51 protein-coding genes, 1 tRNA gene and 1 pseudogene (2 of these 53 cut by a window edge) are annotated in these 57671 nt (G+C 72.0%); 35 read left to right on the top strand and 18 right to left on the bottom strand.

Annotation, left to right across the window (positions count from 1 at the left end):
• Both ACWER9_RS09355 and rmuC read right to left on the bottom strand, forming a co-directional pair.
• Window positions 1-1967 carry the 5' portion of a S8 family serine peptidase gene (locus ACWER9_RS09355; RefSeq protein ID WP_452301341.1) on the bottom strand. 1327 nt of this gene lie to the left of the window's left edge, so the window shows 1967 of its 3294 coding nt (coding positions 1-1967); it begins with the start codon at window positions 1965-1967; its stop codon lies off the left edge, out of view.
• Window positions 1968-2104: 137 nt separating this feature from the next.
• On the bottom strand, window positions 2105-3280 hold the full coding sequence (gene rmuC, locus ACWER9_RS09350; protein ID WP_452301340.1) for a DNA recombination protein RmuC: 1176 nt from the start codon (window positions 3278-3280) through the stop codon (window positions 2105-2107).
• Window positions 3281-3334: 54 nt separating this feature from the next.
• Here rmuC and ACWER9_RS09345 point away from each other — a divergent pair, with 54 nt between their 5' ends.
• Window positions 3335-4135: a hypothetical protein gene (locus tag ACWER9_RS09345; protein ID WP_452301339.1), complete on the top strand. Its 801-nt coding sequence runs from the start codon at window positions 3335-3337 to the stop codon at window positions 4133-4135.
• A 142-nt stretch (window positions 4136-4277) separates the two neighbouring features.
• Here ACWER9_RS09345 and ppc read toward each other — a convergent pair whose 3' ends face one another.
• Window positions 4278-7064, bottom strand: coding sequence for a phosphoenolpyruvate carboxylase (ppc, locus tag ACWER9_RS09340; RefSeq protein ID WP_452301338.1), 2787 nt, complete (start codon window positions 7062-7064; stop codon window positions 4278-4280).
• A gap of 128 nt (window positions 7065-7192) precedes the next feature.
• A complete protein-coding gene (locus ACWER9_RS09335; RefSeq protein ID WP_452301337.1) occupies window positions 7193-8221 on the bottom strand; it encodes a hypothetical protein in 1029 nt (342 codons plus the stop codon).
• 462 nt (window positions 8222-8683) lie between these two features.
• On the opposite strand from ACWER9_RS09335, the gene mfd reads away from it, so the two are divergent.
• The 4 genes from mfd (at window position 8684) to ACWER9_RS09315 (ending at window position 15892) form a co-directional block, all read left to right on the top strand.
• Window positions 8684-12313 (top strand): transcription-repair coupling factor, encoded by a 3630-nt coding sequence (gene mfd, locus ACWER9_RS09330; RefSeq protein WP_452301336.1) that lies wholly within the window; start codon window positions 8684-8686, stop codon window positions 12311-12313.
• A gap of 63 nt (window positions 12314-12376) precedes the next feature.
• Window positions 12377-13183 carry a hypothetical protein gene (locus tag ACWER9_RS09325; protein ID WP_452301335.1) on the top strand — a complete coding sequence of 269 codons (807 nt, stop codon included), beginning with the start codon at window positions 12377-12379 and terminating at the stop codon, window positions 13181-13183.
• Window positions 13184-13185: 2 nt separating this feature from the next.
• Window positions 13186-14172: a nucleoside triphosphate pyrophosphohydrolase gene (locus ACWER9_RS09320; protein WP_452301334.1), complete on the top strand. Its 987-nt coding sequence runs from the start codon at window positions 13186-13188 to the stop codon at window positions 14170-14172.
• Between the two features lie 100 nt (window positions 14173-14272).
• Window positions 14273-15892: a DUF885 domain-containing protein gene (locus tag ACWER9_RS09315; protein ID WP_452301333.1), complete on the top strand. Its 1620-nt coding sequence runs from the start codon at window positions 14273-14275 to the stop codon at window positions 15890-15892.
• A 17-nt stretch (window positions 15893-15909) separates the two neighbouring features.
• On the opposite strand, the gene ACWER9_RS09310 is transcribed toward ACWER9_RS09315, so the two are convergent.
• Window positions 15910-16779: an NAD(+) diphosphatase gene (locus tag ACWER9_RS09310; protein ID WP_452301332.1), complete on the bottom strand. Its 870-nt coding sequence runs from the start codon at window positions 16777-16779 to the stop codon at window positions 15910-15912.
• The gene (locus ACWER9_RS09305; protein WP_452301331.1) at window positions 16776-17468 is read right to left on the bottom strand and encodes a hypothetical protein; all 693 of its coding nucleotides are present in this window, start codon (window positions 17466-17468) and stop codon (window positions 16776-16778) included. The genes ACWER9_RS09310 and ACWER9_RS09305 overlap by 4 nt, the downstream gene beginning before the upstream one ends.
• Before the next feature lie 213 nt (window positions 17469-17681).
• On the opposite strand from ACWER9_RS09305, the gene eno reads away from it, so the two are divergent.
• From eno to ACWER9_RS09225, 16 genes are all read left to right on the top strand, one after another.
• Complete coding sequence (gene eno, locus ACWER9_RS09300) at window positions 17682-18965, top strand: phosphopyruvate hydratase (protein ID WP_452301330.1); 1284 nt, start codon at window positions 17682-17684, stop codon at window positions 18963-18965.
• A gap of 32 nt (window positions 18966-18997) precedes the next feature.
• Window positions 18998-19636, top strand: a complete 639-nt coding sequence (locus tag ACWER9_RS09295; protein WP_452301360.1) for an FtsB family cell division protein — start codon at window positions 18998-19000, stop codon at window positions 19634-19636.
• A 34-nt stretch (window positions 19637-19670) separates the two neighbouring features.
• Window positions 19671-20228 carry a DUF501 domain-containing protein gene (locus tag ACWER9_RS09290; RefSeq protein WP_452301329.1) on the top strand — a complete coding sequence of 186 codons (558 nt, stop codon included), beginning with the start codon at window positions 19671-19673 and terminating at the stop codon, window positions 20226-20228.
• The gene (locus ACWER9_RS09285) at window positions 20225-20746 is read left to right on the top strand and encodes an amino-acid N-acetyltransferase (protein ID WP_452301328.1); all 522 of its coding nucleotides are present in this window, start codon (window positions 20225-20227) and stop codon (window positions 20744-20746) included. The genes ACWER9_RS09290 and ACWER9_RS09285 overlap by 4 nt, the downstream gene beginning before the upstream one ends.
• A 101-nt stretch (window positions 20747-20847) precedes the next feature.
• Window positions 20848-21792: a Ppx/GppA phosphatase family protein gene (locus ACWER9_RS09280; RefSeq protein ID WP_452301359.1), complete on the top strand. Its 945-nt coding sequence runs from the start codon at window positions 20848-20850 to the stop codon at window positions 21790-21792.
• Window positions 21793-22338: 546 nt separating this feature from the next.
• Window positions 22339-22671: a PadR family transcriptional regulator gene (locus tag ACWER9_RS09275; RefSeq protein ID WP_452301327.1), complete on the top strand. Its 333-nt coding sequence runs from the start codon at window positions 22339-22341 to the stop codon at window positions 22669-22671.
• A complete protein-coding gene (locus tag ACWER9_RS09270) occupies window positions 22668-23645 on the top strand; it encodes an HAAS signaling domain-containing protein (RefSeq protein WP_452301326.1) in 978 nt (325 codons plus the stop codon). Before ACWER9_RS09275 ends, ACWER9_RS09270 begins: the two co-directional genes overlap by 4 nt.
• 131 nt (window positions 23646-23776) lie before the next feature.
• A complete protein-coding gene (locus ACWER9_RS09265; RefSeq protein ID WP_452301325.1) occupies window positions 23777-24382 on the top strand; it encodes an LppU/SCO3897 family protein in 606 nt (201 codons plus the stop codon).
• A gap of 200 nt (window positions 24383-24582) precedes the next feature.
• Complete coding sequence (locus ACWER9_RS09260) at window positions 24583-25269, top strand: dienelactone hydrolase family protein (RefSeq protein WP_452301324.1); 687 nt, start codon at window positions 24583-24585, stop codon at window positions 25267-25269.
• A gap of 19 nt (window positions 25270-25288) precedes the next feature.
• Window positions 25289-26002, top strand: coding sequence for a uracil-DNA glycosylase (locus ACWER9_RS09255; protein WP_452301323.1), 714 nt, complete (start codon window positions 25289-25291; stop codon window positions 26000-26002).
• Window positions 26003-26024: 22 nt separating this feature from the next.
• Complete coding sequence (locus ACWER9_RS09250; protein WP_452301322.1) at window positions 26025-26810, top strand: DUF4129 domain-containing protein; 786 nt, start codon at window positions 26025-26027, stop codon at window positions 26808-26810.
• The gene (locus tag ACWER9_RS09245; protein ID WP_452301321.1) at window positions 26807-27391 is read left to right on the top strand and encodes a hypothetical protein; all 585 of its coding nucleotides are present in this window, start codon (window positions 26807-26809) and stop codon (window positions 27389-27391) included. The genes ACWER9_RS09250 and ACWER9_RS09245 overlap by 4 nt, the downstream gene beginning before the upstream one ends.
• Entirely contained in the window at window positions 27391-28398 is a 1008-nt protein-coding gene (locus tag ACWER9_RS09240) for an AAA family ATPase (protein WP_452301320.1), read from the top strand. The genes ACWER9_RS09245 and ACWER9_RS09240 overlap by 1 nt, the downstream gene beginning before the upstream one ends.
• A complete protein-coding gene (locus ACWER9_RS09235) occupies window positions 28398-29840 on the top strand; it encodes a DUF58 domain-containing protein (protein WP_452301319.1) in 1443 nt (480 codons plus the stop codon). The genes ACWER9_RS09240 and ACWER9_RS09235 overlap by 1 nt, the downstream gene beginning before the upstream one ends.
• Before the next feature lie 16 nt (window positions 29841-29856).
• A complete protein-coding gene (locus ACWER9_RS09230; protein WP_452301357.1) occupies window positions 29857-30417 on the top strand; it encodes a hypothetical protein in 561 nt (186 codons plus the stop codon).
• Between the two features lie 102 nt (window positions 30418-30519).
• On the top strand, window positions 30520-31851 hold the full coding sequence (locus ACWER9_RS09225) for an NAD(P)/FAD-dependent oxidoreductase (RefSeq protein WP_452301318.1): 1332 nt from the start codon (window positions 30520-30522) through the stop codon (window positions 31849-31851).
• Between the two features lie 113 nt (window positions 31852-31964).
• Here the strand turns inward: ACWER9_RS09225 and ACWER9_RS09220 are convergent, their stop codons facing one another.
• Entirely contained in the window at window positions 31965-33824 is a 1860-nt protein-coding gene (locus ACWER9_RS09220; RefSeq protein WP_452301317.1) for a hypothetical protein, read from the bottom strand.
• Between the two features lie 101 nt (window positions 33825-33925).
• Here ACWER9_RS09220 and ACWER9_RS09215 point away from each other — a divergent pair.
• From ACWER9_RS09215 to ACWER9_RS09200, 4 genes are all read left to right on the top strand, one after another.
• Window positions 33926-34006: transfer RNA gene (locus tag ACWER9_RS09215), tRNA-Leu, on the top strand.
• A 106-nt stretch (window positions 34007-34112) separates the two neighbouring features.
• Window positions 34113-34928: a Bax inhibitor-1/YccA family protein gene (locus ACWER9_RS09210; protein ID WP_452301316.1), complete on the top strand. Its 816-nt coding sequence runs from the start codon at window positions 34113-34115 to the stop codon at window positions 34926-34928.
• Between the two features lie 136 nt (window positions 34929-35064).
• Entirely contained in the window at window positions 35065-35823 is a 759-nt protein-coding gene (locus ACWER9_RS09205; protein ID WP_452301315.1) for a Bax inhibitor-1/YccA family protein, read from the top strand.
• Between the two features lie 46 nt (window positions 35824-35869).
• Window positions 35870-36190: a hypothetical protein gene (locus tag ACWER9_RS09200; protein WP_452301314.1), complete on the top strand. Its 321-nt coding sequence runs from the start codon at window positions 35870-35872 to the stop codon at window positions 36188-36190.
• 12 nt (window positions 36191-36202) lie between these two features.
• On the opposite strand, the gene ACWER9_RS09195 is transcribed toward ACWER9_RS09200, so the two are convergent.
• From ACWER9_RS09195 to ACWER9_RS09185, 3 genes and pseudogenes are all read right to left on the bottom strand, one after another.
• On the bottom strand, window positions 36203-37465 hold the full coding sequence (locus ACWER9_RS09195) for an acetyl-CoA C-acetyltransferase (RefSeq protein WP_452301313.1): 1263 nt from the start codon (window positions 37463-37465) through the stop codon (window positions 36203-36205).
• Between the two features lie 77 nt (window positions 37466-37542).
• The gene (locus ACWER9_RS09190; RefSeq protein ID WP_452301356.1) at window positions 37543-38355 is read right to left on the bottom strand and encodes an SGNH/GDSL hydrolase family protein; all 813 of its coding nucleotides are present in this window, start codon (window positions 38353-38355) and stop codon (window positions 37543-37545) included.
• Window positions 38341-39404: pseudogene (locus ACWER9_RS09185) on the bottom strand (SGNH/GDSL hydrolase family protein); the annotation flags it as partial. The pseudogene ACWER9_RS09185 and the gene ACWER9_RS09190, both read right to left, overlap by 15 nt.
• Window positions 39405-39554: 150 nt before the next feature.
• Here ACWER9_RS09185 and ACWER9_RS09180 point away from each other — a divergent pair.
• Window positions 39555-39911 (top strand): YkvA family protein, encoded by a 357-nt coding sequence (locus ACWER9_RS09180; RefSeq protein ID WP_452301312.1) that lies wholly within the window; start codon window positions 39555-39557, stop codon window positions 39909-39911.
• Window positions 39912-39983: 72 nt separating this feature from the next.
• Window positions 39984-41354, top strand: coding sequence for a cystathionine beta-synthase (locus tag ACWER9_RS09175; RefSeq protein ID WP_452301311.1), 1371 nt, complete (start codon window positions 39984-39986; stop codon window positions 41352-41354).
• Between the two features lie 526 nt (window positions 41355-41880).
• Here the strand turns inward: ACWER9_RS09175 and ACWER9_RS09170 are convergent.
• The 6 genes from ACWER9_RS09170 to ACWER9_RS09145 form a co-directional block, all read right to left on the bottom strand.
• Entirely contained in the window at window positions 41881-42390 is a 510-nt protein-coding gene (locus tag ACWER9_RS09170) for an N-acetyltransferase family protein (RefSeq protein ID WP_452301310.1), read from the bottom strand.
• Window positions 42387-43316, bottom strand: a complete 930-nt coding sequence (locus ACWER9_RS09165; RefSeq protein WP_452301309.1) for a ribonuclease Z — start codon at window positions 43314-43316, stop codon at window positions 42387-42389. The genes ACWER9_RS09170 and ACWER9_RS09165 overlap by 4 nt, the downstream gene beginning before the upstream one ends.
• 527 nt (window positions 43317-43843) lie before the next feature.
• Window positions 43844-44497 carry a nucleotidyl transferase AbiEii/AbiGii toxin family protein gene (locus tag ACWER9_RS09160; RefSeq protein ID WP_452301308.1) on the bottom strand — a complete coding sequence of 218 codons (654 nt, stop codon included), beginning with the start codon at window positions 44495-44497 and terminating at the stop codon, window positions 43844-43846.
• 3 nt (window positions 44498-44500) lie between these two features.
• Window positions 44501-44842: a hypothetical protein gene (locus ACWER9_RS09155; RefSeq protein ID WP_452301307.1), complete on the bottom strand. Its 342-nt coding sequence runs from the start codon at window positions 44840-44842 to the stop codon at window positions 44501-44503.
• Between the two features lie 40 nt (window positions 44843-44882).
• Window positions 44883-45545: a peptide-methionine (S)-S-oxide reductase MsrA gene (gene msrA, locus ACWER9_RS09150; protein ID WP_452301306.1), complete on the bottom strand. Its 663-nt coding sequence runs from the start codon at window positions 45543-45545 to the stop codon at window positions 44883-44885.
• A gap of 76 nt (window positions 45546-45621) precedes the next feature.
• Window positions 45622-46044: an HIT family protein gene (locus ACWER9_RS09145; RefSeq protein WP_452301305.1), complete on the bottom strand. Its 423-nt coding sequence runs from the start codon at window positions 46042-46044 to the stop codon at window positions 45622-45624.
• A gap of 185 nt (window positions 46045-46229) precedes the next feature.
• Between ACWER9_RS09145 and ACWER9_RS09140 the strand changes: the two genes are divergently transcribed.
• The 3 genes from ACWER9_RS09140 (at window position 46230) to ilvA (ending at window position 50107) form a co-directional block, all read left to right on the top strand.
• Window positions 46230-47372 (top strand): cystathionine gamma-synthase, encoded by a 1143-nt coding sequence (locus ACWER9_RS09140; RefSeq protein WP_452301304.1) that lies wholly within the window; start codon window positions 46230-46232, stop codon window positions 47370-47372.
• A 12-nt stretch (window positions 47373-47384) separates the two neighbouring features.
• Window positions 47385-48794: an amidase gene (locus tag ACWER9_RS09135; protein ID WP_452301303.1), complete on the top strand. Its 1410-nt coding sequence runs from the start codon at window positions 47385-47387 to the stop codon at window positions 48792-48794.
• 92 nt (window positions 48795-48886) lie between these two features.
• Window positions 48887-50107 (top strand): threonine ammonia-lyase, encoded by a 1221-nt coding sequence (gene ilvA / locus ACWER9_RS09130; RefSeq protein ID WP_452301302.1) that lies wholly within the window; start codon window positions 48887-48889, stop codon window positions 50105-50107.
• Between the two features lie 98 nt (window positions 50108-50205).
• Here the strand turns inward: ilvA and greA are convergent, their stop codons facing one another.
• Both greA and ACWER9_RS09120 read right to left on the bottom strand, forming a co-directional pair.
• Window positions 50206-50703 carry a transcription elongation factor GreA gene (gene greA / locus ACWER9_RS09125; RefSeq protein ID WP_452301301.1) on the bottom strand — a complete coding sequence of 166 codons (498 nt, stop codon included), beginning with the start codon at window positions 50701-50703 and terminating at the stop codon, window positions 50206-50208.
• A gap of 156 nt (window positions 50704-50859) precedes the next feature.
• Window positions 50860-51300: a DUF4307 domain-containing protein gene (locus tag ACWER9_RS09120; protein ID WP_452301300.1), complete on the bottom strand. Its 441-nt coding sequence runs from the start codon at window positions 51298-51300 to the stop codon at window positions 50860-50862.
• A gap of 203 nt (window positions 51301-51503) precedes the next feature.
• On the opposite strand from ACWER9_RS09120, the gene mca reads away from it, so the two are divergent.
• From mca to ACWER9_RS09095, 5 genes are all read left to right on the top strand, one after another.
• Window positions 51504-52385 (top strand): mycothiol conjugate amidase Mca, encoded by an 882-nt coding sequence (mca, locus tag ACWER9_RS09115; protein WP_452301299.1) that lies wholly within the window; start codon window positions 51504-51506, stop codon window positions 52383-52385.
• A 48-nt stretch (window positions 52386-52433) separates the two neighbouring features.
• Window positions 52434-52727, top strand: a complete 294-nt coding sequence (locus ACWER9_RS09110) for a hypothetical protein (RefSeq protein WP_452301298.1) — start codon at window positions 52434-52436, stop codon at window positions 52725-52727.
• 179 nt (window positions 52728-52906) lie between these two features.
• Window positions 52907-55438, top strand: a complete 2532-nt coding sequence (locus ACWER9_RS09105; RefSeq protein ID WP_452301297.1) for a putative bifunctional diguanylate cyclase/phosphodiesterase — start codon at window positions 52907-52909, stop codon at window positions 55436-55438.
• 52 nt (window positions 55439-55490) lie between these two features.
• Window positions 55491-57527, top strand: a complete 2037-nt coding sequence (locus ACWER9_RS09100) for a thioredoxin domain-containing protein (protein WP_452301296.1) — start codon at window positions 55491-55493, stop codon at window positions 57525-57527.
• A 121-nt stretch (window positions 57528-57648) separates the two neighbouring features.
• On the top strand, window positions 57649-57671 hold the 5' end (the start) of the coding sequence (locus tag ACWER9_RS09095) for a 5-(carboxyamino)imidazole ribonucleotide synthase (protein WP_452301295.1). It continues 1153 nt past the right edge of the window; the window shows 23 of its 1176 coding nt (coding positions 1-23); the start codon lies at window positions 57649-57651; its stop codon lies off the right edge, out of view.

Raw genomic sequence — 57671 nt, 5'->3', positions numbered from 1 at the left:
ATGGTCAGCTGGTCCGCCAGCGGGCTGCAGACCGGCGCGTCGGAGACGTACGACCGGGTCTCGACGCCCTGGCGCAGCAGTTGCCAGGCGCCGGACACGTTGACCATGCCGTAGCCCTGCGCGTACGTCGGCACGTCCGCGATCGGCTTGGCCGAGCTGAACAGCGCCCGCCGCAGCGCCGCCGGGCTGACGCCCCGGTCGGTGGCCTTGGCGGCCGACAGCAGCAGCGCGCCGGCGCCGGCGGTCTGCGGGGACGCCATCGACGTGCCGTTCAGCATCGCGTAGCCCGGGGGCAGCGCGTACCCGGCCTCGGGGACCGGCGCGCCGAGCTGCCAGGTCGGTGCCGTGGAGATGGCCGAGCCGGGGGCGGCGATGTTCGGCTTGAAGCCGCCGTCCTCGCGCGGACCACGGGAGGAGAAGTTGAACAGGGCGTTCTTCTTCTTGACCACCGAGCCGTAGTTGGCCAGCCAGGTGTCCTTGCTGATGTTGGCGGCAACGCTGATCACGTTGCTGGCGACGGACGGGTCGCCGACGGTGTTGAGACCCGGCCCGGAGTTGCCGGCCGAGATGACCAACTGCACGCCGTACGTCTCGATCAGCTCGTTGTAGAGGTTCGTCCTCGCGTTGTTGCCGTCGTTCAGGCCGGGGAGGCCACCGATCGACATGTTGACGATGTCGACGCCACGGTTGGCCACCAGGTCGATCATGCCGGTGGTCAGGGCCGCTGCGGTGCAGCCGCCGCCCCAGGAACAGGCGCGGGCGGAGACCAGCTTGGCACCGGGTGCGGCACCGTCGAAGGCCCCGTTGCCGAGCATGTCGTTGGCGGCGGTGATGCCGGCGACGTGGGTGCCGTGCGTGCTCTCGACGATGCCGATGTTGACGTAGTCGTAGGTGCCCGGCAGCCCGATCGGCGTGGTGTTCACGTTCTTGCGGAACTCGACGACGAAGGGCTGCCGCTCGGCGACAGGCGTCGCCGGGTTGTCCGTACCGAAGTACCCGATGTCGTACTTCTCCCTGTACGGCCGCATGACCGGGTCGTCGGTGAAGTTGAGGTTCTGATTGGCGTCCACCCGGATGTTGTTGGTGGCCGGGTCGAAGAGCACACCCCAGGTGTCGGTCGCGTCGCCGTCGCGGTTGACGTCACCCCGCGCGTCGCTGTTGGTGGTGACCGACTCGCTGAACAGGTTGAACCGGTACGAGCCGGCCGGTGCCGTCCAGGTGCCACCGGCGATGGTGAACGACGGCCCGGCGACCTCGGCCTGCATCCGCCGCCAGGTGCCGTCCTCGAGCGGATCGGTCGCGGTGACCCAGTCGACGATCTTGCGCTCGCCGGTGGTGGTCTGCTGCAACGCCGGGTGGGCCAGGTCCACACCGGAGTCCATGATGCCGATCGTGACGCCCCGGCCGTCCCACGTCGGGTGGGCCGCGGTGAACGCCACCGCGCCGGTCTCGTTCGTCGGCATGTAGGGGTTGTCGGCCGGGGTGGCCGGTCCGGGCGCCTCGGCGGTGGCCTGCCGCGCGCCAGCCGTGCCGGCGGGGGCGCGCTCCGGGGTCGGGTCCGGCAGTTGGATGACCTCGTCCAGGTCGACGGCCGCGACACCGGGCAGCCGCGCCGCCTTCAGGGCCCGGTCGGTCGGAACCTTCGCCAACACGAAGCCGACCCGGTCCTGCCGCTGGCTGACCGTGCCGCCGAGCTTGGTGAGACTGTCGGCGACGTCCCCGGCCGCGCCCTTCTCGGTGGCGACGATCAGGGTGACGGTCGGGGCCTTCTTCGCGCGGGCCTCGCTGAGCAGTTTGGCGTCGTGGGCGCCCAGCGTCTCGGCGGCGGTGGCCGGGGAAGCGTCAGGTGTGGCGGGAACGGCGGCCGCGGTGGCGGCACCACCAATCGTCGTCATGGCGCTCGCCACCAGGACCGACGCGAAGAGCGCGGCCGAGGTGCGCCGGCTCAGGTTTCGGAGTCTGCTCACGTTCTCTTTACCTCCAGAGAACAGGGCCCCTCAGAGAGGGGCGCTCGGGTGAGCAGAATCTTTCGGGGTATCGACGAGCACTGTCACTACTGGTCAGTCCCTTGTGACCACTTCGTGACATGCAGCTATACGCACTGTCACATGATTGGTGAGCGGGTCGAAACCTCGTCGTCGGCCGGTTCGGCCAGCTCGGGCGCCTGCGGCTGCCGGGGCGTCAACTCGACCTGTGCCGGGGTGGCCAACTCGTCGTCCGAGACACCCAGCTCGGCGAGCTTGCGGGCGCTGACAAGCACCCGGGCCTCCAACGAGCCGACCGCCCGGTTGTAGGCGGTCACCGCGCCGGCCAGCGAGGACCCCAGCTTGCCCACGTGGTCGCCCAACGTGGACAGTCGGCCGTACAGCTCCCTGGCGAGGGTGTGCACGGCGAGCGCGTTGCGCGCCAGTGCCTCCTGCCGCCACGAGTAGGCGACCGTACGGAGCAGTGCGACGAGCGTGGCCGGGGTGGCGAGCACCACGTTGCGGGTGAAGGCGTGCTCCAGCAGCGTCGGGTCCCGCTGGAGCGCGACGTCGAGGAACGGGTCGGCGGGGACGAACAGCACCACGAACTCGGGTGCGCTGTCGAACGCCGACCAGTAGGACTTGGCGGCCAGGGCGTCGACGTGCCCCCGCAGGTGCCGTGCGTGCGCGTCGAGGTGGGTGTCCCGGCCGCGCTCGTCGCGGGCCTCCATGGCGGTCAGGTACGCGTCGAACGGGGCCTTGGCGTCCACCACCACCGAGCGACCTCCGTGCAGTCGGACCACCAGATCCGGTCGGACGACCTGCTGGTCGGTGGCGGCGGTGACCTGCTCGGAGAAGTCGCAGTGCTCCAGCATGCCGGCAGCCTCGACGATGCGGCGTAGCTGGTGCTCGCCCCATCGGCCCCGCACCTGCGGCGCGCGCAGCGCCGCCACCAGCTGCTTGGTCTCGGTGCGCAGCTCACCGGAGACCGTGGTCATCGAGCGGACCTGCTCACGCAGCTCGGCGTACGCGTCGACGCGGTCGTGCTCCAGCTCGGCCACCCGCTGCTCGTAGCGGCGCAGGGTGTCGTGCAGCGGCGCGACCGCCCGGGCCACCGCCTCCTGGGACTGCGCGGTCGCCTCGTAGCTCAACGCCCGCATGGACTGCTCCAGCCGACCCTCGCCCTCGCGGGTGGCAGCCAGGGTGGCGTCCAGGCGGGCGATGTCCGCCGCCGACCGGGACCGGGCCGCGAGCCAGCCCACCGCCCCGCCGACACCGAGGCACACGATCACCAGGAGCAGCGTCGAGACGTCCATCACCGGAGCTTGCCAGACGGATACGACGTGACACCCGGGGGTACGTTCGAAGGCATGGAAGCTGTGCTGTGCCTCGCGGTCATCTTGGTCGCCGTGGTGGGTGCCGGAGTGCTCGCCGCCTCCCGGAACAACGCTCGTCGACGCACCGCCCTCGGCGACGCCCGGGCGGACGCGCAGCGCTGGTACGAGCGCCTCGGCGGCCAGTTGATCAACCTGCACGGCGACGAGCCAGCGGTACGCCAGGCGCTTGCCGACGCCGGTGAGCGGTACAACGCGGCGGGCTCCCAGCTGGAGCAGGCGTCCACGCCGCACCAGTTCGGGCTGGCCCGGGAGACCGCGCTGGAAGGGCTGGCGTACATCCGGGCGGCGCGTACGGCGCTGGGCATCGACCCGGGCCCCGAACTGCCCACCCTGGCCGCGGCCCGCGGCGTGGGGCAGCTCACCAAGGAACGTGCTGTCGACGTGCAGGGGCAGACCTTCCGGGCCGGGCCGCAGCCCGGCCGGGAAACGCCCTACTACTACCCCGGTGGGCGTTATCAGGGTCGTCCGGTGCCCGCCGGCTGGTATTCGACGCCGTGGTGGAAGACGGCGCTGGGTGCCGGCGCCGGTGTGCTCGGCGGCATCCTGATCGCCGACGCGCTCTTCTCGCCCGCCTTCGCCGACCCCGGGTACGGCTACGACGCCGGCTACCAGGAGGGCTTCGGCGACGGGTTCGACCAGGGCGACAGCGGCGGTGACCAGGGCGGCGACTTCGGCGGCGGTGACCAGGGCGGCGACTTCGGCGGCGACTTTGGTGGTGGCGGCTTCGGCGGTGGGGACTTCGGTGGTGGGGACTTCGGCGGCGGCGACTTCTGACCCCACCCAACCGGGTCGATCATGGAGTTATGGTGGCCGATTCGCCCCTTTTTGCGGCTTTCGTGAGGCACCACAACTCCATGATCGACGAGGCCGGGGCCGGGCCGGGGCCGAGGCCGGGGCCCGGCCCCGGCCTCGTTGATCAGCCGGTGTTGCGCATTCCGGCGGCGATGCCGTTCACCGTGGTGAGGAGTGCACGCTCCAGGGCGGTGCCGTCGCTCGGCGCGCGTCGGCCGCCCGGGGCGGTGGCGATCGCCCGCCCGGCCGCGCCCGACTCCCGGTACTGCCGCAGCAGCGCCACCTGGAGGTGGTGCAGCGGCTCCAGGTAGGTGTCGCGGACGGCAAGGGTGCGCTGGAGCACCGGCGAGTTCTCCAGCAGCGCCGGTGCGGCGGTGATTGCCAACACCTCCCGCTTGGTCAGCTCGTACTCCTGCTCGATCTGCTCGAAGATCGGGTGCAGCTTCTTCGGCACCAGCGTCTCGACGTACCGGCGGGCGATGCTCAGGTCGGTCTTGGTCAGCATCATCTCCACGTTCGACAGGAACGTGCGGAAGAAGTGCCAGTTGCGGTGCATCTCGGCCAGCACATCCGCCAGCCCGGCCTCCCGCGCGGCGGCCAGGCCGGAGCCGACGCCGAACCAGCCCGGCACGATCTGCCGGGTCTGCGTCCAGCCGAACACCCACGGGATGGCCCGCAGACCGGACAGCCCGGCCCCGGTGTTCGGGCGCTTCGCCGGCCGGGAGCCGATGTTCAGCGCGCCGAGCAGTTCGGTCGGGGTGGACGCCCAGAAGTACGCAGGCAGGTCCGGGTCCTCGACGAGCGACCGGTAGGACCGGAACGCCGACTCGGAGACCACGTCCATCGTCGCGTCCCAGCGCTCCAACATCTCGGCCGGCTGCCGGGGCGCGGTGTGCAGCAGGGTCGCCTGGAGCACCGCGGCGAGGGTGAGCTCCAGGTTCTCCCGGGCCAGCGAGGGCAGGGTGTACTTGTCGGAGATCACCTCGCCCTGCTCGGTCACCTTGATCGCGCCGTCCATGGTGCCGTACGGCTGCGCCAGGATCGCCTCGTGCGTCGGCCCACCGCCACGCCCGACCGTGCCGCCCCGGCCGTGGAACAGCCGCAGGTGTACGCCGTGCCGGGCGGCCACGTCGCGTAGCGCGCGCTGCGCGCGGTGGATCGACCACTGGCTGGTGGTGATCCCGGCCTCCTTGTTCGAGTCGGAGTAGCCGAGCATGACCTCCTGCACGTCGCCCCGGGCGCTCACCAGCGCCCGGTACGCGGGCAACGACAACAGCTCGTCGAGTAGTTCGCCGCCGGCGTTCAGCTCGGCCGGAGTCTCCAGGAGCGGCACGAACCCGATCCGGGCCCGCCCGCTGTGCACGTCCACAAGGCCGGCCTCGCGCGCCAGCACCACGGCGGCCAGCACGTCGTCGACACCCAGGGTCATCGAGATGATGTACGACTCGATCACCTCGGCGCCGAAGCGGTCCTGTGCCTCCCGGATGGTGCCGAACACGTCGAACGTCTTGCGGGCCGGCTCGGATAAGGCGGTGTCCACCGTGGACAATGGCCGGCGGCCGGTCAGCTCGTCGGCGAGCAGCTTGGTGCGCTCCAGCCGGGTCAGCGCCGGGTAGTCGGAGACCTCGCCGACCGCCTCGTAGAGCTGCGCGAGCACGGCGTGGTGCGCCTCGGCGTGCTCCCGGACATCCATGGTGGCCAGGTGCAGGCCGAACGCCGAGACCGTACGGATGGTGGAGGCCAGTCGGCCGACAGCGGTGAGCTGCCCGGAGTTGCGGGCCAGCGAGGCGCGCAGCAGGTCCAGGTCGGCGATCAGCTCGGCGGAGCCCCGGTAGTCCCGGCCGGGTACGTGCGCGGTGCCCTGGCGCAGCCTCAGCCGGGTGTTGGCGAGCTTGGCCTTCACGCAGCGCGCCTTGAGCCGGTACGGCTCCTCCGCGTTGACCCGGCGGAAGCGCTGCGCCACCTCGGGCAGCGCGTCCAGGTCGGCGGCGAGGCTGGCGGAGAGGTCCAGGGAGACCCCGCGCAGTCGGCGGGAGACGGAGACCTCGTCGATCAGGTGGTCCATCGCCTTCTCGGTGGCCGCGATGCCGTGCTCGTGCTGGATGGTCAGCACCTCGCGGGTGACCGCCGGGGTGACGAACGGGTTGCCGTCGCGGTCACCGCCGATCCAGGTGCCGAAGCTCAACGGCCGGGCCGTCGGCGAGGTCTCCACGCCGAGCGTACGCAGCGTGTCGGCCAGGTCGTCGAGCACCTGCGGGGCGGCCTCGGCGTACAGGTCGCGCAGGTAGTAGATGGCGTTGCGGGCCTCGTCGGTCGGGTCCGGGCGGTCGAGCCGCAGCTCGTCGGTCTGCCACATCAGGTCCAGCAACTCGGCCAGCCGGCGGTTGGCCGGGCCCTCGTCGCTGGCGCCGTAGAGGATCGCGTTTGCGGTCTCGGTGTCCAGCTCGTCGGCGATCGCCCGCAACTTGGACAGGATCGAGCGGCGGGCCGCCTCGGTCGGGTGCGCGGTGAAGACCGGTCGTACCGCCAGCCGCCGAGCCGCGTTCGCGATCTCCTCGGCCGGCACTTCACGCTCGGCGATCATCTTGGCGGCCTGGTCCAGCCAGCCGCCCTGCACCGCGCGGCGGCGACGCAGGTCCCGTGCACGGTGCACCTGCTCAGTGATGTTGGCCAGGTGGAAGTAGGTGGAGAAGGCGCGGGCCAGCTTGGTGCCGGTGGTCACATCGAGCCCGCCGAGGCGCTGGGCAGCCGCCGGGGCGTCGGAGCGGACCTGGGCGCGGATCTCCTCGACGAGGTCGAGCAGCGGGCGACCCTCCTGGCGCGCCAGGGTCTGCCCGAGCAGGGTGCCGAGCCGGCGGATGTCGGCGCGCAGCGCGGCGTCCGGGCCGTCGTGGTCGTGCTGATCGGTCACGATGCGCTCCCTTACGTGGTGACGAAGGACAGCGCTGTCCGACTTACTGGATGGTATCCGCGCGCACCGGATGTGCGGAGGGCCCCCGGCCGATCGAGCGGCTCCGAGGTGCCGTTTTCGACGTGATCTCAACCACCGTCCTGGGCGGGGACGCGGGTGGCGGGGGTCCGGCGACCACGGACGATGCTGGCGGTGATCAACCCGACGATGCCGGCCGCCGCCCAGAGCGCGAGGGCGGTCGCGGGCCAACCGGCGGATCGCCAGTCGAAGTACACCGCCGCCTTGGTCAGGTCGTTGGCGAGCCCGGGGATGTTCCACCGGTGCATGCCGCGCAGCACCCCGGGCAGGAACTCGGGCGCGTAGATGCCCCCGGAGCCCGGGTTGCCGAGCACCACCAGCAGCAGGATGACGAGCGCGGTGCCCGCGACGCCGAGCCAGCCCTGGATGGCGCTTGCGAACATCGCGGCGGCGAAGACGGCCAACGCGCCGATGGCGGCGATCGTCGGTACGTCGTGGTGCCAGATGTCCAGGACGGGTCCGACCACGACCGCACCCGCGATGCCGAGCAGCACGCTGTAGACCGCCAGAGCGGCGATGCGCAGCCCGGCCCTCCGGACCGTACGGGGGGTGGTGCCGGCGGAGATCCCGAGCACGGTCGAGGCGAGGTACCCACCGAGCACGTACCCGACGTTCAGGTAGAACGGCACCACACCGCGCGGGTCGGTCGAGGGGACCGGCACCTTGTCGACGATCCGCAACGGGGTGCCGGTGCGGGTGGCGGCGGTGCCGAGCACCTCCTTGATCGCACTGGTGGCGGAGGGGCCCGAGGCGCTCGCCACGGTGAGGAGCAGACCGTCGTCGGGTCCGCTGCCGAGCACGGCGTAGACCGCGCGGCTGAGCAGCCCGTGCTCGGCGGCGCTCGTGTCGTCGTACTCGATGGGTTCGAGGATGGTGGTCTGGTCGCGGACCGCGTCGAGCGTCGCCCGCGCGCGTTGGTCGCTGGCGACGACGCCGATCGGCAGGTCGCGGGGTGTGGGCTGATGGAGTGCTCCGACGTAGGCCGCGATGAACGCGGTGGCCAGCGCGAGCGTGCCGAGGAGCAGCCCGATGCTGCGCGGCGCCCAGTCGCGAGCCGTGCGGTGCGATTCCTTGTCCACGTTGTCAGCCTATGGTGCGTTTTTGTGGACCGCAGGCACCTCGGGCTGCGGGGCATGGGCTTCCGCTGGGCCACGATCGTGCTCGATGTTGCCCGCGCCCGAGGTGGCAATGTGACGACTCGTCCCGCCCGTCGCGTGTCCGAGCGTCCCGGCGTGGTCGACGGCGCTCCCACCGACAAGATCTGCACAACATCAGGGAAAGTGCTGCCTTACGCGCCCCGGAGGGGACAACTTCAGTGCAATTGCGCGGGTCTCGGGACGAGGGGTGGCCTGCGGCGGCGGGGGCGCGGACCTGGGTCGGGGCGCGCGCGAGGTGCGGGGGCGACGCGCCGTAGCGGCGTCGGACCTCGGCGGAAGAGGGTGGCTGTCGGTCGACGGGGCTAGGCTTGTTGTCGTGCACCCCCCGTCCGGCTGGACGAGGGGCCGCCGTCGTGTGCGTCGACTCCCCCTGGAAGGACTCCCTTGCTGACCGGTCTGTTCACCGCCGCCCTGGCCGACCCCGGGCTGGCCCGGGCGCGTGACCTGGCGCGCTCCGGTGCCGCCCAGGTCGACGGCCTCGACATCACCGCTCCGGCGGCACTGCGCCCGTTCGCCGTCGCGGCGGTCGCCGCTGACAACGACGGGGCCGGCCGGCCGGTGCTTGCGGTGACCGCCACCACCCGGGAGGCCGACGATCTGGTCGCCGCGTTGGGCGGTTTGCTCCCGGCCGAGCAGGTGGTGGTCTTCCCCTCCTGGGAGACGCTGCCGCACGAGCGGCTGTCGCCCCGCTCGGACACGGTGGGCCGGCGGCTCGCCGTGCTGCGCCGCCTCGCGCACCCCGAGTCCGCCGACGCCCACGGCCGCACCGGGCCGCTGCGGGTGGTCGTGGCCCCGGTGCGTTCGCTGCTCCAGCCCCAGCTCAAGGGGCTCGGTGACCTGGAGCCGGTGCAGCTCGCCGCCGGCGAGGAGGCGGACCTGGAGGAGGTCGCCCGTCGTCTGATCGACATGGCGTACGCCCGGGTCGATCTGGTCACCAAGCGCGGCGAGTTCGCGGTGCGCGGCGGCATCCTGGATGTCTTCCCGCCGACCGACGAGCATCCGTCCCGGGTCGAGTTCTGGGGCGACGAGGTGGAGGAGATCCGTACCTTCGCCGTCGCCGACCAGCGGACCATCGAGCAGGTTCCGCTGCTCTGGGCACCGCCCTGCCGGGAGCTGCTGCTCACCCCGTCGGTTCGGGAGCGGGCCGCCGCGCTCGCCGAGCAACACCCCGAGCTGGCCGAGATCCTCGACAAGCTGGCCGAGGGCATCCCGGTGGAGGGGATGGAGTCGCTGGCTCCGGTGCTTGTCGGCCCCGACTCGCTCGAGTTGCTGCTGGACGCCATGCCTGCCGGCACGCACGTGCTGCTCTGCGACCCGGAGCGGATCCGCACGCGGGCGCACGATCTGGTGCGTACCTCGGAGGAGTTCTTGCAGGCCAGCTGGGCCGCCGCGGCGGTCGGCGGCCAGGCCCCGGTGGACGTCGGCGCCGCCGCCTTCCGCACCCTCGGCGAGGTGCGCGCGGCTGCGGGCAAGCTCGGCCAGCCGTGGTGGACGCTGTCCCCGTTCGGATTGGTGGAGGGGGAGACCGCCGAGACGCGGCAGCCCTGGGAAGACGCGCCGGAGGAGGCCGCCGTCACCCCGGACGACGCCATCGCGGTGACCCTGTCCGCCCAGCCGGCACCGCTCTACCACGGCGAGACCTCGCGGGTCGTCGAGGACCTCAAGCGCTGGTCCGGCGACGGCTGGTCGATCGCGCTGGTCTTCGAGGGGCACGGCCCCGCCCAGCGGGCGGTGGAGGTGCTGCGCGACGCCGGCCTGGGCGCGCGGTTGACCGAGGAGGTGCCGACCGCGCCCGTCCCCGGCGAGCTGGTGGTCACCTGTGGCGCGCTGAGCAGCGGGTTCGTCGACGAGGCGTCCCGTTTCGTGCTGCTCACCGGCAACGACGTGACAGGTGGTCGGGGCACCTCGACGCGGGACATGCGCAAGATGCCGAGCCGGCGGCGCAACACCATCGACCCGCTGGAGTTGAAGACCGGCGACCACGTGGTGCACGAGCAGCACGGCATCGGCCGCTACGTCGAGCTGGTGCAGCGCACCGTCAACGGCGCCAGCCGGGAGTACCTGGTCATCGAGTACGCGGCCAGCAAGCGGGGCCAGCCCGGCGACCGCCTCTTCGTGCCGACCGACCAGCTCGACCAGCTCTCCCGTTACGTGGGCGGCGAGCAGCCGACGCTGCACAAGATGGGTGGCTCGGACTGGCAGAAGTCCAAGGCTCGGGCCCGCAAGGCGGTCCGCGAGATCGCCGCGCAGCTCATCCAGCTGTACGCCGCCCGCAAGGCGTCCAAGGGGCACTCGTTCGGCCCGGACACCCCGTGGCAACGCGAGTTGGAGGACGCCTTCCCCTGGCAGGAGACTCCGGACCAGCTCGCCGCGATCGACGAGGTCAAGCGGGACATGGAGCAGACCGTCCCGATGGACAGGCTGATCTGCGGCGACGTCGGCTACGGCAAGACCGAGATCGCGGTCCGGGCGGCGTTCAAGGCCGTGCAGGACGGCAAGCAGGTGGCGGTGCTGGTGCCGACCACCCTGCTGGTGCAGCAGCACTACAACACGTTCGCCGAGCGGATGAGCCAGTTCCCGGTGCAGATCCGGCAGCTGTCCCGGTTCCAGACGGCGAAGGAGACCGAGCGGACGCTGGAGATGGTCGCCGACGGCACCGTCGACATCGTCATCGGTACGCACCGGCTGTTGCAGACGGCGACCCGCTTCAAGCAGTTGGGCCTGGTGATCGTCGACGAGGAGCAGCGTTTCGGTGTCGAGCACAAGGAGCACCTGAAGACGCTGCGCGCGTCTGTCGACGTGCTGAGCATGTCGGCCACCCCGATCCCGCGCACCCTGGAGATGGCGATCACAGGCATCCGGGAGATGTCCACGATCGCCACCCCGCCGGAGGAGCGGCACCCGGTGCTCACCTTCGTCGGCGCGCAGGACGACCGGCAGGTGGCCGCGTCCATCCACCGCGAGCTGCTCCGGGACGGGCAGGTCTTCTACCTGCACAACCGGGTCGAGTCGATCGACCGGGCGGCGCGCCGGCTGCGCGAGCTGGTGCCCGAGGCGCGGGTCGCGGTGGCGCACGGCCAGATGAGCGAGGAAGCCCTGGAGAAGGTGATGGTCGGCTTCTGGGAGAAGGAGTTCGACGTCCTGGTCTGCACCACGATCGTGGAGTCGGGCATCGACATCCCGAACGCCAACACCCTGATCGTGGAGCGGGCCGACCTGCTCGGCCTGGCCCAGCTGCACCAGATCCGGGGCCGGGTCGGCCGGGGTCGGGAGCGGGCGTACGCGTACTTCCTCTACCCGCCGGAGAAGCCGCTGACCGAGCACGCCCACGAGCGGTTGGCGACCATCGCCCAGCACACCGAGTTGGGCGCCGGCATGTACGTGGCGATGAAGGACCTGGAGATCCGGGGCGCCGGCAACCTGCTCGGTGGCGAGCAGTCCGGGCACATCGAGGGCGTCGGCTTCGACCTGTACGTGCGGATGGTCGGCGAGGCGGTCTCCGCGTTCAAGGGTGAGCGGCCGGAGGAGGAGACCGACGTCAAGATCGACCTGCCGGTCGACGCGCACCTGCCGCACGACTACGTGAGTGTGGAGCGGTTGCGCCTGGAGATGTACCGCAAGCTCGCCGAGGCGCGCGACGAGGAGCGGCTGGGCGAGGTGATCGCCGAGATGACCGACAGGTACGGCGAGCCGCCGGCTCCGGTGCAGAACCTGGTGGAGGTGGCCCGGTTCCGCCTGCTGGCCCGCCGCTACGGCCTGACCGACGTGTCCATGCAGGGCAAGCACGTACGGTTCGGCCCGCTGCCGCTTCCGGATTCCAAGCAGTTGCGGCTCAAGCGCTACCACCCGGACGCCGTCTACAAGCAGGCCACCGACCAGGTCAGCGTGCCCCGGCCGAGCACCCGTCGGATCGGTGGGGAGCCGCTGCGTGACCAGGCGTTGCTCCAGTGGTGCGCGCAACTGCTCTCCGATGTGCTCGGTGCTCCCGCCCCACTCGCCGTCGCGGCGGGTTGAGGCGGGCGCTCGGTGCGGTGGGGGCCGTCACAGCCAGGGAGAGGGCATGAGAGAGTGACGGGTATGCGTGCTCGCCGTGTGATCGCCGCCGCCAGCGTCGCGGCCCTGGGTGTCCTCTCCCTTGCTGCCTGCGGCAAGTCCGCACCGAACGTCGCCGCGTACGTGGGTGACACCACCTATTCGGTGGACCGGGTGGACGCGATCTACGACGATGCGCAGGCGAAGTACGGCGACGCGGTCCGGCGGGAGGCCAGCCAGGCGAGGGCGACGCCGTCGCCCGAGCAGTTGCGCGCCGCGGTGACCCGTCAGGACGTGGTCAACCTGCTGGTCAGCCTGGATCTGGGCAAGCGGGTCGCCGCGGCGAAGAACCTCCAGGTGCCCGACGAGGTCAGCCCGCAGCAGCTCGAGCAGAATCTGCGGCTGCCGGCCTCCACCGAGTTCGCGAAGCTCTGGGGTGAGTGGATCGACCTGCTCCAGGTGCTCAACCAGCAGCTCCCGCCGGCCGAGCTGAGCGACGACTCGCTGATGGCCGTTTACGACGCGCTGACGAAGACCGGGGCGATCAACGGTGGCATGTCGGTGGCGGACGTCCGTCGGGCGTTCGGCGACGGTGGCTTCGTCCGCAGCGCCACCGCCCTCAGCACCGCGCTCGAGGACGAGGCGAGCCGGATCGACGTGACGATCAACCCGCGCTACCGGGCGGTGGGTGTGCCGTCGGTGGTGAGCACCGGCCAGTCGCTCGTCTTCTACTCGCTGCCGTACATCAACGAGGCCGGCCCGGTCACCGACATCTCCACCCCGGAGCCGCTCCCGTCGAGCGACGCTCCGAGCGCCGAGGCTCCCGCACCGGATCAGGGCACGGCCAGCTGAGCATGACCGCACGGATCGTCCTCCTGGTCACCTCACCCCGGTTGCCAGCCGGCCTGTTGACCTCGGCGGCCTGGGACGTCGTACGCCAGCACCCGGTGCTGACCGGTGCGGACAGCGAGTTGGTCACGGCCGTGCGCCAGGCGGGCGCCGAGGTCACGGTGGTGCAGGGCCCGGCGACGCAGCCGCTGCTGGACGCGGTGGCGGCGCACGGCACCGTGGTGTGGTTGGCCGGCCCGGCGGGCGACGAGGCGTTGGCCCGGGAGTTGGGTCTGCGGCTGGCTCGACAGCCGGGGTTGGCCGAGATGGAGTTGATGTACGGCTCGTGGGATCCGCCGGGTGCCCGGCTGCTCGACGCGGTGGCCGTGCTGGATCGACTGGCCTCTCCGGGTGGTGACCCGTGGAAGCGGGCGCAGACGCACCGCAGCCTCGCCGGTTACCTGCTGGAGGAGAGCTACGAGGCGTACGACGCGATAGGCGCCGATGACACCGACGCGCTGCGCGAGGAGTTGGGCGACGTGTTGTTGCAGGTGGTCCTGCACGCGCGGCTGGCGGAGGAGTTGCCCGAGGGTGAACGGTGGACCATCGACGACGTGGCCGGTGGCCTGGTCGACAAGATGATCCGGCGTAATCCGCACGTCTTCGCCGGTGCCGAGGTGGGCACCCTGGAGGAGATCACCGAGAACTGGGAGCGGATCAAGCGCGCGGAGAAGGCGCGGCACTCGGTGCTCGACGGTGTGGCCCTGAGCCAACCCGCGCTGGCTCTGGCCGCGCAGATCCTGGACCGCGCCGCCCGCCGAGGCGTGGAGGTCCCGCCCGCACCGGCCGACACCCACGCCGACGCCGACGCAAGGCTGGGCGCCGACCTCCTGGCCACGGTGGCGGCGGCCCGCGAGGCGGGCCTCGACCCGGAAGCAGCCCTCCGCCGCGCCACCCTGGCCCACGCCGAGGCCATCCGCGCCGCCGAACTCCCACCTGCCAGCCCGCGGTGATCAAGAGGTTTGCGTCACCATTCGGCTCGGATCTGACGCAAACCTCTTGATCAACCCGTTGGTGCCGGGGTGGGTGAGCCGTGGTCGGTAGGGTGAGCCGGTGGAAGCGTTTGGGGTGCTGGCTGAGCGGGTCGTCGAGGCTCTCCTGGAGTCGCGACCGGGGGTTGCCACCGCGGCGGGTGACCACCGCTTCGACGGCCGACTGCCGGACCTGTCCGCCGACGGGTTGACCGCAGACCGGGCGATGCTCACCGACGCGGGCAACGCCCTGTCCGAACTCGACCCGGACTCGCTCGACGTCGACGATCAGGTCGACCACGCGCTGCTCAGCTCCCTCGTCGATCGGGAGCTGTTCGAGCTGACCGAGATCCGGTCGCACGAGTGGAACCCGTTGCGGCACAACCCCGGCCCGCTGCTGCACGCCCTCCTCGCCCGCCCGTTCGCCCCGGCGGACGTCCGGCTGACAAGCCTCGCCGGCAGGCTCGCCGCCGTACCGGACGCCCTGGCCACCGCCCGCGCGACGCTGCGGGACATGCCGCGGATCCACGCCGAGACGGCGGTCGGGCAGTTCACCGGCGCCGCCGCCCTGATCCGGGACGAGGTGCCGGCGCTGCTCGCCCAGGCGCCGGGCCACCTGGACCGGGTCGAGCCGGCGGCCACCGCCGCCATCGCCGCGCTCGACGAGTTCGTCGCCTGGCTGCGCGCCGGCCTAGCCGCCGACGCCGGCCCCGGCCGTGACCCGCGACTGGGGCGGCGCCGGTGGGAGGCCCGGCTCTGGCACACCCTCGACACCGAGCTGGGCGCCGCCGAGATCCAGCGGCGCGCGTGGGCCAACCTGGACCGGGTCACCGCGGAGATCCGCGAGGCCGCCGTGGAACTGGTGGGCGGCCCGGCCGACGACGCGACCGTACGCCGGGCGCTGGACCTGCTCGCCGCCGAGCACCCGAACGACGCGACAGTCGTCGAGCTGGCCGGGGTGACCCTGGACGAGGCGACCGACTTCGTCCGCGCACACGACCTGGTCACCCTCGTCGACGACAGGTGCGTGATCCAGGAGATGCCGGAGTTCGCCAGGGGTGTCGCGGTGGCATACTGCGACGCGCCCGGCCCGCTGGAGACCGCCGTCGTGCCGACCTTCTACTGCATCGCGCCCACCCCGTCCGAGTGGCCGGCGCAGCGGGTCGAGTCGTTCTACCGCGAGTACAACGACCACATGATCCGCAACCTGACGGTGCACGAGGCGATGCCCGGGCACTTCCTGCAACTCGCCCACGCCCGCCGCTACGTCGGTGGCACGCGGGTCCGCGCGCTCGCCGAGTCCGGCCCGTTCATCGAGGGCTGGGCGGTCTACGCGGAGGAGGTGATGACGGGGCTCGGCTTCGGCGGTCTGCCGGTGCGGTTGCAGCAGCTCAAGATGCAGCTCCGGATGACCATCAACGCTCTGCTGGACCAGCTGGTGCACGCCGAGGACCTGCCCGAGGCCGAGGCGATGGCGCTGATGACCGGGCGCGGCTTCCAGGAGGAGGGCGAGGCGGCCGGCAAGTGGCGGCGCGCGCAACTCACCTCCACCCAGCTCTCCACCTACTTCGTCGGGTACAGCGAGATGGCCGAGATCGCCGCCGCCCGCCCGGACGGGGTCTCCGTCCGTGACTGGCACGACGCGATGCTCGCCCACGACTGCCCGCCCCCGCGCCACCTGCGCACCCTGCTCGGTCTCTGAGGCCGGGCCGCGCCGGCTCAGCGCCGCGCGCCGGTCACCGTCGCGTCGATCAACCAGCGCGAGATGGAGTACGCGGGCGGCAGTTGCGCCGGCAGCGCATCCAGGCCGAACCACTGAGCCCCGGTCAGCTCCCGCCCGTCGACCACCGGCTCGGCTCCCGGGTCGACGGCGCGGGCGGTGAAGCCGGCGAGCAGCACTCCCGGACCGGAGATCGCCCACGGTTGACTGCCGAAGTAGGCGAGCCGGTCGACGGCCAGCCCGACCTCCTCGCCGACCTCCCGGCGCACCGCCGCCTCGAGCGTCTCGCCGGCCTCGACGAAGCCGGCCACCAGCGCCCACAGGTCCGTCGGCCCGGTGGCGTGCCGGACCAGCAGCAGCTCGTCAGCGCGCCCCGGCGGGCCGGGCCGGGTGATCGCCACCAGTACGGCGGCGGAGAGCTGCATCGGCACGTACAGGCCGCAGTCGGGGCAGCGGCGTGCGGTCTCGCCGGGCCGGTCGGTCAGCTCGGCTCGGCAGGCGCCGCACCACCTGTGGGTCCGCCGCCAGGTCAGCACCGCCAACGCCCGACCGGCGAGCGTGGCGTGCGGCTCGGGCACCTCGGCGGCGAGTGACGCCCAGCCGCGCGCCCGGCCGGGCAGGCCGTCGACGGTGGTCAGGTCGGCACCCCACGCCGGCACTCCGTCGAGCGTGCCCAGCGGCACCCAGTCGGTGCCGGCGGGCAGGTCGGCGACCCGCAGGGATTGCCCGTCGACCCCGGTCAGCAGCTTCGCGCCGGTCACCGGCAGGGCCAGGTCGTCGGGGGCGGGAGGTCGACTCCGGTCGGCCCCCGGCAGGAACCCATCCGGCTGCGCGGCCGGCGTGAGGTCGGTCGACGTGGGGTTGGTCACGAGCCGCCGGGGCGGCGGTCGACGACGCCGGCACCGGCGGGCGGGTCGAACGCGTCGTCGTCGACAGTCGCGGAGTAGTCGCTCAGGGCCAGCTCCATCGGCTTGCCGTCGACCGGCCCGGTGAAGCTGCCGAGCACACCCTCGGTGGTCACGCAGGCGGTGAAGTCGCCGGAGGAGCTCTCCACCGCGACGCAGGCGGCGTGGTGCCCGGCGACAGTGGTGTCCTTCTGCTTGATGACCGCCTGTGGGTCGAGCGCGGCGGCGGTGAGCAGCCCGACCACCACCGGCGGCGTGACGAGGCCCTGCCGGTTGGCCTCGCCGAACAGCGTCACCGTGGGCTTGCTGCCCGGGGTGGGCGGGGCGACGAGCGTGCACTGCGGGCGGGCGCCGGTCGTCGTGCACCTGGTGATGGCGTCCGGGGTGACGGTGAGTTGCCCACCCGGGTAGGTGTACGTGGATCGGGCCGGGTCCTGTGCCTGCACGATCGCGGCCGTCTGGCCGCCGGGCAGTTGGTAGTCGGCCGAGTAGGTCAACTCCAGTGCCCGATCGAGTCGGGCGGCGAGGTCGTTGACGAGTTCCGAGCGGCCCATGGCGACTCCGGCGTCCTCGAATGTCTGACAGCCGGTGACCGTGAGCGACGCGATGACCGACACGGCGAGCATGCGGAGGGTGGTCGAGGCGGCGGGCATGGCGACCAGCCTGGTGGATCTGGTCCGCGCAGCGCAAACCCGTTGCCGGTTGACGCCCGGAAATCCGGGAATGTCCGTCAGTGCGGGGTGACTCGGGTGCGCGGGCGACGCCGTGCTCGTTCCGGCCGCCCGATACGCTGCGTTCAACACCTGCCTCAGCCGCACCGTCGCGGCCCACCTACGGACCGGATCACAACAACGAGGAGCGACTTAGTGGCAACCATCGAGGGAATCGTCGCCCGGGAGATTCTCGACTCGCGGGGCAACCCCACGGTCGAGGTCGAGGTCGGCCTGGACGACGGCACGGTGGCCCGCGCCGCCGTGCCCTCCGGCGCCTCCACCGGCGCCTTCGAGGCGATCGAGCTGCGCGACGGTGACGCCGACCGCTACCAGGGCAAGGGCGTGGAGAAGGCGGTCTCCAACGTCGAAGACAAGATCGTCGACCAGATCATCGGGTACGAGGCCAGCGAGCAGCGGCTGATCGACCAGAAGATGCTCGACATCGACGGCACCGACAGCAAGTCGGAGCTGGGCGCGAACGCCATCCTCGGGGTCTCCCTGGCGGTGGCGAAGGCCGCTGCCGGCAGCGCCGAGCTGAGCCTCTTCCGCTACCTGGGCGGCCCGAACGCGCACCTCCTGCCCGTGCCGATGATGAACATCCTCAACGGTGGCGCGCACGCCGACTCGAACGTCGACATCCAGGAGTTCATGATCGCGCCGATCGGCGCGCCCACCTTCCGGGAGGCGCTGCGCTCCGGCGCGGAGGTCTACCACGCGCTGAAGTCGGTGCTGAAGAAGAAGGGCCTGTCCACCGGGCTCGGCGACGAGGGTGGCTTCGCGCCCAACCTGCCGACCAACGCGGCGGCGCTGGACCTGATCGCCGAGGCGGTCGAGAAGGCCGGTTACCGGCTCGGCACCGACATCGTGTTCGCGCTCGACGTGGCGGCCACCGAGTTCTTCGAGAACGGCACCTACACGTTCGAGGGTGCCGCGAAGACCGCCGAGGAGATGAGCACCTACTACACCAAGCTCGCCGACGAGTACCCGATCGTGTCGATCGAGGACCCGCTCGCGGAGGACGACTGGAGTGGCTGGCAGACGCTCACCGCCTCGATCGGCGACCGGGTGCAGATCGTCGGTGACGACCTGTTCGTGACCAACCCGCAGCGCATCGCCCGCGGCATCGCGGAGAAGGCGGCGAACGCGGTTCTCGTCAAGGTCAACCAGATCGGCTCGCTGACCGAGACCCTGGACGCGGTGGACCTGGCTCACCGAGCCGGCTTCAAGTGCATGATGAGCCACCGCTCCGGCGAGACCGAGGACACCACCATCGCCGACCTGGCCGTTGCCACCGGCTGCGGCCAGATCAAGACCGGCGCGCCGGCCCGCTCGGACCGCGTCGCCAAGTACAACCAGCTGCTCCGGATCGAGGAGGAGCTGGCCGACGCGGCGCGCTACGCCGGCGCTGGCGCGTTCCCGCGCTACCGTTCGGCCTGAGACGCACGAAGCCTCGGGGGAGGGGTGTGACGATGCAGCAGCGCCGCACACCGGGTGGTCAGCGTCCCGCCCGCCGGCCGGGTCAGTCCGGTCGGCCGGGCGGCGCACGTGCCACGCGGGGATCGGTCCGGGAGACCGGGGTACGCGCCGAGCCTCGCGCTGCCGGTCGCGCGCCGGGTGCTGCCCGGGGCGCCGAAGGCGTACGCTCCGCGAACCGTCCGGCCGCCGCTCGGCGTACCGCCGCCGGTGGTGGCGTGAAGCGGCTCGCCGCACCCCGCCCCCGTCGTTTCACCGGCCGGGCCACAGTGCTCTTCGCCGTCCTGATCGCGCTCGCGCTTGCCTACACCTACCCGGTCCGGGTCTACCTGGACCAGCAGGCCAACATCGAGCGGATGGAGGCCGCCCAGGCGGCGCAGGAGCGGGAGATCGCGAAGCTCGCCGAGCGGGCCGCGAAGTGGCAGGACAAGGCGTTCATCGAGACGCAGGCTCGGGAACGGTTCTTCATGGGCCGGCCGGGCGAGAAGATGATGGTGGTGCTGCACGACCCGGAGGGCGCCGCCCGGGACGCTGGGAAGTCGGCCGGTCCGGCCGCCCCACCCGGGCCGGTGACCTGGTACGACACGCTCTGGTCGAGCGTGCAGGCCGCGGACAACCAGCAGCCGGGCAAGTGAGCCACCGACCAGCGCACCAGGAGAGATGGGCACCGTGACTGTCGTACCACCGTCGGAGCCGGCGGCGGATTCCGTACCCCTGCCGCAGCGCGAGCCGGCCACCGAGGCCGACCTGGCGGCGGTGGCCGCGCAGCTCGGCCGGACGCCCCGGGGCACCCGGGCGGTGGCCCACCGGTGCCCGTGCGGCCTGCCGGACGTGGTCGAGACAACCCCCCGCCTCGCCGACGGCACGCCGTTTCCGACCCTCTACTACCTGACCTGCCCCCGGGCCACCGCGGCGTGCAGCCGGTTGGAGTCGGCGGGGCTGATGAAGGAGATGGCCGACCGGCTGGCCACCGATCCCGAGTTGGCGGCCCACTACCGTGCCGCGCACGAGGACTACCTCACCCGTCGGGAGGCGATCGGCGAGGTTCCGGAGATCGCCGGCATCTCGGCCGGCGGTATGCCGGGCCGGGTCAAGTGCCTGCACGTGCACCTGGGGCACGCGCTGGGCGCCGGGCCGGGGGTCAACCCGTTCGGTGACGAGACGTTGGAGCTGGTCGAGCCCTGGTGGGCGACCGGGCCGTGCGTCGCCGTGCCGTCAGCCGAATGAGAGCCCAGACCGAGGACCAGATCACGGTACGGCGGGCCCGCACCGGGGACGTGCGGGGCATCCGCCGGCTTGTCGACACCTACACCGACGACCGGCGGCTGCTGAGCAAGGCCACCGTCACCCTGTACGAGGACGTGCAGGAGTTCCGGGTAGCGGTCCGGGCCGAGGACGACGCAGTGGTCGGCTGCGGTGCGCTGCACGTCATGTGGGAGGACCTGGCCGAGATCCGCACCGTCGCGGTGGACCCGACCTGCCGGGGCCAGCGGATCGGTCACCGGCTGGTGGGCGAGCTGATCGACGCGGCCCGGGAGTTGGGCGTGGCACGGATCTTCGTCCTGACCTTCGAGACCCGGTTCTTCGGCTCGTTCGGTTTCGAAGAGATCGATGGCGCGCCGGTGCCGCAGCCGGTCTACGAGCAGCTGCTGCGCTCGTACGACGAGGGTGTCGCGGAGTTCCTGGACCTGGAACGGGTCAAACCCAACACGTTGGGCAACACCCGGATGCTGCTGCGGCTCTGAGCAGGCCGTGCGGAACCTGGCCCACCCCGCTGGCGGCTGCTGCCCTCGAGCCGCCGGGCGGCCGCCCGCCCTGCCGTAAGGTTGCTGCCGTGACGACGCGTGTGGCGGCCATCGACTGCGGGACCAACTCGATCCGACTGCTGGTCGCCGACCTGCCGGACGCCTCGGCCGGGCCGCATGCGCCGCTCGTCGACCTGACCCGGCGGATGGAGATCGTCCGGCTGGGGCAGGGTGTGGACCGCACCGGCCGGCTGGCGCCCGAGGCGATCGAGCGCACCCGGGTGGCGTTGGCGTCGTACGCCGCCGACATCGAGAAGCTCGGTGCGCAGCGGGTGCGGATGTGCGCCACCTCGGCCTCCCGGGACGCCGCGAACGCCGACGACTTCACCGACATGGTGCAGGCCACCCTCGGCGTCGCGCCCGAGGTGGTCAGCGGCGACGAGGAGGCCCGGCTGTCGTTCACCGGTGCGGTGCGCGGGCTGCCCGCCGACGCGGAGGAGCCGTTCCTGGTCGTCGACATCGGTGGTGGTTCGACCGAGTTCGTGGTCGGTGACCGGGCCCACGGGGTGCGCGCGGCGATCTCGGTGGACATCGGCTGCGTCCGGATGACCGAACGCCACCTGCCCGGCGACCCCCCGACGCCCGAACAGGTCGCGGCGGCCGAGGCAGACATCGCCGCCGTCGTGGACCGGGCGCTCGCCGCGGTGCCCGGCCGCGAGGCCGCCACCCTGGTCGGCCTCGCCGGGTCGGTCACCACAGTCGTCGCTCTCGCCAAGGGCCTGCGCGAGTACGAGCCGGAGCGCATCCACCACGCCCGGGTGTCGTACGAGGAGGTCGCCCAGGTGACCGGCGAGCTGCTGGGGCAGACCCGCGAGCAGCGGTTGGCGAACCCGGTGATGCACCCGGGCCGCGCCGACGTGATCGGCGCGGGCGCGCTGGTGCTTCGCGTGATCATGGAGCGGGCCGGGATGCCGTCGGTGGTCGCCTCGGAGCACGACATCCTCGACGGCATCGCCTGGAGCCTCCAGCCAGCCACCGCGCCCTAAACGAGCTTGATCAACTCGCCTTCATTGAAACCGTGGGCTCTGGGTGCCTCGGACGCCGCGACTTCCTGAAGACCGCGCGTAGAACGACATCGCGGCGCTCCCCGTGCCCGCGCTCCGTGCCCGCGCCCCGCGCCCCGGCCTGTGCCCCGTGCCCGCGCCCCGGCCCGCGCCCCGTGCCCCGCGCCCTGGCCTGTGCCCCGTGCCCGCGCCCCGGCCTGTGCCAGGTGCTCCGCGCGCCGTGCCCGTGTCCGGTGCCTGTGCCCAGGCCAAGATCCGAGCAACTTCCCGGATGCTGCTGCCTGCGGAGCGCGGCAGACAGCATCATCCCCGATGTTGCTGTCTGTCTCGCCCGTTGATCTCTCGGCCCGCCAAGATCGTGCTCGATCATGGGAGTAGTGGCATCCTTCGGACGCCGAGGCCACTACATCCTGGTTCGGGCGCGATCATGTGCGCCTGCGCCCGTTCCGTGCCCTCAGCCCCCGCATTATGGGGCGTGGCTGGGTGGATCGTTGACGGTACTCCGCATTGCGCACTAGTGTGCAAAGCGTGGACACCACACAGTTGTTGAAGGGCGTGCTCGATCTGGCCGTCCTGGCCGTGCTCCGTGACGAGGACGGTTACGGCTACGACATCCTGCGCCGGCTTCGAGAGGCCGGCCTGGAGGAGGTCGGTGACGCCTCGGTCTACGGGACGCTGCGCCGCCTCTACGCTGCCGGCCTGCTCACCACCTACGTCGTGCCGAGCGAGTCCGGGCCGCACCGCAAGTACTACTCACTCAATGCCGCGGGGCGTGACCAGTTGGCCCGCTCCGGAAAACTCTGGCGCTCGTTCGCCACCACCATGGACAGTCTGCTCGACGATCGGGGGATGGCGGCATGACCGTCGCGGAGCAGGAGATCACCGACTACGTGGCGCGGGTCCGGGCCGCTCTGGCCGACCTGCCGCCCGGGCAGCGCGACGAGTTGATCGAGGATCTGGCCGACCACCTCACCGAGGTCGCCGCCGAGTCCGAGGGCACCCTTGTCGAGCGGCTGGGCGAGCCCGAGACGTACGCCGCCGAGCTGCGCGCCGCAGCCGGTGCCGCGCCGGGCGGTGGGCGCAACCTCGACCAGCGGGTGGCGAGCGCGGTGGCTCGGGCCCGTGGCCGGCTGCGCACGCTCGACACCCGGCTCGGGCCACCCCTGGGGTACGCGACGGCCAGCGACTTCCTCCGGCTTCTGCGCCCGGCCTGGTGGGTGCTGCGCGGTTACCTTGCCGCGATGCTGGTCACCGTGATCACCACCGGTGGCGAGTTCGGGCTCCTGCCGAGGTTCGGCGGGGAGCTGCTCGCCGGCCTGATCATGCTGATCGGCTTCGTGCTCGGTTCCATCTGGATCGGTCGTAGCTCGGCCCAGCTGACCCGCTGGCCGCGCTCGGCGGTGCAGGTCGCAAGCGTGGTGCTCGTGGTCTTCGCGTTCGCCGCGCTGATCCAGGCGGAGGATCGGATGCGGTACGGCGACTACGGCATCGACCAGACGTCGATCAACGGCCCGTACGACCACGTTCAGGACGTCTTCGTCTACGACAGCGAGGGCCGGCTGGTGGAGAACGCCCGGCTCTTCGACCAGAACGGCAATCCGATCCGGCTCGGCTACCCGGACTGCGAGGGCCGCGTGGACGAGTACGCCAACCCGCTGCTGCGGCCGTACCCGTACTGCGTGGTCCGGGCGCCCTTCGGGCCCCGAGGTCCGGGCGGGCCCCCACCGTCGGCGCCGGCCGCGATCAACACACCGGAGCCGACTGCCACACCGACACCGGAGCCGACCGGCACACCGACGCCGAGTGACACGCCAACTCCCACCCCGACGAGCTGAAACGACGGTGTGAACTGGATCATGCGGCTGATGCTGGGAAATGACTGAACGGACGAGGCGAGCGGGACGGCACCGGAAATCAATGATCGTTACGGTGTCGTCTGCTCATCAACCCCTCGGAAGGAACCCCCGTGCCAGAGCAGGTCGCACCGCCCCCCGCGCCCGACGCCGCAACCCCTGAGCCGGCCGTCGAGACGCCGCAAGCGGCCGCGCCGCAGCCTGCCGTACCGCAGCAGCCGTCGGGCGAGCAGAAGCCGACCGCCGAGACGCCGCAAGCCGCCGAGACGCCGCAGCCGGCAGACACGCAAGCCGCCGAGACGCCGCAGCCGGCCGAGCCGAAGGCGGAGAAGTCCGGCGCGACGAAGGTCCTCGGCATCGTCGGTGCGATCCTCGCCATCGTCGTCATCGCGGGTCTGAAGTTCGGCGTCGCCTCGGCGATCGGCAACTTCTTCAACAAGGACGAGACCGCGGACGCCAAGACCGGCGACTGCATCGCCAAGTTGCCCGAGGTCACCGGCACCGAGCAGGAGGAGGTCGACGGCGCCAAGGTCGTGGAGTGCACCTCCACCGAGGCGGCGTACACCGTGGTCGGTCGGGTGGACGGCCAGAGTGAGGCGCAGGCGAAGGCCGACACCACCTGCACCCAGTACTTCAAGGAGGGCGAGGAGGGGTACATCTACTCCAGCATCGAGCCGGGCAAGACGGGCTATGTGCTCTGCCTGACCAAGAAGGTCTGACCGGCGCGGCAGATCGGCATCGACGGCGGCGGGAGGAGACCCCGCCGCCGTCGGCGTACCCGGAGTCACCGGGGGGCGAACAGGAGGTGAATGCCACTGTTCCGGCGTCTTCCCGAGGGGCCGCGTGGCGTGGCAGGCTACCGGCACGTAGGACCACTGGGCGACCAGCCAACGATGACTGACCGCTAGGAGGACGGCCCATGGGCGAAATGGTGAGCTACCGCAGCAACGGGAGCACGAGCGAGGGGTATCTCGCGATACCCGCCAGCGGCACGGCCAGTCCCGCCGTCATCGTCATCCAGGAGTGGTGGGGCCTGGTCCCGCACATCCGGTCCGTGGCGGACCGCTTCGCCGAGGCTGGTTTCGTCGCCCTCGCGCCGGATTTCTACCACGGTGAGACGACGAGTGAGCCGGACGAGGCGCAGCGGCTCCTCCTGGCGATGCGGATGGACGAGGCGGCGAAGGACATCGCCGGCGCGGCCGACTATCTCGCCGGGCGGCCCGAGGTCACCGGTAAGGTCGGCGCCGTGGGCTTCTGCGCAGGTGGCAGCCTGGCCCTCTGGTCGGCGACCATCTCCGAGCGGATCGTCGCCACCGTCGGTTTCTATCCCGTCCTGCCCTGGGAGTCGATGCGTCCCGACTGGGCCGACTACGCCGGCAAGGCAGCGGTCATCCACTGCTCCGAAGAGGACGGCACCTCGGCCGACGAGGGCGTGCAGACCGCTCGCCGCGCCATCGAGGAAGCGGGCGGCGACTGCCTCCTCTACGACTACCCGGGCACCTCGCACGCCTTCTTCAACGACGACCGGCCGGAGGCGTTCGACCAGCGGGCCGCCTCCAGTGCCTTCGCCCGTACCCTCGAACTCTTCAGGGCCAAGCTTGGCTGAGTCGCGTACCCCCGAACAGGTGGTCGCCCACGCAGCGCGGGCGGCCGACCTGGCCGACCTCGACGCGGCGGTGGGGGACTGTTTCGCCTGCCCGCGGCTTGTCCAGTGGCGGGAGGAGGTCGCCCGCACCCGGCGGGCTGCCTTCCGGGATCAGGAGTACTGGGGTCGGCCGGTGCCGGGCTTCGGCACGGGTGACGCGCGGATCGCCATCCTCGGGCTGGCGCCCGCCGCGCACGGTGGCAACCGCACCGGCCGGATCTTCACCGGCGACCGCTCGGGTGACGTGCTGTTCGCCGCGCTGCACCGGGCCGGACTGGCCAACCAGCCGACGAGCGTCGCCGCCGACGACGGGCTCACCGTGCGGGACCTGCGGATCTTCTCGGCCGTCAGGTGTGCGCCTCCGGACAACAAGCCGACCCCACTGGAACGGGACACCTGCGCACCCTGGCTGCACCGCGAGGTCACGCTGATCCGCCCCACGCTGCGGGTCGTGGTCGCGCTCGGCGCGTTCGCGTGGGCCGCGTGGTGGCCGGTGCTCCGAGCGGTGTACGGGCAGCGCCCGCCCAGCCCGCGACCGTCGTTCGGTCATGGGGCACACTGGTCCGGCACGAACGCTCCGGACTTGCTGGGCTGCTACCACGTCAGTCAGCAGAACACCTTCACCGGGCGGTTGACACCAGGGATGTTGGACGACGTCTTCGGCCAGGCTAAGCAGCTGGCCGGAGTGGACTGAGACGACGCGTGGGGTGGTGGCGATGACAGACGGAACACGCCCGCCCACGCCGGTACCGTCCACCGAGCCGGGTGTGCTGCGACCGGTGCTCGGCCTGCTCCGTCGGTGGTGGCCGGTCGGCGCGATCGCCGTCCTGCTCGGCGTTGCCGCGCTGGCGTCCGCCCACTCGTCGATCGGGGCCAGTCGGATCCCGCCGGCGGCGGACAACGTGCCCTGGGTGCCCGAGTACCCGACCGTCGAACCGTCACCCTCCATCCCGATCGAGCCGCGCGACGCCGGCGAGGCCACCCAGGCGCACATTCCGCAGTGGGTCGGCACGGTCGCGGTGGCCCTGCTCGGGCTGGCCATCCTCGCGGCACTCGGCTACCTGTGCTGGGTCCTGATCCGGGGCGCGATGCGCCGCACCACCCGGGCCCTGCCGGCGCAGCGGGCCCGTCGTACCGCCGAGGGCACCGCCCGCGAGGTGGTCGCCGCCCTCGACGCCGGCCTGGTGGAACTCGACGACCGGGACACCGACCCCCGGGTGGCGGTGATCGCCTGCTGGGTGCGCCTGGAGGAGACCGCCGCCGCCGCCGGTGTGCCGAGGCTCGCCGGGGACACCCCCACCGACCTGGTCAGCCGACTGTTACAGGGTGACCCGGAGGCGGGCGTGCCAGCAATCGCCAGCGCCGACGTGCTGGCCGAGTTCGCGCACGTCTACCGGGAGGCTCGGTACGCGACGCACCCGGTCGGTGAGAGCACCCGGGACCAGGCCCGCGCCGCGCTGGGCCGGCTGCGTGGAGAGCTGACGACGGTGGTGACCTCATGAGCAGCACCAGCATCGACGACCTGCTCGCGTTCGAGGAGGAGGCGGCGCCGGCGGGTCCGCAGGCGCGCGACTCCCGGTGGCGTCCGGTGCTGCGGATGCTCGCGTGGGCCGCCGCGCTGGTGGCGGTCCTGCTCGTCGGTCTGCGCGCGGTAGGTCTCCAGGTCTCGCTGCCGGTGCTGATCGCCGGGGTGCTAGCCGTACTGGCGGTGCGCCGGGTCACCGCCCTCCTCGCGCCTCCGCCCCCGCCGCCGGGCGGTGGCCGGGTCGGCGCGGGCGAGGAGGACGGCAGCTACAACTGGGGTGCCCGGGACGCGCTGCGGAGCGCGATCAACAGGTGGGAGTGGCCCCTGGACTGGTCCTCGACCCGACCCGAACGGTTCACCGGCACGGTCCTGCCCCGGCTCGGTGAGCTGGCCGACGAGCGGATGCGTCTGAAACACGGCGTCACCCGTGAGTCGGATCCCGCCCGCGCTCGCGTCCTGCTGGGTGACCGGCTGTGGACGTTCCTGGAGACCCCGCCTCGCCGCACCCCGTCGCCGCGCGACCTCGCGGTGATCGTCGCCGAACTGGAGAGCATCTGATGAACGACGTGGACCGGAGCATTGCCCCTGCCGAGGTCGGGCACCTGGCTCGGGCGGTCCTGGACGCGGTCGGCACCGTCGTGGTCGGCAAACGGGAAGCGTTGGAGTTGGTCCTCGCCGGCATCCTCGCGGGCGGGCACGTGCTCCTGGAGGACCTGCCGGGGCTCGGTAAGACGCTCACCGCCCGCTCGTTCGCCCAGGCCCTCGGGTTGGACTTCCGTCGGTTGCAGTTCACCCCCGACCTGCTCCCGGCCGACGTCACCGGCTCCTTCCTGTACGACCAGCGCAACGGCGACTTCACCTTCCGGGCGGGCCCGGTCTTCACCAACCTGCTCCTCGCCGACGAGATCAACCGGACGCCGCCGAAGACCCAGTCCGCGCTGCTGGAGGCCATGCAGGAGAAGCAGGTCTCGGTGGAGGGCGTGACCTACAAGCTGGACGAGCCGTTCCACGTCCTTGCCACCGCCAACCCGATCGAGTACGAGGGCACCTACCCGCTGCCCGAGGCGCAGCTGGACCGGTTCCTGCTGCGGGTCTCGTTCGGTTACCCGCAGCACGAAGAGGAGTGGGAGGTGCTGCGCCGCCGGATGGGCCGTCGCCGGGAGGAGGCGGACATCAAGGCGGTGGTCGACGCGGCGACGCTGCGGGCCATGCAGGCCGCCCTGGAGGACGTGGTGGTGGAGGACTCCATCGGCCGCTACATCGTGTCGCTCACCGCGGCCACCCGGGAGCACCCGTCGGTGCTGGTCGGCGCCTCACCTCGCGGTTCGCTGGCGCTGTTGCTGCTGGCCCGGGTCCGCGCGGTGTTCGGCGGACGGGACTACGTGGTGCCGGAGGACGTCAAGTCGGTGGCGGCGCCCGCCCTGGCACACCGGATCACCCTGCGCCCGGAGATGTGGCTGCGCCGGGTCGACCCGGCGTTCGTGGTGGGCGAGGTGCTGGAGGCGACTCCCGCCCCGGCCAGTGGCGCGCTGCCCAGCTACGCCGCCGGCGGGCCCCGGCACTGATGACCGGACCGACCGTGCCGACGGCCACCGAAGCGGAACCGGCTGCCGGCTGGGCGCCCACCCCGGCGCTCGGCCGCGCGGTGCTGCTCGCCGGCCTGCTGCTGGTGGCCGGTGTGCTGCTGGGTCGGGTGGACCTGATCGTGCTTGCCGCCCCGTTCGCGCTGGGCACCGCGTACGCGCTGCGCCGACGGCCCACGGCGTTGCCGCAGGTGTGGATCAGTCAGGGTGACGGCGGGCCGCTTGTCGAGGGAGGAGACGTCACGGCGGCGGTGAGCGTGGGCAACCCGGACACCGTCGACTACGACCTGGTGGTGATGCGGTCGCGGGTGTCGCCGTGGCTGCGGATCGAGCGGGCCGGCTTCGCCGAGAACCTGACGGTCGACGCCGGGGAGTCGACCGCCTCCCCGGCGACAGGTACGACGGCTCCGGTCAGCGGTGGGCGTCGGTCCGCGGCGGACCGGCCGTTCGTCACCTCGGTGCCGATCGGTGCCGCGGTGGACCTGGAGTTGGCCGGCAAGGCGCTGCGCTGGGGCCGGCACCCGGTCGGCCCCGCCGGTGCCCGGGTCGCCACAGCTGGCGGTCTGCTGGTCTCCCGGGCGGTGATCTCCGAGCCGGTCCGGGTGCGGGTGTACCCGCGTACCGAGCCGTTCGAGGCGGTCGAGGCGATGCCCCGTGCCGCCGGTCTGGTCGGCGCGCACCACTCCCGTCGACCTGGCGAGGGCGGCGAGTTGGCCGGCGTACGCGTCTTCGCCCCCGGGGACCGGCTGCGCCGGATCGACTGGCGGGTGTCGTTGCGGGCCCGGCAGCTGCACGTGGCCGCCACCCTCTCCGACCGGGACGCCGAGGTGGTGGTGCTGCTCGACGTGCTGGCCGAGGCGGGCCGCTCCGGCGGGGTGGACGGCGCGGCCTCGGTGCTGGACACCACCGTCCGGGCCACCGCGGCGATCGCCGAGCACTACCTGCACCGGGGTGACCGGGTCTCGCTGCTGGAGTACGGGCCGGCAGCCCGTCGGCTCCGGCCGGCAGCCGGGCGGCGGCAGTACCTGACCGTCCTGGAGTGGCTGCTCGACGTGCGGGTCCACGCGTCCGCGCACGAGCCGTACGACCAGGTCTTCGGCCCGCAGTTGCTCTCCTCCGACGCGTTGGTGGTGGTGCTCACCCCGCTGCTTGACGAACGGTCGGCGCAGATGCTCGCCCGGTTGGCTCGCGGTGGACGGTTCGTGGTGGCGGTCGACACCTTGCCGACCGACCTGGCGTCGCCGAAGGACCGGGGTTGGGCCGAGGTGGCGTACCGGTTGTGGCGCCTGGACCGGGAGATCATGATCGGGCAGCTCCGGGAGCACGGCGTGCCTGTGGTGCGCTGGGCCGGCGCCGGCAGCCTGGACCTGGTGCTGCGGGACGTGGCCCGGTTGGCGACGGCACCAAGGGTGGGTGGCCGGTGAACGGGGGCACGCGCAGGTGAACGCCGTCATGGGGCGGGTGCGGGCGGCGCAGGGCGCCGTGGCTCGCATCAGCGTGGCCCCGCTGCTGGTCCGGGGCGCGATCTTCGTCATCGTGCTCGCCGGTTTCGCCCTGGCGTTCCCCGCCGAGGTGCTTTCCGGCCGGCCGATCCTCTTCCTGGCGGCGGCCGCCCTGTTGCCGGCGATCGGACCGCGTCGGATCTGGGCGACCTTCACGGCGTTGGTCACGGTCGGCGGCTGGCTGCTCGCCACCGACGGGTACGGCCGCCCGGTGGCCCTCTGGCGTTTGCTCGCCGTCGCGGCCCTGCTCTACCTGGCTCACACCCTCTGCGCGCTTGCGGCGCTGTTGCCGTACGACGCGGTGGTGGACCCTGAGCTGATCACGCGTTGGCTGGTGCGGTCGGCCGCCGTGCTGCTGGGTGCCGCCGTGCTCGGCGTGGTGTTGCTGGAGGCGGCGGGGGCGGGTGGTGGCGCCGGATACCAGTGGGTCACCGTGCTGGGGCTGCTGGTGGCGGTGGGGACGGCAGCGTTGCTGGGGTGGCTGCTGCGCCGGCGGTGACCGCTGCGACATGAGGGTTACGCAGGTCACATGGGTTGTGCTCCGTCACAGATGGGGGGCGCGAGCGGGATTACCTGAGCCGGCCGGGGAAAGATAGACAACGTGAATCCGAAGCGGATCCTTGTGGTTGGTGCCGGGCACGTCGGTCTGTACGCCGCCCTGCGCCTGTCGAAGAAGCTCAGCTCCCGTGAGGCTGAGGTCATGGTGGTGGACCCCCAGCCCCACATGACCTATCAGCCGTTCCTGCCCGAGGCGGCGGCGGGCAACATCTCCCCGCGGCACTCCGTGGTGCCGCTGCGGCGGGAGTTGCGCCGGTGCAAGATGGTGGCCGGTACGGTCACGCGGATCGAGCACGACCGCAAGGTGGCCACCGTGCAGCCGATCAGCGGCCCGGCCCGGGAGATCACCTACGACCACGTGATCGTGGCCCCGGGTTCGGTCTCCCGCACCCTGCCGATCCCCGGCCTGCACGAGCAGGGCATCGGGTTCAAGACCATCGGCGAGGCGATCTACCTGCGTAACCACGTGCTGGATCGGCTCGACGTGGCGGCCGCCACGCCGGATCCGGACGTACGTCGGTCGGCGCTGACCTTCACCTTCGTCGGTGGTGGGTACGCCGGCATCGAGGCGCTCGCCGAGATGGAGGACATGGCTCGCGACGCGCTGCGCTACTACCCGGAGCTCAAGCAGGACGAGGTTCGCTGGGTGCTCGTCGAGGCCACCCAGCGGGTGCTGCCCGAGGTCGACCGGGACATGGGTGCCTACACCGTGCAGCAGCTGCTGAAGCGGAACATGGACATCCGGCTGGACACTCGGCTCGAGTCCTGCGTTGACGGGGTGGTCAAGCTCTCCGACGGTGACAGCTTCCGCTCCGACACGATCGTCTGGACGGCCGGTGTGAAGCCGTCGCCGATGCTCGACGCGACCGACTTCCCGCGTGACGACCGTCGCCGGATCACCTGCCTGCCGACGCTTCAGGTGGTCGACGGTGACCAGGTGCTCGAGGGTGCCTGGAGCGCCGGTGACTGCGCCGCCGTGCCGGACCTGACCAAGGAGCCGGGCAACTTCTGCTCGCCGAGCGCCCAGCACGCGGTGCGCCAGGCCGCCCGGATGGCCGACAACATCGCGGCCGTGATCCGGGGCCGCGAGCCGGTGGACTACAAGCACAAGCACGTCGGCAGCGTGGCGAGCCTCGGCCTGCACAAGGGCGTGGCCCAGGTGTACGGGATCAAGATGACCGGTTGGCCGGCGTGGGTGATGCACCGGACGTACCACATGAGCCGGATCCCGTCGTTCAACCGCAAGGTCCGCGTGGTGGTGGACTGGACGTTGGCGTTCGTCCTCAAGCGTGAGGTGGTCGCCCTGGGCCAGCTGCACGACCCGCGCGAGGAGTTCTCCGAGGCCTCCCAGCCCGTCGGCGCGCCCCGCGTGTAGCTGGCCCCACGACCAACCAACCCCGTCGATCTTGCACTTTCGGATGCCTTGATGCGCCTTCTGGCCCATCTTGTCCCAGCAGAAAGTGCAAGATCGACGGGGTTGTGGCGTGATCAGACGCGCCAGGTCCAGGCGTCGGCTACGCGGGTGGGCGGGCCGTAGAGGTTTTCCAGGGTTGCCTTCAGCGCTTCGGCGTGGGGGGCGTCGTCGGTGAGCGCCACGCAGGACGCGCCCCAGAAGTCCGCGTCGCGGGCCGCCTGGCGGCGCTGCTCGTCGCCGATCGCCGGTTGGTCGCCGCGCCGGGCGACATCCGCAAGCAGCGCGGAGGTGGGCTGCTTGAAGGTGCCCATCGCCGCGGTGCCGCCCCTTCCGTACGGGCCGATGAAGAAGCCTTCCGGCAGCCCGAAACCGGCGTCGGCGGCGGTCGCCCAGCGCATCGGCCACGGCTCCTTGGGGGTGGGCAGCGGCACCGGCACCAGCACTCCCCCTGGGGCTACGCACTGCCGCCAGTGGCCACCGGTGATGAACTCCGGCACGGCCGGTCGGCCGCTTGTCGGCAGGGGGGTCGGGAAGATCGGCAGTAGTGCCATCCCGACGGCCAGGGGCACCAGCCGCCGGGCGCGACCGGAGCTGCGCAGGGCCCGGTCGACCGCGAGCACCAGCAGCGTCGCGACGATCGGCAGCAACGCCAGCGCGAACCGCATCGGCAACGCGCCGTCCACCACCGGCAGCCCTCCGATCAGGGCGTACGGACCGGGGATGGCCGTCTTGGTGCCGCCGAGCACCACCTCCGGGCCGAGCGAGAGCGCCGCCATCACCAGACCCGCCACGACGCAGGCGAAGACCAGTCGGCGTCGCCCGGCCCAGACCGCGCAGACCGCGGCGACCAGCAGCAGTGGCCAGCCGAGGAACGTGTTGTACTCGGCGGGGCCGGTGGTCAGCCGGGCGGCTTCGTCGCTGCCGGCCACCGACAGCGGGGAGAGCGCCCACCAACTGGCCAGGTCGGCGGAGAAGTAGGCCGGGGTGAACATCCCGTCGGCTACGCCCTGCGGCCCGGCGAACTGGAACCACAGCGGGTAGCCGAGCACCAGGAGCGCGAGCCCGGCGGCGATCGCCAACCCACCGGCGAACCCGGGGAGCGCCCGGCGGGCCAGGTCCCGGTCCGCCACGGCGTAGCCGATCGCCATCACCAGCAGCGTGATCGCGGCGAGGAACAGCACCTCCTCGCCGATGAAGACCTGCGCGGTGACGGCGCCGGCCAGCCCCGCCGCGGAGGTGAACAGCCGTCGGCGGTCCGGTCCGACGGCCCGGCTCCGGCCGGTCCGGTCGGGTGCTGCGGGCCCCGGGTCGGACGCCCGCAGCAGCCGGACGACCAGCCAGACGATCACCGGCACCAGCCACTGGGCGGTCATGTGCAGGTGACTGTTGGTCTGGGAGACCATGCCGGGACCGAACCCGCACAGCCCGCCACCGAGTGCGGCGGCCACCCGGCGGGCGCGCAGTGTCCGGTGGAAGAGCAGGTGCCAGGCGAGTGCGGTGCCGGCGAGGTTGGCGGCGGCGAGCAGTGCGAAGGTGACGGGTGCGCCGAGCAGCAGGGTGACCGGCGCGAAGAGGACGCCGAGCGCGATCACCGTGGTGTTGGCCATCAGGTTGACGCCGTCGGGCGCGTTGAGCCGGTCGGTGAGCAGGTCGAAGTCACCGAGCAGCGCGCGGGCGTCCACCGCCAGGAACCACTCGTAGAGGGTCTGGTCCTCCGGGTTGAGGGCCAGGGTGCGGCTGCCCGGGTCGGGCCACAGCCCGTGGGTGAGCCAGCCGGCAAGCACCGCGAAGATCAGAGCGGCCAGCAGGTCCGCCCGGTGTCGGCGGACGGCGGCCAGCAGCCGGGTGGCCCGGGGGCGGCGGTTGGCCTGATCGGCGAGGCGGAATGCCTGCTCAGGGGCGGCGTCGGGGGCCGTGGGGGCTGCGCTGCTCACGGCATCGACCCTAATGTGGCCAGGCCGACGGGGTACGCCGGGTCGCCGTAGACCGGCTACGGTGACACTGCACCAGGCGTGTCGGCGCGCCGGTGCCACTCGCCCGGGTGGTGGAAAGGCAGACACGGCCGCCTTAAAAGCGGCTGCCGAAAGGCGTGCGGGTTCGACCCCCGCCCCGGGCACCGGTCGGTTCACACATTCTCATCCGTGATCTCCGGGACTTGGGTGTGCCGTCTACTCTTGGAGGGCACGTTCACGTGCAAACGACCCCCTGAGGGAGGCCAGACAGTGAAGACCTCGAACCCGGTGCTCGCCCGGCTCGGCCAGGCGGCCGAGCGGGAGCGCTCCGCCGGGTACGCCCCGGCCGGGCCGTACGGACAGCCCGGCATTCCCCAGCAGTACCCGTCCCAGGCCGGTTACCCGGCCGCGCCGCCGACCGTGGCGCCCATGACCGTCGACGACGTGGTCGTCAAGACGGTGGCTCTGCTCGGCATCCTCGGCATCACCGCCGCCGCTGCCTGGGTGCTCGTGCCCGACGCGCTGGTCGGTACCGCCTGGATCGGCGCGGCAGTGGTCGGCCTGGTCCTCGGCTTGATCATCTCGTTCTCCCGGATGGCCAACCCGGCGCTCGTGATCGCGTACGCGGTCGTCGAGGGCGTCTTCGTCGGCATGGTCAGCAAGGCGTTCGAGACGGCTTACGACGGCATCGTGCTCCAGGCCGCCGCAGCCAGCTTCGGCATCTTCTTCCTGATGGCGATGCTCTACAGGGCGAAGGTCATTCGTGCCAGCCGGGCCTTCGTCAAGGGCATGATCGCGGTCATGACCGGCCTCTTCGCGGTCATGATGATCAATCTGGTGCTGGCGCTGTTCGGCGTCAACACCGGCCTGCGCGACGGCAGCCCGCTGGCCATCGGCTTCAGCCTGGTGTGCATCGTGGTCGCCTCGCTGAGCTTCGTGCTCAGCTTCAAGGAGATCGAGGACGGCGTCCGGATGGGCCTGCCCCAGCGCTACTCCTGGGTGGCCGCGTTCGGCATCCTGGTCAGCCTGGTCTGGCTCTACATCGAGATCCTGCGCCTGCTGAGCTACTTCCAGGGCGACGACTGACCTCGTCCGCACTGCCGACCGGCGCCCGCTCCCGCTCTGGTGGGGGCGGGCGCCGTCGTCCGCGCCGTTTTCCCGCCGCCACCGGGCCGCCCGGGGGAGAGTGACTGCGAGGGGTACGCGGGCGGAGGAGGCGGCGGTGCGCAGCGAGAACCCGGTGCTCAGGCGGCTGGACGAGACCGGCCGGGTGGAGGCCCGGGTGCTCGGTGCCCGTGACGTCGAGCCGATGACCGTCGACGACGTGGTGGTCCGTACCGTCGGGTTGCTGCTCGTGACGGGCGCGACCGCGGCGGTGTCCTGGGCGGTGATCCCCGACGCGGTGTGGCTGGGCGCGGCGCTGGCCGGCAGCGCGCTCGCCTCGATCGCGCTGGTCCTGGTCATCTCGTTGCGGGGGATCACGAACCCGGTGCCGATCGTCGGCTACGCCGTCCTCCAGGGTCTGCTGCTGGGGGTGGCGAGCCGGACCTTCGAGCAGGTCTATCCGGGCATCGTGGTGCAGGCGGTGGCCAGCACGTTCGGCGTCTTCCTCGGCATGGCGGCGCTCTACCGGGCCCGGGTGATCCGGGCGACGCCCCGACTGGCCCGCCTGGTGATCGGCACCCTGCTCGGCATCGCCGTGCTCAGCGTGGTCAACCTGGTGTCGTACCTGATCACCGGGCGCGCGGGCCTCGCTGTCTACAGCGTCAGCGGGGAGGTCGGCTGGCTGCCGTACGCCTTCTCGGTGGTGGCCATCATCGCCGGGGCGTTCAGCTTCATCCTCGACTTCGATCTCGTCGAGCGTTCGGTGCGCGACGGTCGACCCCGTCGGTACGCGTGGCTGAGCGCGTTCGGCCTGCTCACCGGGTTGGTCTTCCTCTACTGGCAGATCCTGCGGCTGCTCAGTTACCTGCGCCGCTGACCGGCCGGACCCGGCGGGGTGGGTGTCGGCCGTAGACTCGGCGGCGATGAGCGCAGCGGAGTTGGACAAGACCGTGCAGTTGCTGGTCCGTCAGATCGCGCACTGGCAGCAGCCCCGCTGGGCCGCGGTCGCGACAGTCGGCAACGTCTCCCGCGCCGACCTGGTGCACCGCCTGGTGCAGGAGGTCGCCAACCTGGCGGCCGACGCCGAGGGGGAGCCCCGCCGGGTCGTGCCCCGGCTCGACAACGACCTGGCCCTGCCCGACCAGTTGCGGGTGGTCACGGCGGACCTGCTGGCCGCCGACCCGGGTGCCGAGGCGCTGACCCGGGCCGCCGCCGAGGTGACGGCGACCCGCAGCGCGCTCTGAGGGCGACCCGGCTCAGCTGAGCCGTTCGAGCACCATGGCCATGCCCTGGCCACCGCCCACGCACATGGTCTCCAGACCGATGGTCTTGTCGTGCCACTCCAGTGCGTTGAGCAGGGTGCCGGTGATCCGCGCGCCGGTCATGCCGAACGGGTGGCCGACCGCGATGGCACCGCCCATCACGTTCAGCTTCTCCTCCGGGATGCCCAGTTGGCGGTAGGAGGGAATGACCTGCGCGGCGAACGCCTCGTTGATCTCGACGAGGTCGACGTCGTCGATGGTCATGCCCGCTCGGCGCAGCGCCTGCCGGGACGCCTCGACCGGCCCCAGACCCATGATCTCCGGCGACAGGGCGGTCACCCCGGTCGAGACGATCCGGGCCAGCGGGGTGAGACCGAGTTCCTCGGCCCGCTTGGCGCTCATCACCACCACGGCTGCCGCGCCGTCGTTGAGCGGGCAGCAGTTGCCGGCGGTGATCCGACCGTCCGGGCGGAACACCGGCTTCAGGCCGCCGACCGCGTCGAGGGTGACGCCGGCCCGGGGCCCGTCGTCGGTGCTCACCACGGTGCCGTCCGGCGTGGTGACCGGGGTGATCTCCCGGGCCCAGAAGCCGTCGGCGATGGCCTTCTCGGCGAGGTTCTGGCTGCGTACGCCGAACTCGTCCATGTCGGCGCGGGTGACGTCGTACACCTGGGCCAGGTTCTCCGCGGTCTGCCCCATGCTCAGGTAGATGTCGGGTAGCTCGCCGGCCTCCCGCGGGTCGGTCCACACCTCGGCGTCGCCCTGCGCGCGGCGCTTCGAGCGCTCGCCCGCCGACCCGAAGCGGGGGTTCTCCCAGCCGCCACCGACCAGGGCCTGCGCCTCCGGGGGAAGCCCGTCGGAGCTGCCCCGGGCGTAGCGGGAAACCATCTCCACCCCGGCGGAGACGAACACGTCGCCCTCGCCGGCCCGGATCGCGTGCATAGCCATCCGGGTGGTCTGCAACGAGGAGGCGCAGTAGCGGGTCAGGGTGGCGCCGGGAACAGTGTCCAGACCGAGGAGGGTGGACACCACCCTGGCCATGTTGAAGCCCTGCTCACCGCCGGGTAGGCCGCACCCGAGGTAGAGGTCGTCGATCGTGGTCGGGTCGAGCGCGGGGACCTTGTCCAGCGCGGCCTGGACGATTGTCGCGGTGAGGTCGTCGGAGCGGACGTCGCGCAGGGACCCCTTGTGCGCCCGGCCGATGGGGGAGCGGGCGGTGGCGACGATGACGGCGTCGCGGGACGACTCAATCGGCATGGACCAACGTTAACCCGTCGGTAACATGGCGCGGAAGAAGCCGGCGCGGCGGGAAATGTCACCCCGGCCCGGGCGATCTAGCGCCGGGTCGTGGCCGCCGCCGCAGCGACGACAGCGGGCAGCAGCGCGTGTGCCCACACCCGGTAGCCGTCGGCGGAAGGGTGGAAACCGTCCTGGCACAGCGTCCCCGCGTCGGCCCGGAACACCGGCCCGGTCTCGGTGGCCAGGTCGACAACCGAGCCGCCCGCCTCGAGCACGGCAGTGGTCTGCGCGCGGGCCACCCGACGCCCGGACCAGCCGACCACCTGGCGCAGCGGCGGCGCGATGGCTCGCACCGCGCCGAGATCGGGGCAGGTGCCCACCACCACCTCGACGCGCGCCTCACGCAGCCGGTGCACCGCCGCGCCGAGATAGGCCGCCGCTTCGGACGGTCGACGCAGCCCGGTGGCGTCGTTCGCGCCGATCAGGATCAACGCCACGTCGGGCCGCTCACCGAGCAGGGCGCGGGCCACCTGGGTGGCGAGGTCCGTCGAGCGGGACCCGGAGACGCCGACACTGGACAGGTGCACCCGGCGGCCGGTCGGGCCCTCGGCGAGCAGGTTGGCCAACTGCCCGCCGATGGTGTCCTCCAGACGGTCGACACCGACGCCCAGGGCCGACGAGTCGCCAAGCAGCACCAGTCGCAGCGGAGGGGCGCCGGCCCGGCCGATCGTGGCGCGCAGGGCCAGGCCCAGCTCCGGTTGGGCGTAGCGTCGGTGCCGGGCGACGAACGCTTCACCAGCGAGCACGGCGGCGCCCCCGACAGTGCCGGCGAGCAGCGAGAACGCCGCCGCCCGGCCCAGTCGGCCGGCGAGGCCGGAGGTCACGCTCCGCGCGCTGCGCTCGTTCATGCCAGTCCCTCCACTGTCGAGGTGTCCGAGGCGGACCCGTGCTGCGGCACCGCACCGACACCGAAGAACGCCCGTCGGCGCAGCTGCGCCCACCGGCCTGCCGGCCCTCGGTCGCGGCCCCGAACCTGGACGCCGCTGACCTCCGTGCCGGCGTGGCGAGCCGCCTCCTGCGCGGCCTCTGGCAGCGACCGTACGCCGTCGCCGCGCGTCGGTGTAGCCCGTCGTTCCGGGACCGCGCCGAGAGCGGAGAGCATCGTCGGCAGGAGCGCGGCGGCGGCCATCGCGTATCCCTCGGCGGAGGGGTGGAACCGGTCCCAGGCGAACATCCGGGTCGGTTCGGCCGCGAACCGGGGGCCGAGCAGGTCACCGAGGGAGACCGTCCAGCCACCCGCCTCGACCACCGCCACTGTCTGGGCGGCGGCGAGTTGGCGGCTCCAGCGGTGCGCCAGCCAGCGCAGCGGCGGCTGGATCGGACGGATCGCGCCCAGGTCGGGGCAGGTGCCGACGACCACCTCGCACCCCGCGTCGCGCAGCGTGTGCACCGCCTCGATCAGATAACGCACCGCCAGGCCACGCGGCGTGCGGTTGGTGATGTCGTTGCCGCCGATGAGGATCACCGCGATGTCGGGTCGGCAGTCGAGGGCCGCCTCCACCTGGTGGCGCAGCGCCGCCGAGATGGCGCCGACCACCGCGAAGCGGTGCAACTGCACAGGTCGGTGCAGTCGACGGGACAGGCCGGTGGCGAGCAGCGCCCCGGGTGTCTCACGCCTGCGGTGCACCCCGTAACCGGCCGCCGACGAGTCACCGAGCACCACCATGGTGAGCGCCGGACCGGGGAACTTGGCACCGTACATCCCGTCGCAGCGCGGCGGCGGCGCCTCGGCCATCGGGATGGTGCGGCGGGCCTGGCGGGCCTGGCCGAGCAAGACCCCGCCGGTCGCCACCGCGGCTGCCGCGGTGGCGCCTGTCCCGATGGCTGCCAGCAGCGCGACGCGCCGGGCCTGCCGCCAGCGCTCGCTACCGGGTACGACGGAACGTGCCACCCCCATACCGCGACATTATCGCGCGGGCACGACAACCCGCTGTCGTCGTGACGGCACCCGGGTGCCTGGAAACCGACGCGACGGGGTACCTGGGTGGGAGAGGCCGGTCGACTTGCGCCGACCCGCCACGATGATCCGGCGGAGAGGAGCGCGACGATGGGTAAGACACTGAAGCGCAGCGCGGCATTCACGGCCCTGGCGCGGGCACTCGCGGCCGGGTCGCGCAACGGGCCGTCGATCGGCACCCGGCTGGCCGCGCTGCCCCGGATGATCCGAGCCACCACCAAGGGGGAGTACGACGGTGGCCTCCGGCTGGCCCTGATGACCGCGGCGACGGCGTACATCGTCTCGCCGATCGACCTGCTCCCGGAGATCCCGCTGGCGATCTTCGGGCTGGCCGACGACGCCGTCATGGTCACCTGGTTGGCCGGCAGCGTGCTCGCCGAGACCGATCGCTTCCTGGAGTGGGAGGCCCGCCGCAGCTCCGTCATCCCCGGGGGGCTGGTGCCCTGACGGCACGTACGCTTGGCGACGAGGAACGTCTTCCCCGGCCGCCACCGACGGCGCCGCAACGAAGGGCACACCGTGCAGTACTACGACAACGTCGTCGACATGATCGGAAACACCCCGCTGGTGCGTCTGCGTAACGTCACCGAGGGCATCCAGGCCACCGTGCTGGCCAAGGTGGAGTACGTCAACCCGGGCGGCTCGGTGAAGGACCGCATCGCGCTGCGGATGGTGGAGGACGCCGAGGCCGCCGGCCTGCTCAAGCCCGGCGGCACCATCGTCGAGCCGACGAGCGGCAACACCGGCGTCGGGCTGGCCCTGGTCGCCCAGCTCAAGGGCTACCGGTGTGTCTTCGTCTGCCCGGACAAGGTCAGCCAGGACAAGCAGGACGTGCTCCGGGCGTACGGCGCCGAGGTGGTGGTCTGCCCGACCGCCGTCGCGCCGGAGGACCCGCGCTCGTACTACAACGTCTCCGACCGGCTGACCCGGGAGATCCCCGGCGCCTGGAAGCCCAACCAGTACAGCAACCCGGCCAACCCCCGCTCGCACTACGAGACCACCGGCCCCGAGCTGTGGAAGCAGACCGACGGCGAGCTCACCCACTTCGTGGCCGGCGTCGGCACCGGCGGCACCATCTCCGGCATCGGCCGGTACCTGAAGGAGGCGTCCGAGGGCCGGGTGCGGATCGTCGGGGCCGACCCGGAGGGCTCGGTCTACTCCGGCGGCACCGGTCGGCCGTACCTGGTCGAGGGCGTCGGCGAGGACTTCTGGCCCGAGACGTACGACCGGGGTGTCGCCGACGAGATCGTCGAGGTCTCCGACAAGTCATCGTTCGAGATGACCCGCCGACTGGCCCGCGAGGAGGGGCTGCTGGTCGGCGGCTCCTGCGGAATGGCGGTGGTCGCCGCCCTGGAGGTCGCCCGTCGGGCCGGCCCGGACGACGTGGTTGTGGTGCTGCTCCCCGACGGCGGTCGCGGCTACCTCTCCAAGATCTTCAACGACTCGTGGATGGCCCGGTACGGCTTCCTCGACAACTCCGGCGCCGAGCCGACGGTGGCCGACGCGCTTGCGAGCAAGCCGGGCCAGCTGCCCGAGCTGGTGCACGTGCACCCCACCGAGACCGTCCGTGACGCGATCGACTACATGCGTGAGTACGGCGTCTCGCAGCTGCCGGTCCTCAAGGCCGAGCCGCCGGTGGTGACAGGTGAGGTTGCCGGCTCGATCGCCGAACGGGACCTGCTCGACGCCCTGTTCACCGGTCAGGCCCACCTGCACGACACGATCGAGCGGCACATGGGTGACCCGCTGCCGATGATCGGTGGTGGTCAGCCGGTGAGCGAGGCGGTCGGCATGCTGGAGAAGTCCGACGCGGCCCTGGTCCTGGTCGACGGCAAGCCCAAGGGCGTCCTGACCCGCCAGGACCTCCTGGCCCACCTCGGAGCCCACTGACTCCCATCCGTTGCCCCGCCCACAGGCGGGGCAACGGGTGGAAGTCGCGCCCTTTGCTCTGCTGACGCATACGCACCACACCACCCCCCACCCCCGCACTCGTCTCGCCCCCGCCTCCACCCCGCCCCCGTACTCGCCCCGGCCCCGACTGCTCGCCCCCGACCCCGACTGCTCGCCCCCGACCCCGACTGCTCCCACCCGACCCCGACTGCTCGCCCCGACCCCGACTGCTCGCGTCGATCATGGACTTGTGGTGGTGCGCAAAGGGGGCAGAAGTCACCAAAGCGCCCACCACAAGTCCATGATCGACCAGGGCGGGTCGGCCCGGGTGGAGTTCCGTGTGACCGTCGCGCCTCTGCCCTTCCGTGCGCCGTCGATCTTGCACTTGCTGTCGCCTGAATGTCGCTCTTGTCATGGTTTCTCACGACAGGAAATGCAAGATCGGCGCGGGGCGCGGGGCGCGGGGCGCGGGGTGCGGGCGCGGGGCGCGGGCGGGAGGGGGTGGGGCGGGGACGGGCGGGTTGGGTTAGAGGGGGCGGGTGTAGCGGAGCTGGGGGGTGAGGGCGGCGCCGATGTGTTCCTCGCGCTCCGCGCCCGTCGAGGTCCAGCCACCGCGTTCGTAGAAGGAACGGGCGTGGGCATTGTCCCGGAGCACCCAGAGCACCCCCCGCCGCCAACCCCGGGCGCGCATGGCGTCGAGGGTGTCCACCATCAGTGCGCGCCCGAGGCCCCGGCCCTGCTCGCGCGGGTCGAGGTGGATCGCGTTGAGCAGCCCGGTGGCGGGATCGTCCTCGTCGTCCGGGCCCAGGTGGCTGAACCCGACAAGCGCCCCGGCCCGTTCGGCCACCGTCATCCGGTGGGTGTCGCGCTCCCAGTGCCACCGCTCGACCCAGTAGCGCCCCATCGCCTCCGGTGTCGGGTCGGCGAGCGCCTCGGCCGGCAGGAAGGCGGAGTACGCGGCGACCCGGGAGCGCTGGTGCAGAGCGCCCACCGCCATCAGGTCGCCTTCGGTCGCGGGGCGAAGCGTGACGGTCACCCGGTCGAGGCTACCCGGCGCGGCGGCAGCTGCACGGTGGTGAGGTCCTCGGCGATGACCAGCTCACCATCGAAGTGGGCGCGCGCCTCGTCGTAGAACCGGCGCGGGTCGGGGTAGCGCTGGGAGAAGTGGGTGAGCACCAGTCGGCGTACGCCGGACTCGGTTGCCACCCGGGCGGCCTGCGCCGCGGTCAGGTGGCCGACCTCGGCGGCGAGCGCGGCCTCCGACTCCAGGAACGTCGACTCGATGACCAGCAGGTCGGCGTGCTCGGCGAGGGCGTACACCCCGTCGCAGAGCCCGGTGTCCATCACGAACGCGAAGCGCTGCCCCGGCCGGGGCACGCTCACCTCGGCCCGGGTGACGCGACGTCCGTCGACGTCCAGGTGCCCGACGCGGATCAGCTCGCCGACGGCCGGCCCGGCGACGCCGTACGCGGCAAGCTTCTCCGGCAGCATCCGGTGCCCGTCCGGCTCGACCAGCCGGTAGCCGTACGTCTCGATGGGGTGCCGGAGCCGGCGTGCCTCGAGCGTGCCGCAGCGCAGGGCGATCCGCTGCCCGTCGGCCTGGATGGGCTCGACGTGCAGCTCGGCGGTCTCGTAGAAGGAGGTGGCGTACCGCAGCCGGGTGAAGTATTCGGCGCCGCCGGCGGGGAAGTGCACGGCGACCGGGTGCGCCACCCGGTCCAGCGAGAGCCGCTGGATGGTGCCGGGCAGGCCGAGGCAGTGGTCGCCGTGGAAGTGGGTGACGCAGATCCGGGTCAGGTCGGTGGCGGTGACTGTGGTGTGCAGGAGTTGGCGCTGGCTGCCCTCACCCGGGTCGAAGAGGATCACCTCGTCGTCCCAGCGCAGCACGTACCCGTTGTGGTTGCGTTGCCGCGTCGGTGCCTGGCTTGCCGTCCCCAGCACCACCAGTTCGCGCATCGACATCGAGGGCCTCCGGATATGGAGCGACCCCCGGGGCGCTCCGCGCTCGCGCGCGGGCCGGCTGGACTTGGCCGGCACCCCGGGGGTCGGGTGGCTGTCGTGGATTCGCCGCACCGCTGCCACACGGTCTCGACGATGGTGCTGGTGCCCGCCTAGTGGCGGACCGATCACTGTCGAGGACAGCGGCTAGCTGACAGCCACCTCACGAGTCCGATTGCTATACAAGTCTGGACCACCTCCTTTCACGTGTACGGCCACGTTATCGAGTTCCCGGCGGGGTCGGCAACGGATTTCGATCACAGGGCCGGACGGGAATGCCAGGCACTCCGTCCCGACCATCTGGCCGTCCCACGTCGTGGCGGGCCCGAACGTCAGCGTGTCCCACCGGGCCGTCGCAGCCCGGATCGACTGCCCCAGGAAGGCGTCCCAGCGCGAGCCGGCCCCGGCCCGAGCCGTTGTGACTCGTCCGGGTCGAGGTCTGGTGGTAGTCGTCGGCTGCCGCCCGGGCGAACCGGCCTCAGCCACTGTGCCTACGGAGCGCCGGTGAGCTCGCGTCGCCAGTGTGCGAAACGCTCGCGGAGAGCGGGTAGCTCGGCGGCCGGTATCCCGTAGCAGTCGAAGTCCGCGTCCGTGATCTGGGTCAACGCGCCCAGGGCGTCCGCGAAGGCACGCGGCTCGAAGCCGGGATCCGCAGCCGCAGCCAGCTCGAGCAGACGTTGCCTCGTGTACCGGCCGCTGAGGAGGGCGGCGTCCACGTCGAGGTAGTCCCGAGCTTCGGCGCGGCCGAAGAGCGCACACATCTTGTTGGCGACGGCGTCGTCGGGGTGGAGGACAGGGCCAACGGTCGACATCACGGGGTCGTGCGCTCGCCAGTCCGCCGACATCTCCAGCTTGTCCGGCTCCCTGTCTGGATCATTCCGGTCTGCGACAAGCAGACGGGCGAAGGTGTCATTCCGAATCAGGGTGATGACCGCGTATTGGTGCTCCTCCAGAGCGATGATGACGTTGTCGACCGCTTCCGGGAACGAGGCGCGTAGGTGCCAGGCCGTGAAGAGATCCACATCGCCGCTGAGTCGACTGCCCATGCCGTGCGCGCTCACCGCGTAGCCACCGGCCAGAGCGAAGCCAAATCGGCCGGCAGCTGCGAGTGCGACTCGGGTGATTCTGATGTGGCTCGGCAGCATCGTTCAGGCGGCGCGTCGACGGGAACTGCGGAGTTGAGGGAAGCGTTCTTCCCAGGCTCGGCGCACGGCTTGAGGTAACCACATCGACGGCCAGAGCTGGATCAGGGAGTCGCGGCTGACGAAGGAGTAGAGGTCGGCCGGACTGGCAGCCTCGTTGAGGACCGTTCGGTACAGGTCGCCAACGCGTCCGGGCTGCGCAAGGTCGTAACGGGAGTTGCCGGACCACTTCAAGTGGCGTGGTAGATCTATTACCCCGGACGTGGGCCCGCAAAGCTGATCAAGGGTTTCGGGCACGACGACCGGCTTGGCGTAACCGTGCGGACGGCTAGCGCTGTCGCCGCTCATCGTGCCCTCCCATACGTCCGAATCAGGCTAACGCCTGAATTCAGCCGCCGACACGGGCCACGCCGACCGGGCAGCTCAGCCCGTTCGGACCGTGGTTGCAGTACCCGTTCGGGTTCTTCGTCGGTGCCAGGTACTGCTGGTGGTAGTCCTCGGCGAAGTAGTAGCTGCCGAGCGGGGCGATCTCGGTGGTGATCTCACCCTTGCCGGCCCGCGTCACGATCGGCTGGAACGCGTCCCGCGACGACTCCGCGATGGTCCGCTGCTCGTCGGTGGTCGTGTAGATCGCCGACCGGTACTGGGTGCCGACGTCGTTTCCCTGGCGCATGCCCTGGGTCGGGTCGTGGTTCTCCCAGAAGACCTTGAGCAGGTCCTCATAGTTGATCTTGCTGGGGTCGTACACCACCTGGACGACCTCGGCGTGCCCGGTCCGACCGGAGCACGTCTCCTCGTACGTCGGGTTCTTGGTGATTCCACCCGCGTAGCCGGCGGAGGTGGTGTAGACGCCGGGCAGGGTCCAGAAGAGCCGCTCGGCGCCCCAGAAACAGCCCATGCCGAAGACCGCGACCTGCAGGCCCTCCGGGAACGGGCCCTGCAACGGGGTGCCCAGCACCTCGTGGCGGTCGGCGACCGGCATGGCGATCGGACGGCCCGGCAGGGCCTGGTCGGGCGTCACCATCTCGGCGTTCATACGGCGCAAAAACACGGTGGGGATCTCCTCTCGTACCTCTCGCAGCGTGCAACACCGGCGGGTCCACCTTCCTTACCCACACGAGTGTGAGTCAGGCCGCGCCGTCGAGCGCTGTGGCGACCCGCTCCGCGTAGGTCTGGGCCTCGGTGTCGTCCGCGTAACGGGTGCGCGGCCAGAAGAACCCGCGCAGCCCGTCGCCCTTGGTCCGTGGGACCACGTGGGTGTGCAGGTGCGGGACGGACTGGGACACCTTGTTGTTCATCGCCACGAACGTCCCACCGGCCCCCAGACCAGACTCCACGGCCACCGCCAGGCGCTGGACCAGCGCGAAGTAGCCGGGCAGCAGGTCGGCCGGCAGCTCGGCAAGGGTCACCAGATGCACCCGGGGCACCACCAGCACGTGCCCCTTGAACACCGGCCGGGTGTCCAGGAACGCCACCCCGTCCGGGGTGTCCGCCACCCGGAACGCCGGCACCTCGCCCGAGACGATCCCGCAGAATACGCAACCGCTCATCGGCCCAGGCTATGCCGCCACCTCGCCCGGACGCGCTGCCCCCCACGCGCCAACCCTGCACGTCCTGCCCGTCCCGGTCGCCCGACCGCCTGCCCGGGCACGGGGGCTGGCCGGACGCTCCGGCCCCCTGCCCGGGAGCGCAGGTTCCGTGCCAGCCCTCGGGCCGGTGGCACTAGCCTCACACCATGAACCACGGCTTCGAGACGCTCGCCATCCACGCCGGTCAGGACCCTGAGGCCCGCACCGGAGCGGTGATACCGCCGATCTACCAGACCAGCACGTACGCCCAGGACGCCGTCGGCGCTCCGCGGCTCGGCTACGAGTACAGCCGCTCCGGCAACCCGACCCGGGACGCGCTCCAGGAGTGCCTGGCGGCGTTGGAGGGCGGTCCGGTGGGGCTCGCCTTCGCCAGCGGCCTGGCGGCGGAGGACACCCTGCTGCGGGCCGTGTGCCAGCCCGGCGACCACGTGGTGATCCCGGATGACGCCTACGGCGGCACGTACCGGCTCTTCGCCCGGGTCGCCCAGCGCTGGGGTCTGGAGTTCAGCCCGGCCAAGGTCTCCGACCCGGCAGCGGTCCGGGCGGCCGTCCAGCCCGGCCGCACGAAGATCGTCTGGGTGGAGACGCCGACCAACCCGCTGCTCGGCATCGCCGACATCGCCGCCCTGGCCGCCGTGGCCCACGACGCGGGCGCCCTGCTGGTGGTGGACAACACCTTCGCCTCGCCGTACCTTCAGCAGCCGATCGCGTACGGCGCGGACGTCGTGGTGCACTCCACCACCAAGTACATCGGCGGGCACTCCGACGTGGTCGGTGGCGCGCTCGTCGTCGCCGACGCCGGGCTCGGCGAGGAGTTGCGCTACCACCAGAACGCGATGGGCGCGATCAACGGCCCGTTCGACGCCTGGCTCACCCTGCGGGGCATCAAGACCCTCGGGGTACGCATGGACCGGCACTGCGACAACGCCGAGCGGCTCGCCGCCTACCTCGACGGGCACGCGAAGGTCGCCCAGGTGCTCTACCCGGGGCTGCCCTCGCACCCCGGTCACGAGGTGGCCGCCAAGCAGATGCGTCGGTTCGGCGGCATGATCTCGTTCCGTGCCGCAGGTGGTGAGGACCACGCCGTGGACATCTGCAATCGGGCCAAGCTCTTCGTGCTCGCCGAGTCGCTTGGCGGCGTGGAATCCCTGATCGAGCACCCGGGTCGGATGACACACGCAAGTGCTGCCGGCTCGCCGCTTGAAGTTCCCGGCGATCTCGTGCGACTGTCTGTCGGCATCGAGACGGTCGACGACCTACTCGCCGATCTGGAGCAGGCACTGGGCTGACCGCTGGGAAGGATGGCCGTGCAGGACATCATGGCGACCTGGGTCGGAGCGACCGCCAAGCAGATCGCCCGAGGCGTACGCCGAGGTGACGTCTCGGCGACCCAGGTCGTCGCCGACCACCTCGAGTACATCTCCCGAGCCGACCGTGAGCTGGCCGCGTTCCGCGCCGTTCGCGGCGGTGAGGCGATCACCGAGGCGGAGAAGGTCGACGAGCAGGAGGACCTGGCCAACCTGCCGCTGGCCGGGGTCCCGGTGGCGGTCAAGGAGAACACCCCGGTCGCCGGCCTGCCCACGTGGAACGGGTCGGCCGCCGCCCGCACCGACGTCGCGGAGGCCGACCACGAGGTGGTGCGTCGGCTGCGCGGCGCCGGCGCGGTGATCCTCGGCGTGACCCGGATGCCGGAGCTGGGGCTGTGGGCCCTCACCGACGACGACAGCGCGGTGACCCGCAACCCGTGGGACACCACCCGTACCCCCGGTGGGTCCTCGGGTGGTGCCGCCGCCGCGGTCGCCGCCGGGCTGGTGCCGATCGCCCACGCCAACGACGGCCTCGGCTCGATCCGCATTCCCGCGGCCTGCTGCGGGCTCGTCGGCCTCAAGCCTGGTCGGGGGGTGGTCCCCTGCCAGCTCGGGGCGGACGACTGGTTCGGTCTCACCGAGCACGGCATGCTGACCAGCACGGTCGCCGACGCGGCGGTCGGCTTCTCGGTGCTGGCCGGCCGGCGTCCCGAGAAGCTGGTCCCGCCGCAGCGCCTGCGGGTGGGCGTCTCGCTGCGTTCCCCGGTGCGCGGTGTCGCACCCGACGCGCCCAACCGGGACGCGGTCGCCGCCGCAGGTCGGCTCCTCGCCGCCGCCGGGCACGACACCGTACCGGCCGATCCGGTCTACCCCACCGCGCTCGGCCTGCAGGGCATCGCCACCTGGTTCGCGGCGGCCGCCACCGACGTCCGGGCCTCCGGTCTGGACCGGCGTGGCCTGCAACGACGTACCCGGCGACACGTCGCGCTCGGCGAGTGGGCGCAGCGCCGCGGCTACGTGCGGGAGGCGGACCGGGCCGCCTGGCGGCAACGGTCGGTCGACTTCTTCACCGACCACTCGGTCGACCTGCTGCTCACCCCGGCGCTGGCCAGCGCGCCACCGGAGGCGGCGCGCTGGTCGGAGCGGTCCTGGCGGTCGAACATGACAGCCAACATCCGGTACGCCCCGTACGCCGCACCCTGGAACGTCGCCGGCCTGCCGGCGGTGGTCGTGCCGGTCGGCCGCCGCCCGGACGGCCTGCCGGTCGCCGTGCAGCTTGTCGGTCCGCCCGGCTCGGAGCTGCTGCTGCTCGGGGTGGCCGGCCAGTTCGAGATGGCCGCCCCCTGGACGCGCCACGCTCCCGGCTACCCCCGGGTCGGCACGGAGTCACCGGCCACCGCCTGAGCGTCGACGGTGCGCCCGGCGTCGTGCACCCCGGCGTCGTGCACCCCGGTGTCGCCGCCGGGGGCCCGGCAGCCGGGTGGCACGATCGGGGCATGACGGAACTGGTCGGTCTCGACGACGTGCGGGCCGCACGGGAGTTGCTCGCTGGCGTCACCCGTACCACCCCGCTGGAGCCCTCCCGGCCGCTCAGCGCGGCGCTCGGCGGGCCGACGTGGCTCAAGTGCGAGAACGTGCAGCGCGCCGGCTCCTACAAGGTGCGCGGCGCGTACGTGCGGATCTCCCGGTTGTCGGCGGCGGAGCGGGAGCGCGGTGTGGTCGCGGCGAGCGCGGGCAACCACGCGCAGGGCGTGGCCCTCGCCGCCGGTCTGGTCGGCACGCACGCCACCGTCTTCATGCCGGTCAACGCGCCGCTGCCGAAGGTGGCCGCCACCAAGGGGTACGGCGCGCAGGTCGAACTGGCCGGGAACACCGTCGACGAGTCGCTCGTCGCCGCGCACACGTACGCCGAGCGCACCGGCGCGGTGCTGATCCACCCGTTCGACCACCCCGACGTGATCGCCGGGCAGGGCACGGTGGCGCTGGAGATCCTCGAGCAGTGCCCGGACGTGAAGACGATCATCACCGGGGTGGGCGGTGGTGGTCTGATCTCGGGCATGGCGGTGGCCGCGAAGGCGCTGCGGCCCGACGTCCGGATCATCGGCGTGCAGGCGGCAGGTGCGGCGGCGTTCCCGCCCTCACTCGTGGCCGGGGAACCGGTGCGGCTGCCCGTCTTCTCCACAATTGCCGATGGCATCGCGGTCGGCCGTCCGGGCGAGATCACCTTCACGCACGTACGCAAGCTTGTCGACGAGATCGTCACGGTCTCCGAGGAGGACATCTCCCGGGCCCTGCTGATGCTGCTGGAGCGCGGCAAGCAGGTGGTGGAGCCGGCCGGGGCGGTAGGTGTCGCCGCGCTGCTGGCCGGCGTGGTCGAGGTGGAGACACCTGTGGTCGCGGTGCTCTCCGGCGGCAACATCGACCCGTTGCTCATGCTGCGGGTGATCGAGCACGGGTTGGCCGCCGCGGGTCGCTACCTGCGGGTGACCGTCCGCTGTTCGGACCGGCCGGGGCAGCTCGCGTCGCTGCTCAGTCAGATCGCCGAGCACCGGGCCAACGTGGTGGACGTGGAGCACCAGCGGGCCAACCCGCACCTCAGCCTCGGCGAGGTGGAGGTGGCGTTGTCGGTGGAGACCCGGGGCGTCGAGCACTCGGACACGCTGATCAGCGCCTTGCGGGCCAGCGGTTACCAGGTGGTCTTCGCGGCCGAGGCGTGACACCCGGTGGGTGCCACGCCTCGGATGCGCGGTGTTTCGAGAGCGGATGCCGGCCTGGTAGGCCCGGCCGGCGTCGGGCTTGGCGCGCTCGGCGACGGTCAGCCGGAGAACGGCTCGAAGCTGACCACTGTCACCTTGATGTCGGCGCCGCTCGGGGCCGTGTAGGTGCAGGTCTGCCCGGGGCGACCGCCCAGGATCGCCTTGCCCAGCGCGGACTCGGGGCTGTAGACGGTCAGGTCGGTCGTCGCCGCGATCTCCCGGGAACCGAGCAGGAACGTCTCGGTGTCGCTGGTGTCGTCGTCGAAGTAGATCGTCACGACCATGCCCGGCGACACCGCGTCGGCGGTCGGGGCCTCGCCGACCTTCGCGGTGCGCAGCAGCTCCTGCAGGTAGCGGATGCGACCCTCGGCCTTGCCCTGCTCCTCGCGGGCGGCGTGGTAGCCGCCGTTCTCCCGCAGGTCGCCCTCTTCGCGCCGGGCGTTGATCTCGGCTGCGACCGCCGGGCGGTTGGCGATGTGCTCGTCGAGCTCGGCCTGGAGGCGGTCGTACGCGTCCTGGGACAGCCAGGTGGCGGGCGCCTCGTTGCCAGTGGACACAGGCGTTCTCCTCAGTTGTGCGTGGCTGGCTGACAGGTGAACTACCAAGTTACCAGTGCGGTACGACACAGCGTGTCGGCCATCACCGCCAGTGTCCGGTTCCGACACCGGCGGTAGGCGCTCGACCGACCCCGTTCTCGACGCTGTTCGCGCAGCTCAGGCCGGTGGTCGACAGCGCAGGACCTCGCCGATGAAGGGCCGCGCGGTGGTGGCCAGGCGGTGCCGGGTGGTGACGTGCCGATCCCCGGGACCGGCGGTCACGGTGACCTGTTCGCGGGCCACCTCGGCACCGGAACGGTCCCGGGCCCGCAGCACGCAGACCGCCGACCCACCGGCCGGAACTGTCACCCGAAAGTCGACGAGCACCTGGTTGTCCGTGATGTCGGTGTACGTGATCACCTGGGCGTCGTAGGCCGGGTCGCCGTACTGGCGGTAGAGCCGGACCGAGATCACGGTCAGCGTCGCCACGAGCGCCAGCAGCGCCAGCGCGGCGAGCAGCGTACGGCGGCGCTTCCCGCCGGGCGCTCGACGGCGGCCGTAGCGCCCGGCCGGAAATACCGGAGCGCCCGGTGAAATTGTGGCGTGCGTCTCGGACACCGGCGGGTATCTCCTGGCGTTGTTGTCGGCGGCATCGGCAAGAATGGCAGAGCCCCATCCTCCCACGCGGTCCAGCGGCCGGAATGGCAGGTCATGCCCGGCGCTGGTGGCCGGCGGCAGGGTGCGGCGACGAGACATCCCGGCAGGTCAGCCGGTCGAGCCCGGTCGGGTCCACCGTCCGGCACAGACGAGGAGCGCCGAAGTTGGCAGAGCAACTGCGTCTCATGGCCGTGCACGCGCACCCGGACGACGAGTCGAGCAAGGGCGCGGCGACGACGGCGAAGTATGTCGCACAGGGGGTGGACGTCCTGGTCGTGACGTGCACGGGCGGCGAGCGCGGGAGCGTGCTCAACCCCAAGCTCGACCGACCCGACGTCTGGGCCAACATCGGCGAGATCCGGCGTGCCGAGATGGACGCCGCTCGGGCGATCCTCGGCGTCGACCAGGCCTGGCTGGGCTTCGTCGACTCGGGTCTGCCCGAGGGTGACCCGCTACCGCCGCTGCCCGAGGGGTGTTTCGCCCTCCAGGACGTCGAGGTCGCCGCCGGCCCGCTGGTGCGGCTGATGCGCGAGTTCCGTCCGCACGTGGTGACCACGTACGACGAGGAGGGTGGCTACCCGCACCCGGACCACATCATGTGCCACAAGGTGAGCGTGGCCGCGTTCGAGGCCGCCGGCGACCCGGAGCGTTACCCGGAGCTGGGCGCGCCCTGGCAGCCGCTGAAGCTCTACTACGACATCGGCTTCTCCAAGGGCAAGATCATGGCCCTGCACGAGGGCATGCTTGCCGCCGGCCGGGAGTCGCCCTACGAGGAGTGGCTCACGCGGTGGGAGGATCGGCCCGACAAGGGCCCGCGGATCACCACGCGGGTCGAGTGCGCCGAATACTTCCCGGTCCGCGATGACGCGCTGCGCGCCCACGCCACCCAGGTCGACCCGGACGGCTTCTGGTTCCACGTGCCGATGGAGCTCCAGCAGAGCGCCTGGCCGACCGAGGACTACGAGTTGGCCCGCTCGATGGTCGACAGCCCGCTGCCCGAGTCCGACCTCTTCGCTGGGGTACGGGAGACGGCGCACGCGCGCTGATTCCCGGCGGGTCTACCCTGGTTACCAACCGCACATCGGAGGAACGCCATGCTGACCGCTGCCCAGGTGCTCGCGGAGAACAACTTCGGGGACACCCGCACGGGTGGTCTGGCCGGGCCGATGGGCCTGTTCCTCATCCTGCTGCTGGCCACCGCGACGATCCTGCTGATCCGCAACATGAACGCCCGGCTGCGCCGTCTGCCGGACCGTTTCTCCCAGCAGTCGGGGTCGACCGACCCGACCAGGGCCGACGCGACAGTCGTCGATCCGACAGACGGGACCGGGGGGCGTGATTCATCCACGCCCGCTCCCAACGGGCACCAGCAGCACCTGAACGGGTAGTCCGCGCATGATTCACGCCGAACCGGGTGGTCGCCCCCTGTTGCGACCACCCGGTTTGGCTTAGCCTTCCGCCGGGGGGACCAAAAGTCCCCGAGCCGTGTGCGGGAGGGGGCGCCGATGACCAGCACAGCACCGGCCGCCCGCCGCGACGTCGGTCGGTCGGCTGACGGGGGAGGTCGATGACCTCCGCTCCGACCGGCGACCCGTTCGATCGGCTCGGGGTGCGTGGCACACCGGGCCGGCTGCTCGTGCTCACCGCCGCCGTCACGCTCACCGCACTGGCCGCCGCCGCGGTCGGGCTGACCCTCCCGGTTCGGCTGCCGGCCGACGACCCACTCGGCGGCCCGGCCCGCTTCGGCATCGCCGTCGCCGTCCTGGCCCTCGCCCAACTCGCCCGGCTGCGGTTCCGCTCGGCCGCGGGCATGGTCAGCATCACCTGGGGCGAGGCGGCCCTGATCGTCTGCCTCTACCTGACACCGGCCGGCTGGCTCCCGTCCGCCACGCTGCTCGGCACCGGGCTGGCCTGGACGGTGCTGTCACTGCACAACGACCGCCGTCCGGCCCTGGAGATCGTCCGGATCGCCGCGTCGCTTGCCGCCGCGTCGGCGCTTGCCGTCTCCGTGACCACCGCGCTGGGCCGGCCGCTGCTCTCCCCGCCCACCCCGGTGCTGGCGCTGGCCGTGATCGCCGGTTCGGTGACGTACCTCCTGGTGAACGCCTGGCTGGGCGGCGTGACGCTGGGTCTGCGGCACGGTCTGCCGATCGGGCCGACCCTGCTCGCCGCGCTGCGTGGCAAGCTGCTGATGTTCGTCGGCAACGTGGCGGTGGGTCTCGTGGTGGTCGCTCTGCTGGAGCTCGACCCACGGTGGTTGCTGTTGCTGCCGCCGCTGCTGTGGCTGCTGCAACAGACCTACCGGTACCGTCTGCGCTCCGACCAGGAGCGCCGCACCTGGCGTGCCTTCGCCGAGGCCACCGCGGCCCTCAACCAGCTCGACGAGCGGGGCGTGGCCAGCGCGGCGGTCACCGGGGCGCTGACGCTGTTCAACGCCGAACTGGTGGACGTCGACGTCGCCCGGGCCGATGGTCGGTGGCACCGCTACCGCGGCGACGCCAGCGGGCAGTTGGTCGACCGTGAGACGGGCCCACCGGACCGGTCGGAGCCCGACGAGCACGAGCTGAGTCGGGAGCTGTCGGTCGGCGCCGCGCCGGTCGGCCGGCTACTGGTCCGGTTCCCCCGCTCGGCGCCGCCCACGGCTCGGGAACATGACGCGGTGGCAGCCTTCGGCGACGCGCTCGCCGCCGCGCTGCACGACGCCGCCACCCACCACGAGCTGCGGCTGGTCACCGCCCGTTCGTCGTACGAGGCGGTGCACGACCCGCTCACCGGGCTCGCCAACCGGGCGGCGATGCTCGACAAGGGCGACCAGTCGCTGCGACACCTCGGCCACGACCACCCGGTGGCGCTGCTGCTGCTGGACATCAACCAGTTCAAGGAAGTCAACGACACCCTCGGCCACGCGGCGGGTGACCAGCTGCTGCGGCTGACCGCCAACCGACTCAACGAGCTGGTCCGCCCCGGCGACCTGCTTGGTCGACTCGGCGGCGACGAGTTCGCCCTGCTGCTCACGGCGGTGCCGGTGCTCGGCGACCGGGCCGCCCCGATGGCCCACGCCTTGCGTCAGGCCCGCGAGATCGCCGAGCGGCTGGCCGCGCCGACCGAGGTGGCCGGCGTACGGATGTCCATCGAGGTCTCGGTCGGGGTGGTGGTGGCCTCCGCTGGCACCGCGGACCTGACCGAGCTGCTGCGTCGGGCTGACATCGCGATGTACCAGGCCAAGGAGGGCGGCGGCAACGTCGCCGCGTACGACGGCGCGCGGGACGCGGCAAGCACCGACCAGCTCGCCCTGCTGGCCGAGCTGCGTGAGGCGTTGAGCGTCGACGACCAGCTGGTGCTGGCGCTGCAGCCGGCTGTCGACCTGGCCACGGGTGCGCCCACCGGGGTGGAAGCGCTGATCCGTTGGCAGCACCCCCGGCGGGGATGGCTCAACCCGGTCGACTTCATCCGGCCGGTGGAGAACAGCGAGCAGCTGGGCACGTTCACCCGCTACGTGCTCGACAAGGCGCTGAGCGTGGCTGCCGGGTGGGCCCGCGAGGGGTTGGACGTTCCGATCTCGGTCAACCTCTCGGCGCGCAGCCTGCTCGACCCCCGCCTGCCGGCGGAGATCGCCGACGCGCTGCGTCGCCATCAGGTGCCGCCGCACCGGCTCGTCCTGGAGATCACCGAGACGGTGGTGATGAGCGAGCTGGAGGTCATCGACGAGGTGCTGGCGACGCTCCGGTCGATGGGCGTGCAGCTCGCGGTCGACGACTTCGGCACCGGGTTCTCGTCGCTGACCTTCCTCACCCGGATCGCCGTGGACGAGCTGAAGGTGGACCGCTCCTTCGTCATCCGGATGGCCGACTCGCCGGAGGCCGCCGCGATCGTCCGGACGACGGTGGGCCTCGCGCACGAGTTGGGGCTGCGGGTGGTCGCCGAAGGGGTGGAGACCGCCGAGCAGCGGATGGCCCTGGCCGAGCTGGGCTGCACCTCCGCGCAGGGCTACCACTTCTTCAAGCCCATGCCGGCGGACAAGATCGGCGCGGTGCTGGGTTCGCTGCGCGACTCGGCCGAGTCGAACGTGTTCCGCCTCCGCGCCGACGGCGCCTCCTGACCGTCCGGGTGGAGCCCGCGCGGTCCGCGCCGGGGGTGGCTATGGTCGTCAGGTGAACCGACTCGTCGACGCCACCAGCCCGTACCTGCTCCAGCACGCCGACAACCCGGTCGACTGGTGGCCGTGGTCGGACGAGGCGTTCGCCGAGGCGAAGCGCCGCGACGTTCCGGTGCTCATCTCGGTGGGCTACGCGGCCTGCCACTGGTGTCACGTCATGGCCCACGAGTCGTTCGAGAACGCGCAGGTCGGCGACCTGATGAACGACAACTTCGTGTCGATCAAGGTGGATCGGGAGGAGCGCCCGGACGTGGACGCGGTCTACATGACCGCGACCCAGGCGATGACCGGCCAGGGCGGTTGGCCGATGACCGTCTTCGCCACCCCGGACGGCACGCCGTTCTTCTGCGGCACGTACTTCCCGCGACAGAACTTCGTCCAGTTGCTCGAGTCGGTGGCCACCGCCTGGCGGGAGCAGCGCGAGGCGGTGCTGGGCCAGGGCGCCGCCGTGGTCGAGGCGATTGGTGGCGCGCAGGCCGTGGGCGGCCCCTCCGCGCCGCTGGACGCTGTACTGCTCGACACGGCGGCCGCCAAGCTGGCAAGCGAGTACGACGCGACGAACGGTGGGTTCGGCGGTGCCCCGAAGTTCCCGCCGCACATGAACCTGCTCTTCCTGCTGCGCCACCACCAGCGCACCGGCGACCCGGCCAGCCTGGAGATCACCCGGCACACCGCCGAGGCGATGGCCCGGGGCGGCATCTACGACCAGCTCGCGGGCGGCTTCGCCAGGTATTCCGTGGACGCGCACTGGACGGTGCCGCACTTCGAGAAGATGCTCTACGACAACGCGCTGCTGCTGCGGGTCTACACCCAACTGTGGCGGCTCACCGGTGACCCGCTGGCCCGCCGGGTGGCCCGGGACACCGCCCGGTTCCTCGCCGACGAGCTGCACCGGCCGGGGCAGGGGTTCGCGTCCGCGCTGGACGCCGACACCGAGGGCGTCGAGGGGCTCACCTACGCCTGGACGCCCGCGCAACTGGTCGAGGCGTTGGGCGAGGAGGACGGGCGGTTCGCCGCCGACCTCTTCACCGTCACCGACGCGGGCACCTTCGAACACGGCATGAGCGTGCTCAAGCTCGCCCGGGACGTGGACGACGCCGCGCCCGAGGTCCGCGTCCGCTGGCAGCAGGTGGTCGGTCGGCTGCTCGCCGCCCGCGACACCCGCCCGCAACCGGCCCTCGACGACAAGGTGGTGGCCGCGTGGAACGGCCTGGCGATCACCGCCATCGCCGAATTCCAGCAGGTAGCCGCCGTGTACGCGTCCCCGCAGGACGCGGACGCCAACCTGATGGACGGCGTCACCATCGTCGCCGACGGGGCGATGCGCCAGGCCGCCGAGCACCTGGCCACCGTGCACCTGGTGGACGGCCGGCTGCGCCGGGTCTCCCGGGACGGCAAGGTCGGCGAGCCGGCTGGTGTCCTGGAGGACTACGGCTGCGTGGCCGAGGCCTTCTGCGCACTGCACCAGCTCACCGGCGAGGGCCGCTGGCTCACCCTGGCCGGCCAACTGCTGGACACCGCCCTGGCGCACTTCGCCGCGCCCGGTGGCGCCTTCTACGACACCGCCGACGACGCGGAGCGGCTCGTCGCCCGCCCGGCCGACCCCACCGACAACGCCACCCCGTCCGGCCGGTCCGCGCTGATCGCCGGCCTGGTGGCGTACTCGGCGCTGACCGGGGAGACGCGCTACCGGGAGGCCGCCGAGGCCGCCCTCGGCACTGTCGCGCCGATCGTCGGGCAGCACGCCCGCTTCACCGGGTACGCGGCGATGGTCGGCGAGGCATTGCTCTCCGGGCCGTACGAGATCGCCGTGGTCACCGGCGACCCGGCCGGCGACCCGCTGGTGTCCGCCGCCCACCGGCACGCCCCGCCCGGAGCGGTGGTCGTCGCCGGGGCGCCGGACCAGCCCGGTGTGCCGTTGCTCGCCGACCGTCCGCTCGTCGACGGGCAGTCCGCCGCGTACGTCTGCCGGGGTTTCGTCTGCAAGCGGCCGGTCACCTCGGTCGAGGAGCTGGTCGCCGAGCTGAGTTGACCGCACGGCCACGCCCGGTGGTCGCCCCCGCCACCCGCCGGCTGGTCCTCCCGGCGCTGGCCGGGTCGGTCGCCAGCCCTCCGGGTGGGCGCGTCGGGGGCCCGGATAGGCTGGCCGTGCTATGGATTCCCGTACCGGTCTGCC

Source organism: Micromonospora sp. NPDC003944 (assembly GCF_053605225.1).
The sequence above is the reverse complement of the archived record's forward strand: the minus strand, read 5'-3'. Positions and strand labels throughout refer to the sequence as shown.

Excerpts from the sequence above, each read along its gene's own strand:
- ACWER9_RS09110 (WP_452301298.1), top strand. The coding sequence starts at position 52,434 with ATGCTGACCGCTGCCCAGGTGCTCGCGGAGAACAACTTCGGGGACACC.
- ACWER9_RS09145 (WP_452301305.1), bottom strand. The coding sequence starts at position 46,044 with ATGAGCGGTTGCGTATTCTGCGGGATCGTCTCGGGCGAGGTGCCGGCG.
- ACWER9_RS09155 (WP_452301307.1), bottom strand. The coding sequence starts at position 44,842 with ATGAGCGGCGACAGCGCTAGCCGTCCGCACGGTTACGCCAAGCCGGTC.
- ACWER9_RS09305 (WP_452301331.1), bottom strand. The coding sequence starts at position 17,468 with ATGCCCGCCGCCTCGACCACCCTCCGCATGCTCGCCGTGTCGGTCATC.
- ACWER9_RS09195 (WP_452301313.1), bottom strand. The coding sequence starts at position 37,465 with ATGCCGATTGAGTCGTCCCGCGACGCCGTCATCGTCGCCACCGCCCGC.
- ACWER9_RS09250 (WP_452301322.1), top strand. The coding sequence starts at position 26,025 with ATGACAGACGGAACACGCCCGCCCACGCCGGTACCGTCCACCGAGCCG.
- ACWER9_RS09200 (WP_452301314.1), top strand. The coding sequence starts at position 35,870 with ATGAGCGCAGCGGAGTTGGACAAGACCGTGCAGTTGCTGGTCCGTCAG.
- ACWER9_RS09345 (WP_452301339.1), top strand. The coding sequence starts at position 3,335 with ATGGAAGCTGTGCTGTGCCTCGCGGTCATCTTGGTCGCCGTGGTGGGT.
- ACWER9_RS09180 (WP_452301312.1), top strand. The coding sequence starts at position 39,555 with ATGGGTAAGACACTGAAGCGCAGCGCGGCATTCACGGCCCTGGCGCGG.
- ACWER9_RS09235 (WP_452301319.1), top strand. The coding sequence starts at position 28,398 with ATGACCGGACCGACCGTGCCGACGGCCACCGAAGCGGAACCGGCTGCC.
- ACWER9_RS09295 (WP_452301360.1), top strand. The coding sequence starts at position 18,998 with ATGCAGCAGCGCCGCACACCGGGTGGTCAGCGTCCCGCCCGCCGGCCG.
- ACWER9_RS09260 (WP_452301324.1), top strand. The coding sequence starts at position 24,583 with ATGGGCGAAATGGTGAGCTACCGCAGCAACGGGAGCACGAGCGAGGGG.
- ACWER9_RS09160 (WP_452301308.1), bottom strand. The coding sequence starts at position 44,497 with ATGCTGCCGAGCCACATCAGAATCACCCGAGTCGCACTCGCAGCTGCC.
- ACWER9_RS09135 (WP_452301303.1), top strand. The coding sequence starts at position 47,385 with ATGGCCGTGCAGGACATCATGGCGACCTGGGTCGGAGCGACCGCCAAG.
- ACWER9_RS09165 (WP_452301309.1), bottom strand. The coding sequence starts at position 43,316 with ATGTCGATGCGCGAACTGGTGGTGCTGGGGACGGCAAGCCAGGCACCG.
- ACWER9_RS09320 (WP_452301334.1), top strand. The coding sequence starts at position 13,186 with ATGACCGCACGGATCGTCCTCCTGGTCACCTCACCCCGGTTGCCAGCC.
- rmuC (WP_452301340.1), bottom strand. The coding sequence starts at position 3,280 with ATGGACGTCTCGACGCTGCTCCTGGTGATCGTGTGCCTCGGTGTCGGC.
- ACWER9_RS09325 (WP_452301335.1), top strand. The coding sequence starts at position 12,377 with ATGCGTGCTCGCCGTGTGATCGCCGCCGCCAGCGTCGCGGCCCTGGGT.
- ACWER9_RS09285 (WP_452301328.1), top strand. The coding sequence starts at position 20,225 with ATGAGAGCCCAGACCGAGGACCAGATCACGGTACGGCGGGCCCGCACC.
- ACWER9_RS09140 (WP_452301304.1), top strand. The coding sequence starts at position 46,230 with ATGAACCACGGCTTCGAGACGCTCGCCATCCACGCCGGTCAGGACCCT.
- ACWER9_RS09245 (WP_452301321.1), top strand. The coding sequence starts at position 26,807 with ATGAGCAGCACCAGCATCGACGACCTGCTCGCGTTCGAGGAGGAGGCG.
- ACWER9_RS09240 (WP_452301320.1), top strand. The coding sequence starts at position 27,391 with ATGAACGACGTGGACCGGAGCATTGCCCCTGCCGAGGTCGGGCACCTG.
- ilvA (WP_452301302.1), top strand. The coding sequence starts at position 48,887 with ATGACGGAACTGGTCGGTCTCGACGACGTGCGGGCCGCACGGGAGTTG.
- ACWER9_RS09270 (WP_452301326.1), top strand. The coding sequence starts at position 22,668 with ATGACCGTCGCGGAGCAGGAGATCACCGACTACGTGGCGCGGGTCCGG.
- ACWER9_RS09105 (WP_452301297.1), top strand. The coding sequence starts at position 52,907 with ATGACCTCCGCTCCGACCGGCGACCCGTTCGATCGGCTCGGGGTGCGT.
- ACWER9_RS09190 (WP_452301356.1), bottom strand. The coding sequence starts at position 38,355 with ATGAACGAGCGCAGCGCGCGGAGCGTGACCTCCGGCCTCGCCGGCCGA.